Genomic DNA, 57,155 nt, shown 5'->3' on the forward strand with positions numbered 1-57,155 from the left:
TGGAAGTGCCTGGTTGTACCGTCCCTGACTCTCGTACAGTCCTGCCAGATTGTTGTAGCTGGTAGCGGTGTCCGGATGCTCCTCGCCGAGCGTCTTCTGCCGGATTTGGAGCGCTTGTTGATAGAGTGGAAGTGCCTCGTCGTACCGTCCCTGGCTCTTGTACAGTCCTGCCAGATTGTTGTAGCTGGTAGCGGTGTCCGGATGCTCCTCGCCGAGCGTCTTCTGCCAGATTTGAAGCGCCTGTTGATAGAGTGGAAGTGCCTGGTCGTACCGTCCCTGGCTCTTGTACAGTCCTGCCAGATTGTTGTAGCTGGTAGCGGTGTCCGGATGCTCCTCGCCGAGCGTCTTCTGCCGGATTTGGAGCGCTTGTTGATAGAGTGGAAGTGCCTGGTCGTACCGTCCCTGGCTCTTGTACAGTCCTGCCAGATTGTTGTAGCTGGTAGCGGTGTCCGGATGCTCCTCGCCGAGCGTCTTCTGGAGAATTTGAAGCGCCTGTTGATAGAGTGGAAGTGCCTGGTTGTACCGTCCCTGGCTTGCGTACAGTCCTGCCAGATTGTTGTAGCTGTTAGCGGTGTCCGGATGCTCCTCGCCGAGCGTCTTCTGCCGGATTTGAAGGGCCTGTTGATAGAGGGGGAGCGCTTCGCCGTACCGTCCCTGGCTTGCGTACAGTCCTGCCAGATTGTTGTAGCTGTTAGCGGTGTCCGGATGCTCCTCGCCGAGCGTCTTCTGCCGGGTTTGGAGCGCCTGTTGATAGAGTGGAAGTGCCTGGTCGTACCGTCCCTGACTCTCGTACAGTCCTGCCAGATTGTTGTAGCTGTTAGCGGTGTCCGGATGCTCCTCGCCGAGCGTCTTCTGCCGGATTTGGAGCGCCTGTTGATAGAGTGGGAGCGCCTCGTCGTACCGTCCCTGGCTCTTGTACAGTCCTGCCAGATTGTTGTAGCTGGTAGCGGTGTCCGGATGCTCCTCGCCGAGCGTCTTCTGGAGAATTTGAAGGGCCTGTTGATAGAGGGGGAGCGCCTCGTCGTACCGTCCCTGGCTTGCGTACAGGAAAGCCAGATTGTTGTAGCTGGTAGCCGTACTTATGTGATTTTCTCCGTACTTATTGATATCTATATCCAATATTCGTTTGCACAATATTTCCGCTTTTGAATAGGAACCTGTATATTGAAGCAAATAAGCTATCTCTTTTAAGAAAGCAATTTCCGATGGCGTATCATTTAAACAGATTCTTTCCGCGATTGATTCTGCAAGGGGCAAATATTGCTGGCATTCAAGAGGAGAACCATGATCAGGAATGGTTAAATTCTCCCGACATCCCTCAAGAAGGCCTTCATGCTGTCCCAATTTGGGTTTCCGGGCGTCCCGGATGAATTGGGAGAACACGGGATGCATCTGGTAACAGTACCGTTCTTCGTCTCGAAACCATCCTTTTATGCGCTGCAACCATCCTTTTTCATATAATTTAAAAAAGGGATTGGGAGGGGCCGTGTCTCCAGCATCCGACAACAGCCATGCTTCGCAGGTATTGTCAGGCAATGGCATATACGGGAACAGGGAAAACGCTTCCAGGATATTGACTTCCCCTTTGCTCATGTTCCCCAGGGAAAACAATTTTTCATAAGCTTCCTGGATGACGACGGTTTCACCGTCATCCTCAAAGGTGAGACGGAATTGGCAATTTTCCAGTTCGTGTCTTAATTTACGGGGAGACCATCCGTGGCAGTAGGCCGTTCTGGCCAGCAGTTCCACAGTCAGCGTATGGTTGGCCGCCAGTTGCTTAATGATATAGTCCAAGTCCGATTCCTCTTCCAAAGTGCGTTCTTCCGTGATGCTCCGGTAGATGTGGCGGCAGTTTTCCAGGGGAAGAACTCCGATCATGATGGGTTTAAAGACTGTTTGCATGAAGGATGCCCTCCGGGATGTCAGAATGACAGTACCCGGAATTTCTCCCAACCGCTTTAGTCCTGGATCCTCTTTTGAAGTCCGGTTGACGTTGTCCACGAACAGGAGCAGTTTCCCTTGGGATGCCAGATGTTCCAGTTCCCGCCATGCGGCTTCCTGGTTGTATTCCGGTTGTCCCTGTTTTTCAAACTTGAGGCAGGTGACTAGGCTGCTGTCCATGTCACCGTCATATTCCACGTAGCCGATGTGTTGGAAAGGAACAGCTTTATTGCTGGCATGCCTGGTGATGTATTCTTCACACAGCTTGAGGCAAAGATGGGTTTTTCCGATGCCTCCCATGCCGCTAACCAGCACGGCCTTGTTTCCTTCATTAATGAGCTGGCGTAAAATCTCCAGTTCTTCCTCCCGTCCGGTGAAGTAGGACACCGGTTTGATGCCGGCCCGGTGTGTGACGATAAAGTCTCGTGGTTTGTCACGGGAAATGACCACGGTGGTGTGCTGGTCGCCCCCTATGTAGTTTCCTTCGATGGAGACTTCTCGCAACGTGTTCCGAATATGGTTTTCTTCCCTAGTCATGCCAGCCTCCTTTCCTTAAGGAAGGACTCAATGCGTTCCACAGTGTCTGCAAGGTCGGGATTGTTCATGTCTGCTACCGTAGCCAGGAATTCTCCCATGGATTCACCTATTCTTCTGATATGCCGCAGATCTTGAGCAAGTTCGGCTTTGTTTTCTTCGTTCTGTATGCTTCGAACTCTTTCATCCAGCTTACGGTATTCTTCTTCCCAGTAGGAGATATAGGCTGCCTTTCCTGCCGGCTGGTAGATGCTAGGTTCCAGTACAGCGGGAAATATTCTTTCCCGGTAAGATATTTCTTTCATGATTTCCAGCACTTCATACATGCAGTTGCGGGATTTCAAGTAGGCGTCGCTGACCAGCAGCACAGCAATATCCTGTTCACGGATAGTGTCCATGAATGCCCGAATACTTTTCCATGGCCCGATATCCCGGATGTCCCTTTTGACCAACATGCCAAGAACGGTCAGTTCCTGCTCTAAACGGTCTGCTTCTTCCTTGTTGTTCCGGCAATAGGAAAGAAAAATGGTTGGTTCGTCGGTACTGTTTTCCTGTTGAGCAGAGTGGATAGAAGAATCGGTCCCCCGGTGAATCTGATTGCCGCCGACGTAGTTTCCACCAATCGTGACATTCTGAAAATGGTTATGAATGTGATCTCCCATGCGTATATGACTATCTTTTGATTAATTGATAATCTATGGCATGAGACAAAAATATGCAATGAAATATTAGGTTGTTCCTATGAGAAGAGGCTATGGATCGGGAATTATTCCCTGAATCGTGGAATCCTCCCGGATTTGAAAATGACCTTGCTTTTCTTAAGAAAAATTCCCTTGTGGTTTACAGGATGAAAAAAGTATATGGGAAGAATTTTTTCTTATCTCAGGGAATTTGTCAGTAAAGACTGTTTCTTTCCTCTTCAATATTTTTCACCTCTGCATATCCTGGAGGAGAGCAGTGTCTTTTCCTCTTGCCGTGCTCAGTCTCTTTTGCCAGAAAAGGCAATTTTTGGCCGGGATGCAACCGTAAGAGAGTCCATCCGGGGCCAGTACCCACGGTTTTACAGGCCTGTATAGCACATCTGCTCCTTGAGCTGGGCCACCTGGAGGTCTTCTCCCAGGTATTCCCCGATGCAATAGCCGAAGAGCATGGCGGCTCCGGGGCCGTTGGCGGTGAGCATGTTGCCGTCCAGAACCACGTTTTCATCCTTGACGATGTGGGCTCCGGCTTCGTTGAGTTCCCGGTAGACGTCCTGGGCCGGGTAGGCCGTGACATTCTTGTCCTTGACCAGGCCGGCTTTCGCCAGGACGATGGGGGCGGCGCAGATGGCGGCCACCAGCTTGCCCGCGGCATGCATTTTTTTGACCAGATGGATGACTTCCGGCGTGTCCCGGAGCACCCAGGCGCCTGCGCCGCCGGGCAGGATCAGGGCGTCCAGCTTGTCCGCGTGGAGCTTGTCCAGCATGGTGTCCGTGGTGACGGTCACGTCATGGGTGCTGACTACCTTGTCAGACTGCACGCCGGCCAGCTGCACGTCAAAGTTCAGGCGGCGCAGGATGTCCAGCGGGGCCATGAGTTCTATTTCTTCAAATCCGGGGGCGGCAAGAATGGCGACTTTTTTCATGGTTAATGAGACAAGAGGAGGGAATGGAACGTTCAAGGAAAAGGGGGCAGGATGCCGGCAGCCCTACAGGAGAAGCAGGACCGGATTTTCCAGCAGGGTCTTGAATTCTGCGGCGATCTTGGACGCCTTGCATTCCGGCAGGATGTTGGCGTTCACGTACAGCGTGACGGGAAGGATGAGCTTGGAGACGGGGCGCCCCGCTTCTATGCCCGTCTTGGGCGTGGTGCCGCCGATGCTGATGATGCTGTGGGGCATTTCCGGGAGCACGGTGCGTTGGGCTTCCACGTTCACGCCGCTGTCGCAGAGCAGGATGTTCGGGGAAATGCTGCCCGTGGGGGGCGGTCCTGCGGCAGGGGCGGCCAGCCGTTCCATGGCGATGTTGTAAATCGTTTTGCCCGAGGCATTTTCAATGAAGACGTATTTTTCTCCCTTGTCCAGCACCATGAGCAGTTCCGCTGCGGCGTCTCCCGCCAGCCATTCCGGCTCACTGATGCATGCTTTCACCGCGGCGCGCACCACGTAGTCAAAGAGGCTGTAGCGGCCGCCGATGAGTTTTTCACACTGGACGGCGATGGGCGTGCTGATGGCGGCCAAATAGGCCATATTGGCCTCCAGGGAGTACAGGTAGAAGTTGTCCACGCGTGTGGCGTGGCGCGTATCCCTGGGTGCCAGCGGGGTCTGCACCCGGCGGGCCGGGCCGCTTGCGGGGCGTATGGCGGCGCGCACGTCCACGGCCATGATTTTGCCGTGCGGGCCGGTGCCTTTCAGGGTACCGGGATTCAGCCCTGCTTCCGCGGCCAGTTTGGCGGCCAGCGGACTGCATTTGACGGGAGGGCACGGCGGGCAGTCGCAGGAGGCCGCGCCGAATTCCGACTGAAGCAGCGCAATGGGCGCGCCCACGGCGGCGGAACCGCCTTCCGGCACCAGGATTTCCGTCAGGGTTCCGTCCTCGCATGCCTGGAGTTCCACGTGGGCCTTATCCGTCTCAATGTCGGCCAGGTGGTCGCCGACTTCTACGAAGTCTCCTATCTTTTTGACCCATCTCAGGACGATGCCTTCATGCATGGAGTCGGACAGGCGGGGCATTTCAATGGTAATAGCCATGGAGGTGAATGTTGAACGTTGGAATACGGTAAGGGGGGATGGCGCGCCGGAGGGGTTCCGCCCCGTCCGGCGCGCGGCTGCGCGGTTACGCGCTGTATTTTTCCACGCCGTCGATGAACACCCGGGAGGTATTGAAGTCATCGTCCAGCAGAACCATGTCAGCGGTGAAGCCGGGGGCGATCTTGCCCAGGCCTTCCAGGCCCAGGGACTGCGCCTGGTTCCAGGAGGTGGCCTTCACCAGCTCGCTGAGGGGCTTGCCGGTCAGGCGGTGCACGTTTTTCAGGCCGTGGGCGTATTTGAGGGTGCTGCCGGCCAGGGCGCCGGATTCCTGAAGGCGCGCCACGCCGTCTTTCACGATGATGGGCAGGCCGCCCAGGTCCCCGGGGCCGTCCGGCATCCAGGAGCAGGCCAGGGAGTCCGTAATCATCATCATCTGGTCCGTTTCCTTGTTCTTGAACACGGTCTTGAGCATGTCCGCGCAGAGGTGGATGGTGTCGCAGATGATTTCAATCTTGATTTCCCTGTCCAGCAGGCCGGAGCCCACCAGGCCGATTTCACGGTGGTGCAGGGGAGACATCTGGTTGCAGTAGTGGGTCAGGTGCACGAGACCCGCGGATTTGGCCTTGTTGAAGTCCGCATGGGTGGCGGCGCTGTGGCCCGCGGAGCAGCGGATGCCGTTGGCGGTGGCCTTTTCAATGAATTCCACGGCTCCGGGCATTTCCGGCGCCAGGGAGACCAGCAGAACCTTGGCAATGGAGTCTAGGTTGGCTACTTCATCATAATCCGGCTGGCGCACGAAGGCGGGGTTCTGGGCGCCGCAGCACTTGGGATTGATGAACGGCCCTTCCAGGTGGATGCCGGGCGTCTTGGCGAACTCCTGATTCTTCATGTATTCCGCCACGGAGGCGCACACGTCTTCCAGTACCTTGGGAGACAGCGTGAGCGTGGTGGGCAGCCAGGAGGTGACGCCTTCCTTCATCTTGCATTCCGCAATGGTGCGGAGGCTTTCCAGCTTGGCGTCACAGGTGTCGCAACCGCCGGCGCCGTGGCTGTGGATGTCAATAAAACCGGGAAGGAGCATCTTCCCTTCCGCGTCCACCACCTTGTCTGCGGCGGGGAGCTCGCTCCCGGCGGGGTAGACGGCGGTGATGGTCTTGCCTTCGATTTCCACGGCAGCCCCGGGCAGGTCAATGCCGGGGGAGATGATGCGTGCGTTTTTAATGAGTGTTTTCATAAAATGGATGAATGGTTGATTAATGGAGTCCGTATAGCGGTTTGAATGGATGCGGAATTATTGTTGAGCCTGTTTTTGAAGATGGCAAACCATGACCACTTGCGGCAATGCGGACAACGCCCGAAGTTCCTTTTCCGTCCCGCTGACTTGCGGAGAATGCCGTACTTGCCAAAGGGTTCTTCCATGCCGCAGTGGTTGCTGCGGATGATCCAGCCGGGCGCTCTCCGTTCCCATTTTTGCAGGTTCTCCGGCGTCGCTTCCACTTCTTCCGGAGTGAAAACCTGCTCAAGGAACCGTTTGAGAATATTCATGCGGGGCTGGTACCGGTATGCCTGGTTTATTTGGCGGCGTCCAGCGTCTTGTTCCACTGGGCCACGCGGGCGGCTTCCGCCTTCAGCACGGCGGCCGCGGCGGTTTTGTCCAGAATACGGATGTCCTTGATCTTGTCTCCGCGGACGATGGAGTTGACGATGTTCTGGCCTTTCAGCACCTTGCCGAAGATGGTGTGGCGTCCGTCCAGGTGGGGCGTGGCGACGTGGGTGATGAAGAACTGGGAGCCGTTGGTGCCGGGGCCTGCGTTCGCCATGGAGAGCACGCCGGGGCCGTCATGCTTGAGGGACGGGGAAAACTCGTCTTCAAAGCTGTAGCCGGGACCGCCCATGCCCGTGCCGGTGGGGTCGCCGCCCTGGATCATGAAATCCGGAATCACGCGGTGGAATGTGATTCCCTTGTAGTAGCCCCTGTTGATGAGATTCAGGAAGTTGGCTACGGTAACGGGCGCCTTGGAGGGATAAAGCGCCAGTTCAATGTCACCCTTGGTGGTGGAGATGACGATGTTCACGTCCTTGAGGCCGGCAGTGGAGTCCGCAGCTGCGGAAAATCCCGCCAGAGCGCACAGGGAGCACAACAGAAGGGTAAGGTACTTTTTCATGGCTTCTTGTTTCCCCTCTATGTTGCCTGAAGAAAAGCGGGTTTGCAAGTAAATCGCGCGCCCTGACGGGAGAATGGCGCGGGTCGCCGCCTTCCGGGAAAGAATTTTTCCTGAAAGAAGCCTGCCTGAAGATTACTCCCTGATAACCAGCAGATTTTACCTTGATCCATGAATGACGCGGGAAAAACGGAAGATCAGCCAGGCCATGCCCAGGCTCAGGATTCCCATGACGACGAATTGCCAGGAAGGGGGAATCACCAGCATCATGGCGTATTGGAATCCGACGGCCAGCAGGCCCAGCACGCAGTCCACCAGGTTGCCCGCGGCAATCATGTCCCCCCGCTTGTCATTGTCCGCGCGGTCCTGGAAAAAGGCGTTCAGCGGCACCAGGAACAGGGCTGCGGAAATGCCCGCCGCCATCAGCAGGGCGTAAAAGATGTGGGAGGTCATGGAAACCGTGGACAGGGCCACGCAGCTGGCCGCCATCAGCGCGCCTCCCGTCACGGAGACGTTCATCCGGATGTGGCGGCGGCAGATGACGGAGGCAATGATGCCGCCCAGCACCGTCCCCCCGCTCATCCAGGCCATCAGCATGGCACCCACGGAGCTGAAGTCGTCACTGCCTCCGGAGATTTCCTTGGCCATCTGGATAGTCATCAGCATGACCGTGCCGCCGAAGAACCAGAAATAGCCGATGCCCATTTCACTGACGCGCAGGTTCCGGTTTTTCCACAGCTTGCCCAGCTGGTGGAAGTGCTCGTAAAACAGGGACCAGGAGAAAGGCCGGAATCCTTCCGGAGCGTACCGGGGCAGGGTGAAGCTGGAGATGGCCACCGGAATGGCCAGGAGCAGGAACACCAGGCACGGGAAGGAGGCGGCATACCAGCCGTCATTAAGCCCGGAGGGTTTCAGCCATGCGTCAAACCACCGGAAGAAATCCGTTCCCAGCCAGTGGTGCCAGACTGTGTCCGTGGAAGGTTCCAGCAGGTAGCGGAACCAGACGAATACGCCAATCTGGCCGATGAGCAGGCTGAGGATGGAGGCCATTTCCACAATGCCGCTGGCGAATCCCATGCGGGAGGTGCCTACGATGTCCTTGACAATGCCTTTCTTGGAAGGGCTGAAGATGGTGGCCTGCACCGCAAAAACGCAGAACCACAGGATGGCCCCGTGCAGGTTGTGGGTGCGCAGGCTCCAGTACATGCCCGCCAGCACGCATATCTGGAGCACGGCCATGGATTGGATGATGCGCGCCTTGCAGAAGCGGTCCGAGAGCCAGCCGACGAACGGGGAGAACAGGATGAAGGGCAGCACGATGATGGCCCCCAGCGGATATTCCAGGTCTCCCTGGGTGCCGTACAGCCACACGCCCAGCGGAATCAGCAGGAATTGCGCCCCTTTTTCATTAAAGGAGTTTTGCGCCTGGATCAGCACCAGCCGCCAGAAGGCTCCCCATGGAACTTTGCTGACGTGTCCGGGCGTATGGGGGGGATGGCTCATGAAATCACAGGTTGGGTTCTTCCGCTTCTTCCAGTCCGGAGCCGCGGAACAGGCAGAGCACGCCCAGGACGGCCACCAGCAGCACGCTGGCGATCAGGGAGGCCTCATAGCTGAACCCGCACATTTCCGGGCTGGAGAACAGGTACTGGAGCACTACCAGGCTCAGGAAGGCGGCGGGAACGGCAGCGGTCCAGTAGCAGAGGTTCCTGCTGCGCAGGTAAATGGAGACGGCCCAGAGCGTGGCGGCAGCCAGGAGCTGGTTGGCCCAGCCGAAGTACTGCCAGATGATGGCGTAGTCCATGCTGCTCACGGCGATGGCGGCGGCAAAGAGGGGAATGGCGATCATCAGGCGGCGGCCCAGTTGTTCCTGGTTCAGCTTGAAGCAGTCCGCGATCATCAGGCGCGTAACCCGCAGGGCGCCGTCCCCCGTGCTGATGGGGAGAATCACTACGCCGATCATCACCAGGATGGATCCTGCGTGGCCCATCCAGGATTCGGAAATCATCTGGATGGCCAGCGCCGGGGCCTTTCCGTTGGCCGTAGCCATTCCCAGGGCTTCCGGGGAGCCGTAGAACGTCAGCGCGGCGGCGGCCCAGATAAAGGCGATGATTCCTTCCGTAATCATGGCGCCTCCGAAGACGGGCAACCCTTCCCGTTCCGTCTTCAGGCAGCGCGCCATCAGCGGGGACTGCGTGGCGTGAAAGCCGCTCACCGCTCCGCAGGCGATGGTGATGAACATGACGGGGAACAGCGGGAAATCCGCCGGATGGCGGTTATGGAAAAAGTCCAGGTCCGGAAGTACCTCCATGCGGGGGATGTGCATCCAGTACGGCATGAAATCCGCAAAGGGCGCCAGAAGCATCACGCCCAGAATTCCCGCGACCATGATAATCAGGGCTACGGAGAAAAGGGGGTATACTTTTCCCATGATGGCCTGGATGGGGAGGATGGTGGCCAGAAAATAGTAGCCGAAGATGATCCACACCCATGCTGAAACGCTCCAGCCCGTCATGGGGGCCAGGATGGCGGCGGGACCCACGGCGAAGACCACGCCCACCAGCACGCTGAACACGATGCAGACGGCGCGGCTGATCCACTGGGCCTGGCTGCCCAGGTAGCGGCCCAGGATTTCCGGCAGGTTCTCCCCCTTGTGGCGCAGGGATATCATGCCGGAAAAATAATCGTGCACCATGCCGCCGAAGATGCAGCCGATGATAATCCACAGGAGTGCGGCCGGACCGTACAGCACGCCCATGACGGCGCCGAAGATAGGGCCCAGCCCCGCAATATTCAGCAGCTGGATCAGGAATACGCGCCAGCGCGGCATCACCACATAATCCACGCCGTCCGTGCAGGCCACGGCGGGAGTCTGCCGGGAGGCGTCCGGCCGGAAAATCTTTTCCAGCACCCGTCCGTAGGTGAAATAACCGGCCGCCAGGATCAATATCCCCAGGATGAAGTAGCAGTAACCGTTCATGTTGGAAAAAGTGCCAGCCCTCTCATGGACAGGCTGTCCGTTCGGGGAACTTAACTGTTCTCCCCTCTTCTGGCAAGCCGTTAGTGAAAAAGAAAAAAATACGGAACGGATTGCCAATCCGAAAAAGAAATCAGGCGCGGTTTTTTATGCATAGAGATATGGCTTTATGAATTTTATGATGATTTGAAATTCCCAAAAAAGAGAATCCTATCCGGAGATGGGCCGGAGCATTGATTCTCCTAAACATCTTGTTTTTATCATTTATTGTTGACTTCGGATTGGCAATCCGTTAGAGAATAAAAGTTACTTCCATCCAACCTCTCCTAGTTATGAAGAAAACATTGATACTCATTGCTTCCCTGGCTTTAGGAACGGCGGTTTCCCAGGCTGCGGTGCTGTGCTCCACTACTTTCAACCGGACCGGCACTTCCCTGGATACCGTTACAGTAAACACGACATCCGATGTGGGACTTACTTCTTCCACCTCCATCAGTTCCGGAGACTTCAGCAAGAGTTCCACGGGCAATGACCTGCTGGCTTCAGGCTCCATTCCGGCGTCCGTGTTTTCTCCCAATGCCAATGTGGGAGGTACGGGGAACAATACGTGGAGCGTTTCCTTCACGTTCACCAATACCGGCTCCCAGGATATGGTGATTTCTTCCATTGACCTGTCCGTGATCGGATTCACGGGGGCGGGAGCAGCCCAGAATGGCGGCGGCGGTGTGGCCAATAATGATTATGTGGGCGGATACGACGGCAATTTCAACAAGCCTGTCGATATGACTCTCTCCATTGACGGGCAGGCTGACCAGACCCTGGCCTATAACGGCTCCACGGCAGCCAACGGCACCACCGGCGCATGGACCGGCATTCATACGGGAAGCTTCAATTACAACGACTTTCTGCTGAAAGCCGGGGAATCCCTGACCATCACCATTACGGCTTCCAACAACAGCGCTTATAACAAGGGCTGCTTTGCCGGGCTCACCGGAATCCAGATTAACGGTGAACTTCTGGTTCCTGAACCTGCCACGGCTTCCCTGGGTCTTCTGGGGCTGGCCGTTCTGATGATGCGCCGCCGCAGAGTCTGAACGCTTCTTTTTCGTCCCGTCCTGTCGAATAGCCAAGCTTTTAGAACAGGTTCTTTGGTGCTCTGCATCAAAATGATGGCACGGAAGGCGAATTAAGAATCCGGTGTCAACGTAAAATTTTAAAAATGAACCCGTTTTATTCCGCCAACCATCTCTAAAAAGAGAAGGAGAGGTATCGTTCCTTTTCACATTTAAAAGAGTATAAATTTCATTATCAACAAATTATATCTTTATTCAGTTCAAAAAATACTTTCAGAATTCTTAATTCGGTAGAGAAAATTGAGTTCATTCCTGGAATCTTAAATAATCTAATCTGCCAAAACCATGAAGAAAACATTCCCTGTCATTGCTTCTATTCTTGCGCTTGCCGGTTCAGCCCATGCGGCTATCGTGTTTGACTATCAGGCGAATCCCCAGACGGCATCTGATCTTTATCGGCCTGACGTTACCGGTGCTCTTCTGATTAGCCAGACATTTACCGGAGTCTCCTCTCAAAAGACAGGTTCCAACTACGTTAATTCCTTTCTGAGCCCCAATGCGAATGTCGGCACCGGAACTCCATGGAGCGTCACTTTGTCCTTCACCGTGACGGAAACCGTCACCGTGGATTCCATTGCGCTTAATCTTTTTACGTTCAATGCTTCCAATGCGATTCAGAATAATGACCGCGGAGGTGCCTATACTTTTGATCTAAAGCAGAATGGAGATGTTCTGGCCAGTTGCTCTAATTCCAACCTGACTTATGCGGGTACGCAGGATGGCACGGCCGGCAGCTCTCAACAAGCCAGTGTAGATACGCTGGGGCAACGTGGAGGTTCTTCCGGCGTTCGTGAGGAAGGCATGCTGGACAAGGCGGTGGTTCTGTCTACCGGTAATACCTATACCATTGAAATTTCCCTGAACAGAGGTTCGGAAACGCAGGGATATTTTGTTGGGCTGGGAGCCCTTGAATTGAATACGGTTCCTGAACCGGCCACAGCTTCCCTCGGTCTTCTGGGGGTGGCTGCGCTGATGATGCGCCGCCGCAGACTTTAAAGTCCATGCCCCCTGAAACCTTTAATCAAGCCGTCGGTTTTTTTGAAATTGGCGGCTTTTTCATGTTCAGTTAGCAGAATTTAACACTTTTTAATATTTAATATCAATAACCAACATGATTCTTAAGGCAGTTCGCTCTTTGGCGTGATGCCCCTTGAGTCACCTTTTCGCCCGCTTGCCATGTTCCTGTACCGTTTCTTATCTGTTCTTGTTCCTTCTTTATTGTTTCTCGCGCCAGCCAGGTCTGCCGCTGATGAATATGTTTGGAAAGGTGCCGCGTCTCCATGGTCAAACGAATCCAACTGGAGCCTGAACGGCGGTGCGCCGCCGGCTGCTCCCGGGGCATCCGCTTCCGCCTACACGCATTGGATGGTTACGAACGGGACCGATTCGGCCGGCGTGACCAACATAGGCGGCTTGGGGACCGGAGGGCGGTATTTGAAAGGCATCCGGGTAGCGGGAATTAACAACCAGCCCGGGGGAAAGGTCCAGCTCTTCGTGCTGAATACTTCTTCCGGCGTATACCTGCGCGTGGAATCCGGCGGCATCACCGTGGAAAACACGAGCACGGGCGGGTACAATGCGGACTTCGGCATTGCGCAATTGCGCATAGCCGCCGATCAGGAGTGGAACGTGGCGGAAGGCCGTTGTTTTTATGTGGGGCTGGATGAGGCCGCCCCCTCCGGCGGACTGTATTCCCTGACCTCGGAGAACGATGCCCCCCGGCGCGTAACGCTGACGGGTTCCGGTGCGGTGCGCGTGGGGGAAGGATTGCTGCTGAACAATATTTCCAGCCTTGTCGGCTTTGTGATGAATGCCGGGAAGGGAACGCCCACGCTTGACCTGGCGGACCGGGGCATGAACAATACGATTACCGTGGAAGACGCCGCGCGGCTGGAAGGCATGTCCCTGTACCAGGGTTCCCTGGTGACGCGGGAAAAAGCCGCCGTGACATTTTCCGGCACCACGGCCAGGGCATCCGGCCAATGGAACATTGGCGCGGAGACGGCGTTTGCCCTGGAAGACTCCACGCTGGACCTGACGGAAACGGGCGTGGACGGGAACGTGACGCTCTCCGGAACCTCCGGCATTACCGGTGACAACGGGGTGCTGAAACAGACCATTCTGGATGACGCCCAGGTGACCTATGCGGACAGGCATGTCAAGGCAGGCGAAATCCGGAGCGTAGGGAAAAATGTAACGATTACGCTGAACAATTCCTCCATCCGCTTTGACGGAGAAATCCCGGCGGTGAACCTGGTGGTGCAGGGCAGCTGCACCCTGGGCGGCAGCGGGGCCTTCACCGGAACCATTACCTATGCGCCGGGGGGCGCCCTGGCGTTGGACGGGGATATATCGCTCCCCAGTTCCTCCCTGACGCTGGGGCGGCTTCATGTGTCCCTGCTGGACGGCGTGCCGCAGAGCACGGCCGTACAGCCGGAAAATCCTTCCCAGCAGGCGCAGGAATACGTCGTTCTGTTTGATTCCTCCTTTGAAGACCTGATTGCCGCGTGGCCGGGCAGGCACACGCTGGGCGTGCAGTTCAAGCCGGAGATGGCCGCTTCCATCACCGTGAAGGAACTGCCTAAGGGGGCGGTTTCCTGGCACTATGACTCCGCCGCCAAACTGCTGACCCTTGAGACGGACGTGGCGGTGAAGCCGGACATGCCGGCGCATGTTTCCGGCTCCAGGCCCAACATCATCTTTGTGCTAGTGGATGACATGGGCTGGGGGGACCTGAGCGTCAACTGGACGCAGCAGGATAAAAACGGGCGCCAGGTGACGCGCAGGAATGAGTTCAAGACCCCGACCCTGGATACGATGGCTACGGAAGGCATGCAGCTCCGGCGCCATTACAGCGCCGCTCCGGTGTGCGCTCCGGCGCGCGCCTCATTGCTTCTCGGCGTGCACCAGGGCCACTCCCGCGTGGTGCGTAACAACACCTTTGACTACCCCATTGAAAACTCCCACACCCTGGGAACGCTGCTGAAGGGCGCGGGTTACCACACGGCGGCCATCGGGAAATGGGGCGTGGGCGGCGGAGGGCAAAGCGGCAAGGGGCTGACCGGAGCGCCCCATATGCGCGGGTTTGACTACTTTTACGGAATCATCAAGCATCTGGCGGGCCACTTCCACTATTTGACGGCGGGTTCCCAGGAGATTTACGAATATGATGACCAGTCCGCAGCCCCGGCGTGGACGAGCGTCAGCGCCAAGGTTCCCGGCACCGCCTATGATACGGACCTCTTCGGCGCCCGGGCCAAGCAGTGGATTATGGAGCACCATGAAAAGGCCCCTTCACAGCCTTTCTTCCTGTACCTGGCTTTCCCCGCCCCCCACGGCTGCCTGTCTGCTCCTGCCTGCGCCTATCCGGAGGGATTGGGAAAAACCGGCGGCCTGCAATGGGAGAAGAAAGACGGCTATGAAGCCTGCAACACCGCCGCGAACGGCTGGACGGGCGTGCAGGGAGATTTTGGCCCGGATACGTACATTTACCCGGAACACGCGGTTTTCGGCAAAACGGAATCCCGCCACGCCACGATGATCCGCCGCGTGGACGATGTGCTGAAGGATATGATCCAGCTGCTCAAGGAGCTGAACCTTGACAGCAATACGATGATCGTGTTCACCTCCGACAATGGCCCCCACAATGAAGGAGGGTCAGGCAATTACGCCAACGGAGCGCAGGACCCCCAGTACTTCATGAGTTATGGAATGATGGACGGCATCAAGCGGGACTGCTGGGAGGGCGGCATGCGCGTGCCTGCGGTGGTGCGCTGGCCCGGAGTGGTTCCCAGCGGGATCAGCCTGGGCGCCAGCCAGTTCCATGACTGGATGGCCACCTTCGCGGATGTGGCGGGGGTACCCGTTCCGTCCCGCTGTGACGGCGTTTCCCTGCTGCCCACGCTGGTAGGCGTTCCGGAACGCCAGAGAACCGGCGTCATTTACACGGAATATGCCTACGGCGGAAATACTCCGGGTTACAGTGACTTCCTCCAGGCCCACAGGAACCGCGGCAGGCAGCAGCAGCAGATTGTGTTTGCGGACGGTTTCAAGGGCCTGCGGATGGGCAATGCCGCTCCCGCCACGGACTTTGAAATCTATGATACGGAAAAGGACCCGCAGGAGGCCAACAACCTGGCTTCCTCCCGTCCGGACCTTCAGGAGAAAATGAAGGCGCAGGCATTGCGCATGCGCCGTTCCTCCCCCGTCACCGCCACAAACTTTGACGCCGGTTATATTGCTCCCGTTACCGCGCCCGCCGGCCTCCGCCAGGGCAGGCTGCACTGGCGCGCCTGGAACCGCGCCTTTGACTGGGTGCCGGACTTCCGGCAGCTGGAGGAGGCCCCCGCCGCCACAGGCGCGACGGATGCCCTTGACGTGCTCAATGTCAAGGCGGGTCCTTCCGGCCAGAAGGGTGTGGAACTTGCGGGCTACCTCACGGTGCCTGCCACCGGGGAATATAAATTCTACCTCCGGACGGACTCCAATGCGGGGAGCAAGGCCTTCGTGCATCTGCACGATATGCAGCTCATTGATGCGGACTATGCCTATACGCCCGGAACGGAGGCCTCCTCCAATGCACGGGAAGGCGTTTCCAGCGATGTGCAGCCCAACGCCGTCCAGACGGTGAAGCTCACGGCAGGGGTGCACCCCATCCGGATCGGCTACGTGGGGAACGGGACGGCTCCGTCCCTTTCCCTGCAATGGGAAGGCCCGGAAACCAACGGCAAGGAAGCCATTCCCGCCAGCGCGTTCTCCTATGAATACGTAAATCCCTTCAATCTGGACAAGACGGAAGAGGCTGTGGGCGCGGCCGCCGTTCATACGGCGCTGACCGTGCAGACGCAAATGCCCTGGACGGTCTCCTGTGACCAGCCCTGGGTTGCGGTCAATCCTTCTTCCGGCTCCGGAACTGCCGTGCTGGATATTGCGGTGGAGGCAAACGGACAGCAGGCGGAACGGACGGCTGTCGTCACCGTAGCATGTGACGGTGAGCAGAGGACGTTTACGCTGAACCAGGCGGGGAAACCGGCTCCCACGGGCTACGACAAGTGGAAGCAGGACAACTTCCCGGATGGAACGCCGGACGACCAGATGGCTCCGGATGCGTGCCCCGCCGGAGACGGCGTCACGAACCTGATGAAGTACGCAACGGGATTAAACCCCAACAAACCCTGCGGGAGCGTGACGGAGCTGACTATCCGGGAAGAAGACGGTAAAAAATACCTCGTGCTTTCCTGGCCGGTGAATACGGAAGCGACGGATGTGACCTTCAGTGTGGAAAGCTCTGCCGATCTGAAGACATGGGCTGAGGAAGAAACGGTCGTTCCGACCGGCGCGCGCGGTGAATTCCGTGATACCGTAGCGGTGGAGGAAAGCGCCCCGGTGCGCCGGTTCCTGAGGTTGAAAGTGGTGAGGTAAGGAGGAATCATTACCGTGGAGGGAAAGTCCTTCCACGGTATCCTCTGATAGCCGTGGCGCCGGGACGGAGTTTTGAATCGTCCGCCTTTCAAATTTACCCATCCTGCGGGCTTCCTGCCGTGCGTTCCGTCCGGGTAGCGGGGACCTTGTAAGAATTCCCCTCCTCTCCGCTTGGGAATATATTCATCCATGAAGGCCGGGTAAGCCCGGTTTCCCGGCCCTTGTAAACCCTTCCCATGTTTTTCACAGGGGAGTTGTAGCGTAAAAGTCCAGGGACCTTTTCAGGCTATCAAGTACAACGAGCTTTCAGGAAGAGAATTCCCCCCGGCTCACTTCCCTGAAGGTAAAGAACTTTCCGTCCGGGGAGCCTTATTCCTCTTCTTCTCCCGGTTCCGCAGCCGGAGCCTTGGGAAGGTTTTTGTCAATGTCTTCCAGAAGGTTGACCAGGTCCACGCCGCGCTGGGCGGAGTTGTCCAGCCTGAAGGTCAGGCGGGGGGTATTGCGCAGCACCACGCGCCTGGCTACGGCGGACTGGATGAGCCCATGGCGGGAGTTCAGTTTTTCCAGCACTTGCGCGGGGGACATTTTTCCTACCACGCCCACCCATACTTTTCCTTCCTTCAGATCATCCGTCACTTCCACTTCAATGACGGTGACAATCGTGCCGGGGAATTCAAAATCCCGCTGGATGGTGGTGCCTATTTCCCTGCGGAGGAGTTCATTTACCTTGTCAGTGCGTCTGCTCATATGAAGAGATAGAGTGATGGATGGACCGATTGGTTCAATCGGAAAGAGAAGAATGAAGGAGAAAGGACAGGGATGGAGCTTCTTTGAACGCCCGGAGGGGCGTGCAAGGGGCGTCCATCCCTGTTGATTTGGTTCCGGTTTAGGTTACAGTGTCTGCTGGATTTTTTCCAGCGTGTAGCATTCGATGACGTCGCCTGCCTCGTATTCGTTAAAGTCGCCCAGGCGGATACCGCATTCCAGGCCGGCCTTGACTTCATCCACTTCATCCTGGAAGCGGCGGAGGGTGGACATCTTGCCGTCAAAGACGGGGGTCTTGTCGCGGATGACGCGCGCTTCACAGCTGCGGAGGATTTTGCCGTCCTCCACCATGCAGCCCGCTGCACGGCCCTTGTTGAGCTTGAAGACCTGGAGCACTTTGGCGTGGCCGATGATGGTTTCACGCGTTTCCGGTTCCAGCAGGCCCAGCATGGCGTCCCTCACCTGGTCGATGAGTTCGTAAACGATGGAGTACAGCTTCACCTGCACGCCTTCCCGCTTGAGCAGTTTCACGGCGTTGGCTTCCACCTTGACGTTGAAGCCCAGGATGACGGCGTCCGAGGAGGAGGCCAGGAGCACGTCCGATTCCGAGATGGGACCGGCGGAGGAGCTCAGGAAGATGCATTCCACCTTGTCGGACTGGATGTCCAGAATGGCTTTCTTGATGGCTTCCACGGAGCCCTGCACGTCCCCCTTCAGGAGGATCTTGAGCTGGGCTTTCTGGGTGCCGTCTCCCATCATGGCGAGCAGTTCTTCCATGCGGGCCTTGCGGGGCTGGGCCAGGCGCTGCTTGCGCAGTTCCTCCTGGCGTTCTTCACCCAGTTTCTTGGCGGCGCGTTCGTTTTCCATTTCCACGAGCTCGTCGCCCACGTTCGGGGTTTCGGAGAAGCCGGTGATTTCCACGGGCATGCCGGGGCCTACCTTTTTGACGCGTTCGCCGTGGTCGTTGACCAGGGCACGCACCTTGCCGGCGTACGGGCCGCAGATGAAGGGCATGCCTACGCGGATGGTGCCGCTTTCCACGATGGCCGTGGCGGAGCTGCCCGTGCCGGGTTCCACGCGGGCCTCAATGATGGAGGCGCGGCAGTTGGCCTTGGGGTTTGCCTGGAGTTCAAGCACTTCAGACTGGAGGACAAGGAGGCCGAGAAGGTCGTCAATGCCGTCTCCGGTCAGGGCGGAGACTTCCACGCATTCCACATTGCCGCCGAAGTCCGTGGGGACCAGCCCTTCTTCCATCAGGCCGGTCTTGGTCTTGACGGGGTCTGCGGCCGGGAGGTCGCATTTGTTGATGGCCACGATGATGGTCTTGCCGGCCGCCTTGGAGTGGGCGATGGCTTCCCGCGTCTGGGGCATGATGCCGTCATTGGCGGCTACTACCAGCACCACGATGTCCGTCACGTCCGCGCCGCGGGCGCGCATTTCCGTGAAGATGGCGTGGCCCGGAGTATCCAGGAAGGTGAGGGTGCTGCCGTTGTAGTCAACCGTGTACGCGCCGATGTGCTGGGTGATGCCGCCGGCTTCCCCCTTGGCTACGCGCGCCTTGCGGATGTAGTCCAGCAGAGAGGTTTTGCCGTGGTCCACGTGGCCCATGACGGTGACGATGGGCGTGCGCAGGATGAGGGTGGCCTTGGGCTCTTCCACCACCGGCACGGGTTCCGGCTCCTTGACCGGTTCCTGCTGGGCCTTGACGCCGCCGCCCTTTTCCCGTTTTTCACGGGCGAAGGTGTAGCCGTGCAGGTCGCAGATGGCGCTGACGGCGTCCGCGTCCAGCGGCGTGTTCGGGTTGGCGAAGATGCCCATGCCCATCAGGTCCTTGATGATCTGGAAGGGCTTGGCCTGGAGCATGCCGGCCAGCTCGGAGACGGAGACGGGCGGCTTGAGGTTGATGATTTTACCGTCCGCGGTTTCTTCCTCCCGGGGTGCAGGCGCAGCAGGTTCTGCGGCGGAAGCGGCCTGGACAGGGGCGGGAGCCGGTTCGGAGGGAGCGGGCTTGGGCGCTTTTTTCTTGGGGCCGGAAAGCAAGTCGAGAGCTTCTTTCTTGACCGGGGCAGGGCGGGAGGGCGCCGGTGCGGGTTCCGGCTGGGGTGCGCGTTTCTTTTTGGGAGATCCGCCGATCAGATCCAATACTTCCTTTTTGGGTTCGTTCTCTTCTTGTTTATTAGGCATCTTGATTTAAGTTTGTTAGGTATTGAGCGCCGCGCTCAATGTTATTGGGAGATGAGGTCCCTGGCCTTGTCCAGAATCTGGGCGGCTTCCTCTGCGGGAATGCCCATGCTTTCCGCGATGTCGGAAGCTTCAAATCCGGTGAGGGCCGTCAGGTCCGTTCCGCCCATGGTCACCAGGCCCATGGCGGTTTCTTCCGGGATGTCCAGTTGTTCGCTGAGGGTCTTGGCGGCGGCCTGGCATTGGCGCATCACTTCCTCGGCAGCGGCCTGGTTCTGGCGTTTTTCCTCTTCCTGGACGTCAAAGACGCGCACCTGGACGTCCCAGTTCATCAGGCGGGAGGTGAGGCGGGCGTTCTGGCCCCTGCGGCCGATGGCCTTGGAGAGGTCCTTGTCGTCCTGGACGATGACGAAGATTTTCTTGGCTTCCTCGTCCACGGTGATTTCCCGCGGTTCCACGGGGCTGAGGGCTTCCCGGACAAAGACGACGGGGTCTTCCGTCCATTCCAGGATGTCCACTTTTTCATTGTTGAGCTCCCGCACGATGTTTTTGACGCGGGCTCCGCGCATGCCTACGCATGCCCCCACCGGGTCCACCTTGTCGTCATGGCTGATGACGGCCACCTTGGTGCGGTAGCCGGCTTCACGGGCAATGCCGTGGATTTCCACGGTCTGGTCGCCTATTTCCACCACTTCGGATTCAAAGAGGCGGCGCACCAGGTTCGGATGGCTGCGGGAGAGGATGACTTCCGGGCCGCGGGCTTCCGTGCGCACCTCCACCACGTAGAAGCGCATGCGGTCGCCGACGCTGTAGTCCTCGTTCGGGACGCGTTCGCGGGAGGTCATGACGCCTTCAAATTTGCCGAGGTCCACAAAGATGTCCCCCTTTTCAAAACGGCGGATGGTTCCCGTCACCAGATCCCCGGCGCGGTCCTTGAACTCGTCGTAAAGCATTTCCTTTTCCGCGTCCAGCAGCTTCTGGAGCATGGTCTGGCGTGCGGTCTGGACGGCGATGCGGCCGAACCCCTTGGGCGTGATGTTGGTGGGCAGCAGGTCGTGCAGCACGGCGTTCTGGTCCAGCTTGACGGCCAGGGAAAGGGGGATTTGGTTGAACTTGTCGGAATATTCTTCATCCGGCACCACTTCCAGATCGGCAAAGATGCGCACCTTGCCTTTGTCCACATTGATTTCAGCCCTCAGGTAGTTGATGCTGCCGGAGCCGGGAACCATTTTGCGGTAGGCAGAGAGAAAGGCGGATTCCAGAGCGAGAAGAATTTTTTCACGGGAGAGTCCTTTTTCCCTCTCGTAGTAGTCAATCAAAGCTTTAATATCGTTTGTCATGAGTGTGGAGGAGTGTGATGGATAGACAAAAAAGAGCGGGTCGACAGACCCACTCTCGAGTGTCTCTCGGGGTGTTTGCCTATCTAAGTAAGCATGGGGGGGCGGCCTTGGCAAGAAAAAACACATGTTCTATGCGGCATGCAAAAGACTGGGGATGATTCCGGAAGGAGGATTTCCAGCAGGGCGCGCGGAGGGCGTTCCGCAGGGTGGTTTGAGGACTTGACGGAGCCGCCAAAAACGGGAAGTATGCATCCATGAAACTCGTCTCATGGAACGTGAACGGATTGCGGGCGATTCTCGGCAAGAGCATGGGGGCCGCCATGGACGCGCTGGCGCCGGATATCCTCTGCCTTCAGGAGATCAAGGCGCGTCCGGAGCAGGTGGACGACCTGTGGCTTTCCTCCTGGCCGTACCAGCTTTGGAATCCGGCGGAAAAACCGGGTTATTCCGGGGTGCTCACCTTGAGCCGGGTAAAGCCCGTCTCCACGTCCACGGGCATGGGCTGGCCGGAGCATGACCGGGAGGGGCGCGTGTGCACGATGGAGTTTGAAGGATTTTACCTGGTCAACTGTTACACCCCCAATTCCCAGGGGGAGCTGGCGCGCCTTCCGTACCGGGAGCAATGGGACGCCGTGTTCCGCAAGTACGTGGCGGGATTGGCGGAAACCAAGCCGGTCATTTTCTGCGGGGATTTGAATGTAGCGCACCAGGAGATAGACATCACGGAGCCGGAAAAGAACCGTTTTTGCGCCGGGTTCAGCGACCAGGAGCGCTCCGGCTTCACCATGCTGCTTGAGGCCGGGTTTACGGATACGTTCCGCGCCCTGCATCCGGGGGAGGAGAAGTGGTTCAGCTGGTGGCCGTACTGGGGGAAGGCCCGCGTCCGGAACGCCGGGTGGCGCATAGATTATTTCTGCGTTTCCAACTCTTTGGTTACCAAGGTGAAAGATGCGGCCATCCATCCGGCTATGATGGGGTCTGACCATTGCCCCGTCAGTATGGAGATTGACTGCTGAACGCCGCGTCCTCCTGTTAGTTAACCATATGGAAAATTCATGATGATGGAACAAGCATTGCCGCTGCTGGTGGTTGCCACGCGCAACGCCCACAAGACCGGGGAAATCCGCGCCATGCTGGCCGGAAAATGGGAGGTGAGGGACCTTTCCGACTATCCCCAGGCCCCGCCCGTGGATGAAACGGGAGTAACGTTTACGGAGAATGCCACGCTGAAGGCGCTTTCCGCTTCCAGATGCATTCCCGGCATTGTGCTGGCGGATGATTCCGGGCTGGAGGTGGATGTGCTGGACGGCCGCCCGGGCGTCTGGTCCTCCTCCTTTGGCGGGGAGGAAGGAAACCACGCGCGGAATAACCTCCGCATGATGGAGGAGCTCCGGCGCGCCGGAGTCAGGCCGGGGGACAAGCCCTCCGCCCGGTTCCGCTGCGTGATGGTGCTTGCCGGGAACGGCAGCGTGCTGGCGGAGTTTTCCGGTTCCGTGGAAGGCCATATGCTGACGGAACCCGCCGGGGAAGGGGGGTTCGGTTATGATCCGCTGTTTGTGCCGGAGGGCCATGACCGGAGTTTTGCCCAGCTCCCCATGGAGGTGAAGAACTCCATGTCCCACCGCGCCCGCGCCCTGGCGCAGGTGGTAGAGTGGATGAAGGAGCGCCGGGGCTGAACATTCCGCCGGGCCCCGGTCACGGGGAATTTTCTTCCCTGCCGCCGCAATCAGTTCCCTGCCTCTCCCGCCGGGCCGGGAGGGGCTGAAGAGGGATGACGGAACAGGCGGGGCACGTCTCCGCTTCCGTCCGGTAAATACCCAGGCACCGGGGGCAGTACCGCGTGCAGCCGTCCTTTTCCTCCCATTCCGGCTCTTCTTCCGGGGGAAGCAGTCCGCACCTGTCCAGATAGGAATGGAGGGCTTCGTATTCTTCCCGGGAGGCTTCCCGGAACCGCTCCGCTGCATCAGGGGAACATGCGCCCCGTGAAACGGGGTAGCGGCCTTCCCGGAGAAGGCGGGCCAGGAAGGAGCGCCGGTCCCGTTCCGGAAGCAGGGCGCAGGCCCAGGCCGCCGGATGATAGCGGCTGCCCAGCGGGAGGGAGAGCGCATGCGTCGCTCCAATGGTGCCGGGCGGATACAGCAGGAAGTGGAACAGTTTGCCCCACCGTTCCCCGCGGCGCTCCGGATACAGCTTCCGGTGAATGCGGAAGAATAGTCCGGAGATGCACCACCCCGTCAGGAAAATCAGGGCGGCGGAGAGCAGGAAGGCCGCTCCCGGCGGCAGCAGGTGGAAAAGCACCGGAGGCATTGCAAACATGACCGGAAGCTGCACCGTTCCCAGAAGGCGGAGGGGAAAGGTGCGCCGTTTCATCCGCTGAACGGCTCTTTTCACGCTTCCGGGTTGTCCGCGGAGGGCAAGGAGGGCGCGGATGGCGGCCGGGCGCGTTTCAGGTGGTGCGGAGATCAGGGCCTTCAACCGGTTCATGGCCTCTACGGCCCCGTACTCATCCTGGAACCGGGCAAAGGGAGCGCCGTTGATATAAAGCCGCGCGTTTTCCGCAGAAAGGGAGTTTATCTCCTCCCACCGTATTTCCCGGCCCGTCTCACGGTGAATGATTCCGGAAGGATGGAACAGCAGGGGCGCCGGAGAGCTGAGCACCGCCGGGCGCCATGGCGTCAGGGGCGGCAGTACGGCCAGGACTCCGTGCCGGACGGCCAGTCCTTTTCCAGCCGCCTGCGCCTGCCAGAAATGCCCGAACGGCCGGGGAAGGAACAGAAAGGAATCCCTCCCGGCAATCAGGCAGCACTCCACCAGGTAGAGTACGGCCAGGAGAAGAAAGGTGGTTTGTTCATCACTCATCCGCCGCGGACGTCAGGACTTCTTCTTCCTGAAGAATTTTTTAATGAGGGCTCCCGCCGCGGCCAGCCCGGCCACGATGAGCTTCCAGAATGACTTGAAAAAGCCGCCCTTGGCGAGCGCCGCCGCGCCTCCCCCCGCAACCAGGGCCATCAGGCCGTATTCCGCCACCTTGTCTCCGGAGCGGTACTCTCCGTACTTCTGCCCCGCCCGGAAGTCAAACCCCTTCAGCCATTCCCGGTAAACCGGCAGGTCCTGGGCAATCGTTTCCGGGGAAGTGACGAGGGTCACGGTCATGACTCCCTTGCGGCCCAGGATGCGGGTGTTGACGTTCAGGTTCTCCACGCCCTCGCTCTCTCCGGTGATGATCCATTCCAGATTATGAGTGGCTTCATCATAGTAGGGCTTCCTGTACCATCCCTTGATGTACATGGGGGCGGCCCCCATTCTGGCGCGTTCCTTGTTGGCTTCTTTCGTGCCTTCCCTGATGCTGTCCAGCAATTCGTCCGGATCCAGTTCATCCTTTTCATCGTCCTTCACGTAGCCCACCGGATCAAATTCAAAGATGGCAATGCAGGAATCTCCCGCCACGCTGCCCAGCTCCCCTCCTTCCGACGGGTTTCCCAGCCGCTTCATCAAGCGGGACGTATCCGTACCATTCAGGTAAATGCATTCCCCCGGAAGCCTCACTTCCGCGATGCTTCCCAGGCGCAGTATTCCGGGGCCCTGCCGGACGTTCAATCCTTCAAACGGGTTCCGGTCTTCCCCCGGCTCCTGGGCGGAGGCGGAACACGCCGCCAGCACGGAGAGCATGCAGGCGGCCACGGCAAAACTGCGGCGGATATAGTGGATAGTCATGCGGGCTACCCTACTCCGCCATGATTTGAAATCAAGCGGATTGTGACGGAGCGGAGAATTGTTGTCCAGTGTGGCGCGGAGGGTCAGTCCAGCCTGAAGGCGCAGACCTGGAAGGGCGCCGGGGAGCCGGTGTTCAGCAGCTGGTATTTTCCGGTGCGCCAGGTATGGTGCGGCAGGCGGGAAAGGAAGGCCTCCACGGCTTCCGCCTCCGCATCCCCTCCCTCATGGCCCGGATAGCACATGACGCTGAGAAGGCCGTTGGGCGCAATCAGGGCGGCGGCCTGTTCCAGAGCGGCCAGGGTGGAGTCCGTCCGGGTGACCGTCTTTTTATCCCCGCCCGGCAGGTAGCCCAGGTTGAAGACAATAGCCTTCACGGGGCCGCTGACCAGCTCCGCCAGACGGTCATGGCTGGCAAGATGGAGATGGACGGAGGGCGTGAGGAGCCCCGCTTCCTCCAGCCGCTCCCTGGTGGACCGGATGGCTTCCTCCTGCACGTCAAAAGCGTGCACGTGTCCGGCGGGACCGGCCAGGCGGGCCAGAAAAACCGTGTCGTGCCCATTGCCTGCCGTGGCATCCGCCACGGTATCGCCGGGATGCACGACGCTGCTGATCCAGCCATGCGCGCAGGTCATGGGGCGGCTGAGCAGGGAACATTTCATGACCGCGTTGTATAGGAGCCGCAGCCGTATGACAATTCGTTTATAAATTTCCGCGTAGAAGGAATGACAGGTTGTCTTTCCGCAGGACGTATGTTAGGAAAAGGCATAAAACCTTCCGCATGCTTCCGCAGGCTTGGGCAAACCATTGACTTCGCAAAGAAAATGACTGACAGACGTACTTTTTTAAAGGGGACTGCCGCCGTAGGGGCGCTTGCAGCCATCTCGGACATGGACTCCCTGTTCGCCCAGGAGGCCGGGGCCCCGGCTTCTTCCGGCATTCCGGACCTGGTGGCCGTCCGCAACGGCACCCGTGCGGACATGGTCCGGAAGGCCGTGGATACGCTGGGGGGCATGCAGGCCTTTGTCAAGCCGGGCCAGACCGTCGTGATCAAGCCGAACATCGGCTGGAACAAGGGGCCGGAATTCGGTTCCAACACCCATCCTGAAACCGTCGCCACGCTGGTGGAACTGTGCAAGCAGGCAGGGGCGAAGGAAGTCAGGGTATTCGACCACTGCTGCCACAACGGAGCCTATGAAGGCAGCGGCGTGAAAGAGGCCGTGGAAAAAGCCGGCGGCGTGATGGTGGACGGCGGCAACGAAGGGCAGTATGTGCAGACGGAAAACCCGAAGGCCAAAAAATTCACTTCCGCCAAGGTGCACAAGGCCGTGCTGGAAGCGGATGTCTACATCACCTGCCCCCCGCTCAAGCACCACAGCGGTTCCGAAATGACCGCCTGCATGAAGAACGTGATGGGCACCGTCTGGGACCGTGGCGCCATGCATAAGAACGACCTGCACCAGTGCATCGCGGACGCCGTGTACTTCCGCAAGCCTGACCTGTGCGTGCTGGACGCCTACATGCCCATGGTGCGCAACGGCCCCGTGGGGAAGGACACCAATGACCTGGTGGAGCGCAAGACCCTTCTGGCCTCCCGTGACATCGTGGCCATTGACGCCGCAGGCGCGGCCCTGCTGAACAAGGCCGGGAAAATCCGCCACGTGCAGTTGGGAGAGGAAATGGGGCTGGGCACCGCCGACCTTTCCAAGCTCAACATCCGCCGCATCAGCATGGCCTGAGGCGGCGGCCTCCTCCCGCGGATGACGCGGAAGGGGCCAACTTTCCGCCTCCGGCGGTTTTATTACTGGTATGTCAGTCATCAAAGCCTTTTTCGTCAGTCCGCTGAAGTGGCTCCGCGTGACGGTGGCCGTCATCTTCTTCGTCGGGATTGCGTATGCCTTCCTGCACCATATTCCCGCGTGGAACGTTCCGAACATGACGGGCGGAGGGGAAGGCATGGAAAACTCTTTCTCCCTGGCGCAGTGGCAGTTTATCCCGTCCGTGCTGGGGGCTCTGGACGGTGTTTCCGTTTCCATCGGGATTCTGGCGGTTCTGCTGCTGCTCACGCTGCTGTTCGGGCGCGTCTATTGCTCCTTCCTCTGTCCGCTGGGTATTCTCCAGGACATCGTTTTCCGAATCCGCCGCTGGATGGCGCCGAAGCGTTTCCTGAAATTTTCCACTCCCGTGCCATGGGTGCGGTATGTGGTGCTGGGAGCGCTGGCCGCCTGCTGCGTGACCGGGCTTGCCGGCCTGTCCCTGAACTGGCTGGACCCGTACAGCATCTTCGGGCGCATCATGTATGTGCTGGCATGGCCTGCCGCCATCTGGAGCAACAACCTGCTGGCGGGGGACAGCGCCTCTGCCGACCTGGTCCGCATGGACTATTTCTCCGTGGCCTTTCCGGCCCTGCTGGCTTCTGCGGGCATGCTCGGCCTGGTGGTCGTCATGAGCGCCTGGAAAGGGCGCCTGTACTGTAATACGGTGTGCCCCGTGGGTACGCTGCTGGGGCTGCTCTCCCGCGTCTCCCTCTTCCGGCTGGGCTTTGATCCCGGTTCCTGCAAGAAATGCGGCAAATGCGTCAAATCCTGCAAGGCCCAGTGCCTGAACCTGAAGGAATACAGGATAGACGCCTCCCGCTGCGTGGCGTGCTACGACTGCGTGCGTTCCTGCTCCGAGGGGGGGATACGCTACCGCTGGTTCACCAAAACCCGCACGCTGATTCCCGCCAAAAAGAAAAAAGCCGCCCCGGCGCCCGTTCCCCCTTCCGCGGCCGCCGCTCCCCCCATCGCCGGGAGTTCCCGCCGCCAGTTCCTGGGGGCCACCGCGGCCGGACTGGCTACCGCGGCCCTTTCCGGATGCCGTGGTGACGCCGCCCAGAGGCTGGACCCCACCCAGTGCGTCCTGCCCCCCGGCGCCGGGTCTCTGGAACGCTTTCTGGACAGGTGCACCGGGTGCCAGATGTGCATAGCCAACTGCCCCACCCATGTGCTCCAGCCTGCCTATTTGCAGCTCGGGCTGAAAGGGTTCATGAAGCCCCGGATGGATTTTTCCACCAAATACTGCCTTTACGACTGCCACCGCTGTGCGGAAGTCTGCCCCACGGGCGCCATCCGCCAGCTCCCCATTACGGCGGAGAGGGATACTGCGGAACTTACGAAGGATACCACGCGCATCGCCGTGGCCCAGTTCTACGTCTGCCGCTGCCTGGTTGCGCGGGAGGACATGGACTGCGGCGCCTGTACGGAGCACTGCCCCACCAAGGCCCTTTACACGGTACCCTACATCGGGCGGGACGGGCAGGAACACCGCCTGCCCCGGCTGGACCCTTCCCTGTGCATCGGCTGCGGCGCGTGCGAACACGCGTGCCCCGTCACCACGGAACGGCCGGAGGAACGCGCGCGCCTGAATTCCTGCAACCTGTGCGAGGAGAGATGCGAGTTCAGGAAACACCGGGAAATGCCTACCCGCGCCCTCATCGTCCGCGCCGTGAACCCCCAGCAGAAAGCCGTGAAGAAATTTGAGGAAAAAGCCGTGGATCCGGTAGGGGATGCGGACTTCCCGTTCTGAGTGCGGCCCGTGAGGGCAAGTCCTTTCCCGCTGCGCTCCGAATAATGGTTGTGATGAGGGCCGGGAAATCCCGGTTTCCCGGCTCTTGTAAAAACCTTCCATGGGGGAAAACTCCGGCTGTCCTTCCCCTTGCGTTCACAAGTAAATCATTTATCATCAATTAGCAAAAAAGTTGACGGCTATGTGGGAATGGATGAGAAATGAAATTCTGGAATGGATGACGGACTGGCTGGCGGACGCCTTTTCCCTGTCTCCCCTTTACGCGGAAGAATGGACCCTGTTGCGGTTCATCAATGCTTTTTTACTGGCGTGCGCCGTAGCGTTTCTGCTGGCGGCGGGCTTGCTGGGGTGGGCACCTTTCCTGATTGCGGCGGCTCTTCTGCTGACAGGCGCCGTCACCAGGCTGGTGGTGTGGAAGCTGATGAAATGAAATCTTCCTGATTGCGGCGGATTCAGGCCTTCTTTTCCAGAAATACCGTCGTCATGCCTGGTGCCGTCTCTCTGTACAGCTCCACATAACCCAGCTTGCGGTACAGATGCAGGGTTTCCGGGGTCTCCGCCGAGGTGAAGAGGAAGTAACTGGCCGCTTTTCCACGGAAGTGTTCTTCCAGATGCTGCATGAGCTGCCGTCCGAGTCCCCTGTTCCGGCAGGCCGGGTCCACAATCAGCTTGCCTACGCGGCAGACTCCTTCAGCATCCAGGCAGCCTCTGACGGACGCGGTGATACGCCCGTTTTCCGTATATTTGAAGACCACGCCGTGTCGCGCCTCCTCCTGCAAATCTTCCAGGGTCTGTTGCAGAGGCGGAATAGTGCCGAGCCCCAGCCGCTCCGCCACTTCTCCGAAGGCGAGGAATTGAAGATTCAGGATTGCCGGAAAGTCTTCCCGGGATGCTTGCCGGATCATGGCCCCCATCATGGTTCCGGAAAAGGGCGGAAACCATGAAAAAAAGCGGGATGTCATTTTTCCGTGGGAGCCGGGACGATGCCGCCCAGCCCGATGCGCATGTTCAGGGGATGGCGGATAACGGTTGGGTTGACGATGTATTTTGCGCAGCAGCTTAAAGTGCCGGGAGGCTGTGGAAAGGAATAGGTGATGAGGTGGGCGGTTTCATCCTCCGGGTCTTTATTGGTCATGATCTGTATGCCCCCTTCCACATGAAAGCCGCTGAAATGCGGTTTTCCATGGTGGCCCTGCAACTTGAAGGTGACCCGGCATTCCTTTGCTGACGGCTTAATGCCGAGAAGGGTGGCCTGAAGCCGGAAGGGCGGATAGCCTTCGGATGCTGCCGGAACGTCGAACACCCATTTTTTGCCCGGTTCTGCCGGAATCGTCCGGGCCGGAGTTGTGTGAACTTCTCCGACCGGCACGCGGAGCTCCCCGGTCAGCAGCCATCCCCCGTTGCCGGGAGGGAGCGAACGGGGAAGAGGAAAAAAGAGCATGTTATAGGTGGAGGTTCCCCATGTGGGAGGCTTAACCCGGCAGTGAACGGCTGTTTTTCCACCGGGGGTGGAAAGGTTGATATAACTGGCTCCCTGTTGTTCCATATCATTCAGCAGGGCGTGGTTTTTATCCGTATGAAGGTGAATGCCGAGAAAGACGGGTTCCTGCTCGTTTCTAGAGAAAAACCAATTGTATAATTTTACCTGAAGGGCTGATGACGGCCGTGCGGAAAGACCGGATTCAGGGTTGTTCACCGGTTCCCGGGAAGGGCGGGGCGTAGAAAGGGAGGGGTTCACGGTCAGGTCAATGGGAACATCCAGCGAATGTTTGCTGGGAAGGTAAACGGCGCCGATTTTCAATTCACGGGGGAGGCTGGGGACGGGCTTTCCCGCTCCTTCCCCATCCGTTTCTTCTTCCATTTCGTACAGGCAGGCAATTCTGGTTTTACCGTCTTCCTGTTCTTCAATTTCCGGCGTAAGGGCGCGCCGCAGGCCGGGTATGGGGCGTCCGGTGGAATCCAGAATGGCAAAGCCTTGAATGAAAGCGGAAGAAGGGAATTCCGCCTCGCAGGATAGGGTGGTCCGCTCTTCGTTGGTTTTCAGTTGAATGGAAGCCGTGTTGCTGGCGGAGTCAGCCTGGATGATATCGCTGTTTTCCCGGACGCCTGGCTCCGGAAGGTCCAGATAGAATGTCTGGGGCTCTTCCGCTGGTTGGACCGTTTGCTCCAGCATCAGCCGTTGCGGGTCCGGGCAGAACTGGACGGTCCAGGTTCCGCGGATGCGCAGCCATTCCGATTGAGGGGCCGGCAGCTCCTTGAAACCGCAGGAAAAATGCAGGATGGTGTAAGGTGACCCGGGAGAGGATGAGGATTTGGAGCCAAGAACATGGGAAGGATTGAGCTTGCCGGGCACTCCCCATGGCTGGCGGGGGTCGCAGGGCGTTTCTTTTCCGGTGGAATCCCGCATGGCCAGTCGCGTGAGCTGTCCTTCCCCGGAAGAAGGAACGATAAAGGTTCCTTTCCCTTGCAGCATGATGGAGATGCCCAGGCTGACTTTTCCGGGTCCGTTCATATAGGAAATGCTCCAGTCATCCAGGGCGACGGTAAAACGGGGCTGCTCCGCGGCCGGAGGCGGGGCGGCACATGCCAGGGGAGCCAGAAAGGCGGCTAAAGCGAGGGAGCGGGTAAAAATCATTTAATTTAATTGGAGAAATGCCGTGAAGGGAAAGTTTTTGAATAACATATTCTTCGTTTACGGCAAGATAAAACCCGGATACCCGATTTTCCTTGATGATGCAGGAATTGATACGTTAGGATAAAAGAACCATGTTGCAGGCGGACGGCATTACGTATGAGATAGAAACACCGGATGGTCCTTTGAAATTATTGGACAATGTCAGCTTTAATGTGCCCAGGGGGCATTTTATGGCTATTGTGGGACCTTCCGGGTGCGGAAAGACCACCTTGTTAAAGGCGGTTGCGGGCATGATTGCGGAAACGGACGGCCGTTTTTTCTGGAATGGCCATGATCTGGCGGAAGAAGACTTTGAACCGTCGGAAATCGGGTTCGTTCCCCAGTTCAGCATTGCCTATGACCAGTTGAGCGTGGATGAGAATGTGGAGAGCGCCGCCAGGCTCCGCTGCCGGTTCAATTCCGTGGACGATTTGGACGACAGCATTGACAATGCGCTGGAAGTAACCGGGATGGAAGGGATTGCGGACCGTGACGTGAAGATTCTTTCCGGCGGCCAGAAGCGGCGCCTGGCGCTGGCCATGGAGTTGGTGTCCAATCCGCGCCTGCTGATTTGCGACGAGGTGACGTCCGGCCTGGACCCCAGGTCCGAGCACGATATCGTGGACCTTCTGCATGAAATCTCCCGTTCGGAAGGCCGCATCGTCATTTCCGTCACGCACAGCCTTTCCCATCTGGACCGGTATGATTCCATCCTGGTGATGCACCAGGGCTGCGTGGCTTATCACGGTTCTCCGAAGACCATGCTCCATTACTTCGGCGTTTCCTCGCTGGAGGAGATTTATCCCAAGCTTCAGGACCGTGAAGGCCCCTCCTGGTGCCGGTCCTGGGGCAAGCACCGGGATTCCTATTATTCCCGGATGGAGAAGGAGAGGGAACAGAAGATTCTTTCCGGGGAACTCCCGGATCCGGATGCCGTGCGCAGCGCCGTGAGAGCCGGGAAGGCAGGGGAAGCGCCGGAAACGGAGGAAGAAGGGGCGGAAGCCGTGCAGGACGATCCCGCGGAAACCCGCGCCGAGGAAGGGCAGGGGGATGCTCCGGAGGATTCCATTCCGGAAGTGCCGGGATTTTTTACGCAGTTCTTTTGCCTGCTGGGGCGCCGCTGGCGCATCTTTTTCCGTGACCGCTCCCAATTGATTCTGCAATTGGTGATGATTCTGCTGTTTCCGGTGCTGGTAGCCATGTTCACGGACAAGGGCACCGGGCAGATCGTGGGGCTTTCCGCCACACAGGACGTGCAGACCCTCCAGAAGGATATGGAGGCCCAGCAGTTGAATATGAAGACGGGTTCCGCCGTTTCCGGCATCATCATGTTTGAAGTGATTCTGCTGGGCCTGATGGGCTCCAACAATGCCGCGCGGGAGGTGGCCGGGGAACGGGCCATCATGGAGAAGGAGAAATACGCGGGCATGCGGCCTTCCGCCTATCTGGGGAGCAAGCTGGCCTACCTGAGCGTTCTGGTGCTGGTGCAGTCCGTCTGGATGTTCGCCTTTGTGGATTTCTTCTGGGACCGGGGCGGCGGCCTGACGCACCTGCTGTTCCTGATTCTGGCGGACGCCGCCATGACCTTTGTGTGCCTGGGCATTTCCTCCCTGGCCCGGAGCGCGGACCAGGCCTCCCTGCTGAGCATTTACCTGGTGGGCTTCCAGCTTCCCCTTTCCGGGGCGGTGCTGGCCCTTCCGGAACAGGTGGAGGGTTTCATACGGCCCTTCATTTCCGCGTACTGGGCCTGGTCCGGCAGCATCTCCGCCCTGAAGGCCGACGTGTACAACGCCGTCAAGAATGTGCTGGATACGGACCTGACCCCGGCCCTGCTTTGCTATGTTGTTCTGGGCGCACACGTTGCATGCGGCATTGCCGCTTCCTACGCGGGCATTCGCCGCTCGCGCTGGGAGCTGTAATTTAATGCGTGCACTTGCGCGGAGTTCGTTATATACTTTTTCCATCAAAAGTTATGGCGAGACGACGTGCAGCAAAAAAAAAGAGTTCCTCATCATCCGCGCTGATGCTGGTGGTCGGCGCGGTAGTACTTGTGCTGGCCGTCATCGTGGGAGTTGTCGTATTCCGCGCCAAGGAGAAGCCGCAGGCGGGGTCCGACATTCCGCTGGATATCCTGGCGGCGAACGCTTCCCAGCTTTCCAATAACAATTACGTGCTGGACGGAACGGTGATCGACCGTTTTCCGCGCGGCGAGTCCGAGCTGATTTCCTTTTTGTACAAGGACGCCTCCGGGCGTGAATACATTATTCCCATTTCTGTTTCCGCGGAGGCCAGGAACGGCCTGAACATCAACCGCGACCAGCAGTACAGAATAGAATTCCGTGTGGAAGACATCACTCCGAAGGTGCGCGGCGTATGCGTAGCCACATCCATTCAGCCTAAATGAACAACCTTCCCCGACCCATGAAATGCTGCCTTTTCCTGACTCTGGCCTGCGCTGTTCCGGCGCTGGGGCAGATGATGTATAATCCGCCCGCTTCCGGCGGGGGCGCTCCCGCCGCTCCCCCTTCCTCCCCGGCCGCCGCGCAGCCGAATGCCTACCAGCCTTCCCGTCAGGGGGATGCCAAGTCCCTGTACGGCAATGAACTGCCCTTCCTGAATCCTCAGGACGGCACCGTGACCATCAACGGTTCTACGCTGAACATGGGCAGTTTCCGGGAGATTGAGGCGCGCTTCAACAAGTACCTGAGCCAGCCGGAGGAGAGCACGGAGGACGCCAAGGAGTATCAGAAGATTTTTCAAAAACTCCATGAGACGCTTTCCATGCGGAAGGAAAAACTGTTGGCGGACAATGTGGTGCGGCAGGTAGTGGACCTGTTGACCGCCGCTTCCAGCAATCCGCTGGACGGAGGCGTGTCCGATGCCCTCTGCCAGGCTATTTATACTGCGTGGCAGGCCAAGACCAACGGGAAGAACAAGGGGAAGATGCTTGAGGCGATGGAGAGGGAGATACGCAGCAATGCCCAGAAGATGAGCCTGATGGAAAGCGGCGTGACCACCAGTTCCGGTTCCCCCTCCAACCAGAAGGGGGGCAAGAAAGGCGCCTCTGCCAGTAATCCGGCCAAGAACAACCCCCGCTACAAGTATCTGGAAAAGCGCATGGTGGAGATGGAGGCCCGCAAGCTGAAGCTGGAGAGCGAGCAGGTGCTGACGGTGACGGAAGCGAAGATCGTGTTCCAGTCCACGCTGGTGCAGTTGTTCGCCCAGCGGCGCTTTGACCATGTTTCCATAGGCTGCGGCATTTACAGCCGCCTGTTCAATGACGGGGATACCAAGCTGAGGCTGGACAAAAATTCGGACGCCGCCAAGATGTTCAGCGGCACGCTGGGGGCCCCCCCCACCGTAGCCGTTCTGGATAACCTTTCCCGGGAGCTGGCGCGTGATTCGGACCGCCACATGAAGGCCGTGAACAACCTGGTGGATTCCCGCCATTACGTGGACGCGCTGGAACGGCTGAATGAGGCGCTCCTGATCGGGGAGTTCATGCCTGCCGTGAATACGTTCCCGTATGAGAAGAAGCAGAAGCTTTATGCCTTCAAGCGGGATGTGGAGAAGCTGTTTGAGCTGATGAACGGCAAGGATTACGAGGAAGCCCTTACCCTGGTGGAAGCCCTTAAAAAGACCGCACGGGATTTCAGCACGGGCCGTGCCGAATCCGCCATCAGCGCCGCCGTGTTCGCCAGTGACGCCTACATCGCGCAGGGCCAGGAAGCCCTCGCCAGGGGAGACCGCCCCAAGCTGGAGGAATGCCTGAAGAGCGCCATTGAAATCTGGCCCAAGAATCCGCGCCTGCTTCCGCTGCGGAACGCCATGATGGCCGCCGGGCAGCAGTCACACGCGCTGGAGGATTTCAAGCGCTTCCACAAGAACAAGAATTACCGCCGCATTTTTGACAACCAGCATGAGTTCGCCGTGCTGGTGAAGGATGACCCGGAGCTCCAGAAGCAGTTTGTGGAGGACCTGGGCAAGATGGCCGTCATTGAACGCGCCCTGGGTGCCGCGCGCCAGCGTGAGGCCATGCAGGACGTGTACGGCGCCTGGGAGGAATTGCAGCAATTGCGTTCCAGGGACCAGGAGCTGTTCATTAATGACCAGGAACTGAACGCCCAGTACCTGGACCTGACCACCAAGGCGAGCACCCTGGTGAATCTGCTGAATGATGCGGAAAAGTGCCGGAACGCGGGGGAAGTGGGTTCAGCCCTGGGCAAGTACATGGAGGCCAAGAAGCTGTACCTTTATTCCCGCTTTGCCAAGGAGGGGATTGAATCCCTGCTGAATGAGGTTCTTCCGTTGAACTAGGGAGGGGCTTCCGGCCCGCGGCGTGTCTGCGGAGACGGAGTATTTGCTTTTCTTCCGGGGCGCCGCCGCTATGCTACCGCCCATGAAGGCAGTGTACCTGTGTTTGTGCATGCTGGCGGCGTTCTGCATTACGGCCGCGGCGCTTCCCGCGGATTGCAGCCAGGTGATTGTGGGGTCCGCGGAGGGCTGGAACAGTTCCCATGTGCAGTTGAGCCTTTTGGAAAAGGGGCCGCGCGGCTGGGTGATGGTGAAGGGGCCTTTTCCGGCGCGTCTGGGAAAATCCGGCTTGGTCTGGGGCAGGGGCGTCAGCCTTCCGCCTTCCGGCGGTCCGGTGAAGAAGGAGGGGGACTTGCGTTCCCCCGCCGGGATTTTTGAACTGGGAGGGGTGTATGGCACGGTTCCCGTACCGCAGAAGAAGCGCTCCATGCCGTACCGCCGCATTACGCCGCGTGACATGTGGGTGGATGATCCCGCTTCCCCGCTGTACAACCAGCACTTTGTCTTGAAGCATGACCCCTCCACTCCGTGGGAGTTCAAGCAGCAGATGAAGCTGAACGATTACGCGCACAGCCTGAAACTGTTTATCAGGCATAATGCCGCAGCCGGACGGGAGAAGCCCGTGCCTGGCGGCGGCTCCTCCATCTTCTTCCACATCTGGCGCCGGAACGGCGGGGCCCCTACGGCCGGTTGCACCGCCATGAGTGAGGAGAACCTGAGAGCCATGATCGCGTGGCTGGACCCCTCCAAACACCCGCTTTACATCCTGCTGCCCGCCAGGGACTATCTGCGCCTGCGCGGAGCCTGGGGATTGCCGTAATGGCCCCCGTCTTTTCCGTGCCTTCCCTGTGTCCGCATTTCCATGGAGGGAAAGAGCCATGGGGATTCTTCCATGTCCCCCGGCCTGTGCCGCGCCTGCGGCCGTTCCCGTTCCCGCGCGTGGAAATGCGGTGTGGCCGGCCACAAATAGTTGAAAAGGGTTGAATTTGCTTGAAATGCCTTGAAAATGCAGGCTTTCCGCGCCGGGATGGAAGAGTCGCGGGGACAGTTGCGGAAATAAATGCCCGGAAGGGCCAATCTTGAAAAATTGAAAGGGCCATTTGTTCCATTTGGGATACTTCACCCTTTCCTTTTCCCCCTGACCTTTCCGATTATTTAAGGTTCCACCCTTTCGTCTGTTGATGGCTGGTTACAGCGGGAGAGAGGCAAGGAGCGGAAACGGGGCGGGCCTTTTCCTCCTTAAACGCAAGAAGCCGGCCTTCTTGCAAAGGCCGGCTTCCGCATGATAAAACGGTTACTGTTCCTGAGTCTGGGAAGCGGGCGCTTCCGGCTGGATCAGGGGAGTGGAGGTTTCCTTCACTTCTTCCATGGCGGTCTGCTCCTCCCGGGGGGAGCGGGCTTCCCTGGGCTGTTCCTGGCGTTCGTTGGCGCCGCTGACCAGCAGGTTCCGGCCCATGAAGGGCTGGTTGTGGAGAATATCCACGGAACGGACGGCATCTTCCATCTTCTTCATTTCCACAAAGGCGTAGCCCTTGGACTTGTGGGTGCGGGGATTGTAAATGATTTCCACGGAACTGACTTCGCCGATGCCCTTGAATACGTCTTCAAGATCGCTTTCCGTAGCTTCATAGGAGAGGTTGCCCACGTAAAGCCTGCGGTTGGAAACGGGCTGCTTGGGTGCGGAAACGCGTTCCTGCCTGTTGTTGCGGGCCACGCGGGTGTTGGTCTTGGCGGGAGCTGCCTTGTCCCTGGGGGCAGGCTTGTTATTCTTGGCCGGACGAATGCCGAAGAGCCCCAGGAAACGCTGCCACAGGGAGAGCTTGGCAGGTGCTTCTTTCTTATACTTGGGACGGTAGCCGCTGGAATCCCGGCGGTCATTGCCATAGGAGCGTCCGCTCTTGTTGTAGCGGCGGCGGGCTCCCTGGCCCTGCCTTCCCTGTGTGTTGTGTTGTGACATACTTATATTCTAAGTTGGTGATTATGTTGGTGTCATGCCGGAGTTGTCGCTGTATGCAGTAGGTTCCGGCCGGAGCATCGCCGGGACGTTCCGCTACCATGAGAAAAGCCAGGAGTAAGGATGCCCCATTCCCCGATCAACGGTCCATGCATGGTCTGATAGGGGGGCGATCCGGCTAGGTGCGGTACCAGTCCGGTCGATTGACGCGTATACCAATGCACAGGGAACCGGCTTCTTGCAAGCCGGTTTCCCGTCATTTTGGGCTTTCCGGCGCCCGCAAACGGGGGAAGGTGAGCTAGCAACTTGACAAAAAGACCAAGGGGGGGCACTTTAACTTCAACTAACTTGTACTCTCTCGATGCTGATTCAAAATGCAGACCGTACTACCTACGGGATCAATAAGATTGTTTTTTCCATCCTTGCATTCGTCATTTTCTTTATTGTCGGTTTTGTTTCATGGCAATGGATGGGGGTGGATCCGGAGCCGTGGCGTCTGCGCGTGCTGGTGCTGACGCCGCTGACGATGTCCCTGCTGCTGTACGTCTGCTGTGACCAGCTCGGCGTTTACTACCGGTGCATGACGCTGGGAATGAGCATCCAGCGGTTTGTGGTGGCGTATGCCTGTTTTGTCGTGGTCAGCATGATTACCTGGAAGTTTCTTGTACCCTTTTTCGTGGACATCGCCGTGCAGACGCTGGCTTATGTGCTGACCTTCCTGTGCGGCCTCTGGCTGCGCATCAACCGGTTCCGGGCGGAGAAGGTTTTGGTGGAAGAGGCCCCCACGCTCGTGGTAGGCGTTCCGGAGCACGTGAAGGAATTCCGGAAGCTGCTGAAAAGCGACCATGTGGATTTCAAGGATGAACTGATGGTGATGGCTCCTGAGGAGGTGGACCGAGAGGGGGTCAGGAGCTTGCTGATACGCCGGTGCATCAGCAAGGTGGTGTTTCTTCCGGAAGAGGTGGATTCCTCCGTGGCACGGTGCCTGGTGGAGCTGTGCGGAAAGATGGGGGTTGATTTTTATGCGAGCATGGTGGTGGACATGCCCGACGTGCACCAAACCTATTTCGGGGTGCTGGGGGGCACCAGGATGCTGGTGTACAAGTCCACCCCCATTCCCTACACTACCTCCTGGCAGTTGAAAAAGATGCTGGACTGGGTGGGCGCGCTCCTGCTCCTGGTCTTCACGTCTCCGCTGTGGCTGCTGGCCACCATAGGCATCCGGCTTTCCGACCGCGGCCCCGTCTTTTACCGCCAGAAGCGTTCCGGCCTGTATGGCAGGGAGTTCGGCATGTGGAAATTCCGCACCATGTACCGGGATGCGGACAAGAGGCTGGATGAGGTGAAGGCCAGGTACGGCAATGACATGGACGGCCCCATCTTCAAGCTGGAGCACGACCCGCGCATTTTTGCCTTCGGGCGCTTCCTGAGGAAATTCAGCATTGACGAGCTTCCGCAGCTCATCAATGTGCTGAAGGGTGAAATGAGCCTGGTGGGCCCGCGCCCTTTGCCCGTATATGAAACGGCGGCCTTTACCAGTGACGCGCACCGCCGCAGGCTGAGCGTGCTCCCCGGCGTTACGGGGTACTGGCAGATCGCGGGCCGCAGCAACATCCGTGAATTTGAACGGCTGGTGGAGCTGGACATGCATTACATTGACAACTGGTCCCTGTGGCTGGATGTCAAGCTGCTGTTGAAAACCGTCCCGGCGGTGTTGTTCGCACGCGGGGCCAAGTGACGCTTCCTCTTCCTTGCGCTCCTGAAATATACAGGGCGGCGGCAGCGTTTCCGGAGGGCTTCAGCCGCATGGCCCGGTCGCCGGGAGGCCGTTTTTACAGGGAATGCGGGCGGTTGCCGGCGCCTGTTTGGGTTATTGGCGGAAAATAAAGGAATTTGTAGCCGGACGGAGACTTTAACCTTGAGGTGGGGAAATGGATAAGGCAAAATCTGCGCACTATGGATTTAGTTCAGCGAGAAATCTCAAAAGAAACGGTGACTCCGTATTTCATCGAGTATTTCGGTCAGGCGCCAACTCATGTGGCAGCGGCACCGGGGCGTGTGAATCTCATTGGCGAACACACGGATTATAATAATGGTTTTGTAATGCCTATGGCCCTTGACAACCATTGCGTGGTGGCTGTGGCTCCCTCTCCCGCGGGCAAGCACCGCTTCTGCGGCTCCCTGGGCGACCAGATCCATGAAATTGCAGTGGAAGACGCCCTGGTTCCCGGCGATCCGTTCTGGTCCAACTACGTCCGCGGCGTCCTGGCCAACCTGCACAGGCGCGGCATAGAAATAGGCCCGGTGGACATGCTGATTGACAGCAACGTTCCGCGCGGCGGCGGCCTCTCCTCCAGCGCGGCCCTTGAAGTGGCCGTCTGCACGGCGCTTGCGGCCTTTGCCGGGGTGGAGATTGATCCCAAGGAAGTGGCCCTGATCGGCCAGGCCGTGGAACATGAATTTGTAAACGTTCCGTGCGGCATCATGGACCAGTTCATTTCCGCCAACGGAAAGAAGGGCATGGCCCTCAAGCTGGACTGCGCCTCCCTGGAATATGAACTGGTGCCGATGAACAATGAATCCGTCTCCGTGCTGGTGCTGGACAGCGCCGTGAAGCACTCCCTGGCGGACGGAGCCTACGGGCAGCGCCGCAAGCAGTGTGAGGAAGCCTCCGCCATCATGGGCGTGCCCTCCCTGCGTGAAGCCACGCTGGAATTGCTGGAATCCTTCAAGGAGCAGCTTGGCGACGTGCGCTACCGCCGCGCCCGCCACGTCATTGGGGAAAATGCCCGCGTGCAGGCCTTTGCGAACGCCCTTGCCCGCGGTGACTGGGATGAAGCCGGCGTAGCCATGCGCGGCAGCCACGCCTCCCTGCGTGATGATTATGAAGTTTCCTGTGCGGAAGTGGACACCCTGGTGTCTCTCTGTGACCGTATTCCCTCCGCCTCCTCCATTTACGGCGCCCGCATGACGGGCGGCGGCTTCGGCGGCTGCATCGTCGCCCTGGTGAAGACGGAAGACGTGGAAAAGGTGGCCCGCGAGCTTCTTGACGGCTACTGCCAGGAAACGGGGATTGAAACCACTTACCTCGTCACGCGCGCCGGGGAAGGCGCCCGTGTTCTCTACCAAGCTTAATCCATACTGATTATGAGAAAACTAGCAACCATATTCGGGGCCCTGGCCCTGATGACGTGGGGCGTTTCCGCCCAGGAGGGCTCCGCGCCCGCAACGGTGATTGATGCGCAGCCTGCCGCGGCCGCCCCGGCCATGGCCCCGGCTGCGGAAGCTCTGCCGGTCGCAGACCTTGAGCCGGCGGTTCCCGCCGCCGCCTCCCAGGAAGCCCCGGAAGCCTCCGCGGAACCTAAAACGGCTCCCCTTTCCGCGGTGGAAGTCGTCCTGTTCTGCGTGGTCGTGGTGGGCGTCATCGCCCTGGGTATCTGGAAAAGCCGTGACCCGGAAGAAACGGCGGAAGAAAAAAAGACCAAGGGAGCTTCAGACTACTTCCTGGCCGGGCGCGGCCTGACCTGGTGGCTGGTGGGTTTCTCCCTGATTGCCGCCAATATCTCCACGGAACAATTTGTGGGGATGTCCGGCAAGTCCGCCAACTGGGTGGGCATGGCGATTGCCGGGTATGAATGGCTGGCCGCCATCACGCTGGTGGTCGTGGCCTTCTGCTTCCTTCCCAAGCTGCTGAAAGGCGGCGTGTACACCATTCCCGAATTCCTGGAATACCGTTACAACACGCTGGCCCGCTCCCTGATGGCCATCGCCACGCTGCTGATTCTGGTGGGCGTGCCGACCGCCGGCGTTATTTACGCAGGCGCCAAGGTCATTTCCGTATTCTTTACAGGATACACCGCCATGGGAATTGACTTCGGCAACATCACCGTAGGCTGTATCATCATCGCCTTCTGTGCTACCGTGTACGTATTTGTGGGCGGCTTGAAAGCCTGCGCGTGGACGGACCTCTTCTGGGGCGCCGCGCTGATTGTGGGCGGCGGCGTGGTGGCGTACTTCGCCCTGATAGCGCTGAGCGGCGCGGACCCGAACCATCTGGTGCAGTCCGCCGCGGCCAATTCCGGCGCCACGGTCGCCTCCCTGGGAAATCCCTCGGACAGCTTGTGGCACGGGGTGACGCGCTTCTTTGAACTTAACTCCGGGGATGCGGCCAGCGGCGTCAATACCGTGGGCGGCAAGCTCCACATGATCCGCCCGGCGGACGACGCGGAAATCCCGTGGACGGCCCTCTGCCTGGGCCTGTGGATTCCCAACTTCTTCTACTGGGGCCTGAACCAGTACATCATGCAGCGCACGCTGGCCTCCAAGTCCCTGGCGGAAGGCCAGATGGGCATCGTGTTCGCCGCGTTCCTCAAGCTCATCATTCCGTTTGTGGTGGTGGTGCCGGGCATTCTGGCCTACAACCTGTACCGCAATGACCTGAAGGAACAGGCCGAAGTGAAGTATGCGGCGGAAATCCGCAAGGCGGAAGATCCCGCCAAGGTCCAGGGCCGTCCCGTCATCTACAAGCTTACGGACAGCTTCCTGGTGGAAAACGTGGAGCAAGGCTGCGCCCACGCCCTGCATAATGCGGAGGTAATGAAGGTGGGCGGCGAGGTTATGGCTGATCTGAAGCAGGCCTGCGCCGATCTGAAGGCGGACGCCGCCGATGACCAGACCACGCTGGCGGAACGCGCTCCCTTCGTGGAAAAGATCGCCAAGCTTAACGACAAGATTATCAAGCCCGCCGTAGACAATTCGGACGGCTACTACCTGACGGATACCCTGGTGGGCTTTGACTATGACTCCGCCTTCGGCACGCTGATCAGGAAACTGCTGCCCGGCACGGGGTGGACGTGGTTCGTGCTTGCCGCCCTCTTCGGCGCGGTGGTGTCTTCCCTGGCGTCCATGCTGAACTCCGCTTCCACCATCTTCACGATGGACATTTACAACAAGCTGCGCAGGAACGCAAAACCGCCGGAACTGGTGACCGTCGGCAAGATCGGCCTGCTGGCGTGCGCCGTGATTGCGCTGTGCATTGCTCCGTTCCTGGACAGTCCGGCCTTTGGCGGCATCTTCAACTTCATTCAGGAATTCCAGGGCTTCCTCAGCCCGGGCGCCCTGTGCGTGTTCCTCTTCGGCTTCTTTGTGCCGAAGTGCCCGCGCATCTTCGGCTGGCTGGGTATTGTCATTAATGCCCTCCTGTACGGAGCCCTGAAGATATGGCAGCCGGAAATGGCCTTCCTGAACCGCATGGCCGTCTGCTTCATCATCGTCATGGTCATCGGCCTTATCTTCACGCTGGTGAACGTCGCCCGCGGCGGACAGTCCATCGTGCTCCCGGACCGGGGCGTGGTGGCCCTGCAATCTTCCTCCCGCGCCAAGATTTTTGGCTGGTTTGTGGTTGCCGCTACGGTAATCCTGTACATCATCTTCTGGTAATGCAGGGAAGGCTTTAAGCCTGTGTTTTTCATCCTCCCGGCCTTGGGGCCGGGGGGATTTTTTGTGTCTGGAAGAAGGGCTGTTTTTTCTTGGAACCGTTTGAAATGAAAATGGATGTCAAAACGGATGACACATTGCTTCTCGTTGTTTCTTAATACATTGTTCCGGAAATTGGAAAAATGGGATTTTTTTTTCATCTATTGCGTGAACCCGGAGTGTGCGTTCGAGTCAAATCCCTTGTTGACGTCACTTGAATAAAAAACGCCGACAAGGAAATAATTAAAAGGAAACACTCTATCTCTGCTGATGATATGAAAATGCGTTTATGTGTACTGTCGCTCCTTGCTCTTCTGTGCTCCGCACCGGGATGGGGGAAGACGACAATGATTTCGTTCGGAGAAAGTTCCAACACTTACTCCGCTCCGTGGAACCTGGCCAGCGGCGCCGTATCCGGTACCAGCCGCGGCACTTCCTCCCTGACGGCAACAGACAATACGAATTCCCTGATCAAGGTAACCTACACGGCTGGCGGTTTGCTCGGCGTATCCCAGGCGACCAACGCCCCCCTGTCCTTCACGGGCGTGACCACCACGATCGGAAGCGGGGGCCTGAACATGTGGAAGCAGGCTTATGGCTATGACCTGGATTCCTCCAAGACCGCCCGCGGCTGGAATGAAAACCTCGTCCTCGGCGTAGGCGGCCTGGTCACTCCCGGTCAGATCAACGTTACCGGATTCCAGGCCAATAATTCCTACACGATGTCTTCCGTATTTACCGTAAGCGGTCTGGCCAACGTAGCCACCTGGGGGACGAACAGTCCCGTGACTCTGACCGGAAACGGACTCACCGTCAAGAATATCTACCTGGCCGGCACCAACGGACAGGTGGTTGACCTGCTCCACATTGGCAGCGGCAGCCTGGCTACCCTGCTTTCCGGGGGAACGTTCATGCTGACATGGCAGTTTGAAACCTCCGCCGGTTTCAATCCCACTTCCGACGTGTCCATGCAATTCGCCGACAGCCTGCTCAATTTGGGCGGCAACTACGGCGTCTCCGCCATGGCGGTGACGAACGGAATGCCCAACCTGACGGTTCCGGAACCGGCCACGGCCTCCCTGAGCCTGCTGGGACTGGCCGCCCTGCTGATGCGCCGCCGCCGCTCCCGCTGAACCTGTTTCAGCAGAAAATGACTCATGGTTTAAAGGCAGCCGGTGAAACACCCGGCTGCCTTTTAGTCGTCTTCCAGCAGCATGCTGCGGAGGGAGTCAAAGAAGTTTCCGGACTCCTCCTCCGTGGCTTCCGCGTTCATCAGGTCGTCCCACTTGGCATACTCCATGAGGTGGGGCGGAATCTCGCTCAGGAAGGAGGAGCGCTGGCAGGGCATGCGGTCTCCGTAGCGCAGGCGCGTGGAACAATAGGTCAGCATGAGCTTTTCCTGCGCGCGGGTGATGCCCACGTAAAGCAGGCGGCGTTCCTCGTCACAGTTGCCGTCTTCCAGGGAACGCTTGTGGGGCAGGATGCCTTCTTCCAGCCCCACCAGGTAGACGACGGGGAATTCCAGTCCCTTGGCGGCGTGCATGGTGATCAGGCACACGCCGGGCTTGTTCTCCACGTCGTCGTCATTATCTTCCTTGTCCAGGGTGACCTGGGCCAGGTAGTCCCGGAGGGTTTTTCCGGGCTGCCAGAAGTTGCGGAGGGAGGCCTTCACGTCCCCGATGGAGACGAGGCGCTTCTGGATTTCAGCTTCCGTCTTGCACAGGCGCGTTACATAATCGCTGAACCCGGTTTCCTCAATGAGCTGCTCCATGGCGTCGCCGAAGTCCGTTTCCTTGTCCTGGAAGATGTCAATGTACCTGGCGATCAGTTCATTGAACTCCTGCACGCTGTTGCGGGCGCGGGTGGAAAGGGTCGCCAGGAATTCCTCGTCCTGCAGGGCGGCCCAGACGCTGTTGCCATGTTCCCGGCTCCAGTCAATGGCCAGGTGGCTGGTCAGCTCGCTGATGCCGCGCGGGGGCGTATTCAGGATGCGCAGCAGGTATTCGTCCGCCTGCGGGTTCTCAATCGTCGCCAGGTAGGAAATGAGGTCCTTCACCTCCTTGCGGTCAAAGAAGCTCTGCGCCCCCACCATGCGGTAGGGGATTTTGTGCTCCCGGAGCGTCTGTTCAATGATGCGGCTCTGGGTGTTGGCCCGGAACAGGATGGCGAAGTCCTCCCAGGGACGCTCCTCCTGCCTGCGGACGTTTTCAATGTCCGTGATGATGAACTCCGCCTCCTCCGCGTCTCCGGGCATGGAAATCAGGCGCACGGCTTCCCCGCCTCCCTTGTGGGCGCGCAGCGTCTTGTCCCTGCGGCCCAGGTTGTGGCGGATCAGCGCATTGGCCGCGTCCAGGATGGGGGCGGTGCAGCGGTAATTCTCCTCCAGCTTGATGACGGTGGGATTCGGGAAAAAGCGTTCGAACTCCAGGATATTGCTGATCTGGGCGCCGCGCCAGCCGTAAATGGACTGGTCGTCGTCCCCCACCACGCAGACATTGTGCGCCGGGCCCACCAGATGGCCCAGCAGGCTCATCTGGAGGCTGTTGGTATCCTGGAACTCATCCACCGTAATATAGCGGAAGCGCTGCTGCCAGGCTTCCCGCACGTCCGGATGTTCCTTCAGCAGCTTGTCCGCCAGGATCAGCAGGTCGTCAAAATCCACGGAGTTCTGTGCCTGGAGCTCCCGCTGGTAGGAGGCGGCGATGTTGGCCGTCAGGTTGTCTTCAATGGAGTCCAGCCCCAGGCCGCTGTTCTTCATCCGGCTCATGGCGGAAAGGACGTCCTTGGGGCCGATCTTTTCCGTAATGCCTCCGTGGCGGACAATCAGGCGCCGGATCAGGCCGCTCTGCTCGGAACCGCTGTAAATGGTGAAATTGGTTTTGTACCCCAGGCGCCCGATGTCTTCCCGCAGGATGCGCACGCAGAGGGAATGGAAGGTGCTCACCATGATCTGGCGCGCCGCCTTCCGCTCCACCATCTGGCCCACGCGTTCCCGCATTTCCAGGGCGGCCTTGTTCGTGAACGTGACGGCCAGGATGCTTTTGGGGCTGATGCCGCGGTCCACCATGTGGGCGATGCGGCAGGTGACGGTGCGCGTCTTGCCCGTTCCGGCCCCGGCCAGAATGAGCACAGGCCCCTGCAGGGTCTGCACGGCCTTCCTCTGGGCCGTGTTCAGGCTATCCATGGAAAAGGACTTTCCCATTTACACGTCGAAGTGGATATCTTTCAAATTCGGGTGCCCGGCAATCAGCTGGGAGATACTCATGCGCGTGCTGCCTTCCAGCTGAACCTCCGTCACCAGCAGGCCGCCGCTTCCGCAGGCGATCAGCAGCCCCGGTTCTCCAGCGGAAAGCACCTGGCCCGGTTTCCCCTGCGCCTCCGGAACGATGGTGAAGCCGGGGAAAATTTTCATGTTGCGGATGCGGTTCTTGCGGTTCCAATAATTGGTGAAGGTGCCGGGCCAGGGGTCATACGCCCGGATCATGCGGCCTATTTCCTCCGCGGTGCGCGTCCAGTCAATCTTGCCGTCCGCCCGCAGGAGCTTGGGAGCGTACGTGGCCAGGAACTCCTGCTGCGGAACACGGGTGGCGGTTCCTTTTTCAATGGAGTGGATGGCCGGGAGCAGAACGTCCGGCGTCATCTGCGCCAGCTTGTCGTGCAGGGTTCCTCCGGTTTCCGTTCCTTCCAGCGGGGTGCTGATCTGGGCGATGATGTCCCCGGCGTCCAGCTTTTTGACAATGTGCATGATCGTGATACCCGTGTGGGAATCTCCGGACTTGATGGCGGACTGGATGCAGGCGGCCCCGCGGTGGCGCGGCAGCAGGGAGGCGTGCGCGTTAATGCAGCCCATGGGAGCCAGGTCAATCACCTCCTGGCTCAGAATCTGTCCGTAGGCCATGACGGCAATCAGGTCCGGGTTCAGCCTCCTGAGGCTGACCAGCGCGTCCGCCGTCCGCAGGGAATGCGGCTGGAGCACGGGGATGCCCGCTTCCCTGGCAAGGTTCTTGATGGCGGGAGCCGTAAGCACCTGGTGCCTGCCCACGGGGCGGTCAGGCTGCGTAACCAGGCCTACCAGGTCCGTGTTACGGATCAGGCTGCGGAAGGCGGGAATGGCAATGTCGCCTGTGCCCATGAAGACGATGCGCATGGCTGAAAGCTTGCCCTGACGGCCTGCGCAGGTCAATGTTAAATCCGGATTCGGCAGGGGAATATTGGCGCTGGAAGGCCATTTTTACGGTTCCTTTCCGTCCCGCAGCGGCCGGGAAAAGGGCGGGGAATGTCCCGCATGGCCGTTTCCCTGCAAGAAGTTCTTTCCGATTGGGCCGGATATGGTATATCCTTGCTTCATGGAGAAAGGAAGGCTGCCGCGCATTCTGATTCTGACTGCAGGGTACGGGGAAGGGCACCATTCCGCGGCCCGAGGCGTGCGTGATGCGCTGGCGGGGCGCGCGGAAGTCCGCGTGACGGACCTGTGCGCGGAGGCCATGCCCGGCATGTTCCGCGTGACCCGCGCCGCGTACCTCTGGATCATTTCCCGCACCCCGCGCCTCTGGAAGCTGATGTATGAGGTGAGCGACAGGCGCAACCTGGCGGAGAAGCCCGTCAAGGGGCTGGGCCCGGTGGAACATCTGCTGGAACGCCTGCTGCGGGAATGGAAGCCGGACGCCGTTGTCTCCACGTACATGGTGTATCCTTACATGCTGGATTCCCTGGCGGCCCGTACCGGGAAGGCCGTGCCGTACCTGACCGTCGTGACGGACTCCTGCGTGATCAACAAGTCCTGGCTGTGTTCGGAATCCCCGCTGTGGGCCGTAACGGATCCCTGGACGCGGGAAATCATGGTGGAAAAGGGCCTTCCGCCGGACAGGCTGCGCGTGACGGGATTTCCCGTCAATCCCGGCCTGGGCGCGCTGGCGCGGGAGCATCCCGTTTCCTGGAGGGAGGGGGAGCCGTTCCGCGTGCTTTACTTTGCCCAGCGTTCCGCACGGCATGCCCGCGCGGAGCTGGAAGCCATGCTGGAGGCGGACCCCGCCATCAGCGTGACCTGCATACTGGGGCGCCGGTTCAGGCGCATTTACCCCCGTATACGGGAGTTGCGCGCCAGGTACGGGCGCAGGCTGACGGTGCGCGGCTGGACGCGCCGCGTGCCCTCCTACCTTTCAGCCAGCCATGTGGTGGTGGGGAAGGCCGGGGGAGCCACGGTGCATGAGGTGCTGGCGGCCGCGCGGCCCATGCTGGTCAACTTCCTTCTTCCGGGCCAGGAAGAGGGCAACGCTCGCCTGCTGGAAAGGCTGGGCGGCGGACGCCATGTTCCGGATGCACGCGCCCTGGCCTCCGCCCTGGCTGGGATGATGGCGGACGGCGGCGCGCCATGGCGGCGCATGCATGAAAATTTATTGAAGGCGAATATGACCGGAGGAAGCGGGCGGATAGCGGATTTGGTCTTGAAACTGGCGCAGGAACGTACTAACTGATTCCCGTGACCTATCTGCTGATTGACAATTCCAACACGCGCACCAAGTTCGTGCTCTCCACGCCGGACGCCCTGCTGCCGGAACGGTACATGATTCCCACCCGGGAGGTGAGCGAGGAACGGCTGGATGAAGTACTTTCCGGCGTGCGTTATGATGCCGCCGTGGTGTGCTCCGTGGTGCCGCGCGTGGCGGAAGCGCTGAAAAACTGGATGGTCAGGCCGTGCCACTTCCTCTCCTGTGATTCCAGGCTGAACGTGGGCATTGACTATCCGCACCCGCGCCAGATAGGCGCTGACAGGCTGGCGAATGCCGTAGGCGCGGTGGCGTATTACGGGTACCCGTGCGTCGTGGTGGACTTCGGCACCGCAGTGACCTTTGACGTGATCGGCCCCGAATGCACGTACAAGGGCGGCGTGATCGCTCCGGGGCTTGCCAGCATGGGAGATTACCTGGCGCGCAATACCGCGCTCCTTCCCGCCATTGACCCCCAGGAGCCTTCCCGCGTCATCGGAACCAGCACGGTGGAGGCCATGCAGTCCGGCGCCGTGTACGGCTACCGGGGGCTGGTGAAGGAAATCCTGGCCCGGCTGGAAGGGGAGCTGGGCGTCCGGCCCGCCGTGGTGGCTACGGGCGGGGATGCCGCGCTGATCGCCAGGGGCGTGGAACGCATTGACCGCGTGGACCCGGATATTACGCTGAACGGGCTGCGCATGGCGGCCTCCCTGAATCTTTGAAGAACGGGCAAGGAACTGGACAGGAGTTCATTACTTCCGGAAAAACGGCCGGATGACACGTAAAAACTCACAAATAGGTGTTGCAAATTGCGTATACCCCATGTAGTATTCATGAACCTTAACAATAAATATCATGTCTGACAACAGCATCGAAGAAAAAGTAAGAAGTATCATCGTTGACCAACTTGGCGTTGAATCCGATAAAGTGACTGCTGATGCGAAATTCATCGAGGATCTCGGTGCTGATTCGCTGGATACCGTTGAACTCGTGATGGCTTTCGAAGAAAACTTTGACATTGAAGTGCCCGACGAAGAAGCTGAAAAGCTCCAGTCCGTTGCCGACGTGGTTGCCTACATCGAAAAGGTTCAGGGTTAAGTTGAACTGCTAAAATCCTTTATTACAAGAGCGGCTTCCCTGTCCCAGGCAAGGAAGCCGCTTTTTTATGGAAAGCCCCCAGCTTTCTTCTCTTATGAATGACCTGCCCGCCTTCTCCCGTGACGATATCCGCTATGCGGCGGAGATGACCCGGGTGATTTATGAACCGGATCGCCGTATTGACACCTTTGGAGATACCAGGTTCAATTTCCTTCTCATCAGCGAGCTGATGGATGAAGCGGGCGTGGTGCGCGTGCGCAGCGGCTGGGTGGAGGCGGAGAAGCCCAAGATCATCAAGCCTTCCATTTACAATGAAGTCAGTACGGAGGGTTTTTCCGGTGAGGCCAAACGCTTCTTTGACTGGCTTGCCAAAAATGGCCCGGGTTTCATGACGCTGCTGGAATACGGTTTCAGCTTCAAGAGGTCGGAGGTGAGGGAGGAAATTCTGCATGAACCCCTTGAGTCCGTGCGCGGGCGCCTGCTGGACCAGGTGCGCAACGGGGAGGATACGTTCATGGCCCTTATTGAGGGGGTGGATGACGCATGGGAGGTCTCCCTCTTGAAATTCACTGTGGAAATGATACAAAAATCCCATGAGATCAATATCTTTGACTTCAAGCGCAAGGGCCTTCTTTAGCCTGCTGGCGGCGGCCTTCTGCGCCCAGGGAGTTTTGGCGGACGGAGAGAACTATTCCCTCTGGCCTCGCCGTCCGGAAGCCCTGGCGGAGGCGCGCCGCCTGATGGACCGCGGCACGCTGCCCCAGGCTCTGGAACTGCTCCAGCCCCTGGCGGAGCAGGGAGGCGTGGTGGGGCGCGAGGCGAAGGATCTCATCGGCAGCCTGCGCATCCGCCAGTTGCTGGACCCCAACGGTCCGGACGTGAAGAAATACACTGTCCGGAGGGGGGATTCCTGGATACGCATGGTCAGGAAGCTGGAATGTTCCCAGGCCATGCTGATGCATCTCAACGGCCTGATGGATATTCCCGTCCTGCATGCGGGGGACGTGTTCAAGTACCGTCCGCTGAATTTCCACGTGGTGGTCAACGTGCCGGAAAAAGAGGTCTGCCTTTACGACGGTAAGAATTTTGTGAAGGGGTACCCTATTCTGGCCATGAGGGATGGCGGGAAAAAGAATGTGGAAACCGCCGTCAAGGAGGACCAGGCCTCCGTCTCCATTTACAGCAAGCAGTTCCCCTCTGCGGATAAAACGCTGCTGCTGGCGGCGGGCGGGTATGTCATTGACGCCTCCCGCGGCGCGCCCCGTTCACCGGGCTTTTATTTAAGCCGGCAGGATTGTAATGAACTGGCCATGCTGACCCGTGCGGGCACCAGGGTGACCATTCTCAGGGAGAAGGGAGCGGAGCAGTGAGACTGGTCATTCAGCGCGTTACGAAGGCCGCCGTGCACATCGGCGGCGTGTGCGCCGGGAGCACGGGGGCCGGCCTGCTGATTCTGGCGGGCATTGAAGAAGCGGATACGGAAGAGGATGTGTGCTGGCTTGCCAAAAAGGCGGCGGACATGCGCATTTTTTCCGATGCGGAGGGGAAGATGAACCTTTCCGCAAGGGAGACGGGCGGAAGCGCGCTGGTGGTGAGCCAGTTTACGCTGCACGCCTCCACCCGGAAGGGCAACAGGCCCTCCTTCATCCGCGCCGCAAGGCCTGAGCACGCCATTCCGCTGTATGAGCTGTTCAAGGAGGAACTGGCGGATTTGCTGGAAGGCCGGGTGCAGAGCGGGGAGTTTGGCGCGGACATGCAGGTTTCCCTGGTCAATGACGGGCCGGTAACCATTTTCATGGACTCCCGCAGCAGGGAGTGAGGGGGAGGGGTTAGTGAGGAGAGTTGAGTTGGGAGCGGCCTTGCGGAGTGGGGACTGCCTCCATCCGGAAGTGACAGGGCCAATAAAGGGAAGCCGTACCGTTTTTGCGTTTGGCGCGTATAAGGCGCGCTGTGAGCAGCCATAAGTACTTGAAAAGGATTGAAATTGGTTGAAGAAGCTTGAAAACACAGGCTTCCGCTCCGGGGTGGAAGGGCCACGGGGCAATTGAAGAAATAAATGCCTGAAAGGGGCCGTCTTGAATAATTGAAAGGGGCATTTGTCCCATTGGAGATACTTCACCCTTTTCCTTCCCTTGCCTGATCTTTTCAGTCACTTAAGGGTCTGCTCTTCCGCCCATTGATGGTTGGTTGCAACGCCGTCTTGCGGAAAGCGGGAATGCTGCACTTGCATCGGTTTCAGTCTGTTGCGCAGGTTTGCGGCGTTCCTGAACAATAAAAGAACTCCCGGCGGGCACGAGCGCCGCCGGGAGTTCTGATTGACGTTTTGAAAAGGGAGCCTGCCTTAGTAGGCCAGGCCTTCCTTAGTGTTGGCCACGATGAAGTCGCGGTTGAGGCGGGCGATGTTGTCCACGCTCACGCCCTTGGGGCAGGCGGCTTCGCATTCATACTGGTTCGTGCAGTTGCCGAAGCCTTCCGCTTCCATCTGCTTCATCATGGACAGGACGCGCTTGGTGCGTTCCGGCTGTCCCTGCGGCAGCAGATTGAGGTGGGCGATCTTGGCGGACGTGAACAGCATGGCGGAGGCGTTCTTGCAGGAGGCCACGCAGGCGCCGCAGCCGATGCAGGCGGCGGCGTCAAAGGCGGCTTCCGCCTTCACTTTTTCCACGGCGATGTTGTTGGCGTTCGGCGCGGAGCCGGTGCGCACGTCAATGTAGCCGCCGGCGGCGATGATGCGGTCCAGGGCGGAGCGGTCCACCATGAGGTCCCGCAGGATTGGGAAGGCCTTCGCGCGGAAGGGTTCGATCCAGACGGTATCGCCGTCCTTGAATTTGCGCATGTGGAGCTGGCAGGTGGTCACCTGGCGTTCCGGGCCGTGGGGGATGCCGTTGATCGTCAGGGAGCACATGCCGCAGATGCCTTCCCGGCAGTCATGGTCAAAGTGGATCGGCTCCTTGCCTTCCTTGACCAGGCCTTCATTGACGATGTCCAGCATTTCCAGGAAGGAGGCGTCTTCCGGAATGTCCTTGGCGGCATAAGTCTCAATGCGGCCCTTGGCTTCCCGGTTTTCCTGGCGCCAGACCTTGAGAGTGAGATTGAGTGTTTTAGCCATGTTATGATCTTTCTTTTACGTGTTGGTGTATTGGCTATCTTTACTTGTAGCTGCGGATGGCAAGATGCACGTTCTCGAAGGTCAGCGGTTCCTTGTGAAGAATCGGCAGGCTGTCCACCCCGGTGTATTCCCAGGCGGCCACGTAGGCGTATTCTTCGTCGTTGCGCTTGGCTTCGCCGTCCGGCAGCTGGTATTCCACGCGGAAGTGGGCGCCGCAGGATTCCTCGCGGTTCAGGGCGTCATAGCAGAGCAGCTGGGCGAATTCCAGGAAGTCCGCCACGCGGCAGGCCTTTTCCAGTTCCGCATTGATGCCTTCCGCCGTGCCGGTCACGCGCACGTTTTCCCAGAATTCCTTGCGGAGCTGGGGGATGCGTTCAATGGCGTTCATCAGGCTTTCCCGCGTACGGGCCATGCCGCAGTCTTCCCACATGATGAGGCCCAGTTCCCGGTGGAAGGAGTCCACGGTCTTGGTGCCCTTCACGTTCAGGAGCTTGTTGATGCGTTCCTTTACCTCGTCTTCTGCGGCCTTGAATTCCGGGGAGGCGGTAGTGACGGAGCCGGGCTTGATGGTCGTCAGGTAGGCAGGCAGGGTGGCGGGAATGACGAAGTACCCGTCAGACAGGCCCTGCATCAGGGCGGAGGCGCCCAGGCGGTTGGCGCCGTGGTCGGAGAAGTTGGCTTCACCGAGGACGTGCAGGCCTTTTACGTTGGACATGAGGTTGTAGTCCACCCACAGGCCGCCCATCGTGTAGTGGGAGGCGGGATAGATCATCATGGGCGTTTCATGGGGATCGTCGTCCGTGATTTCCTCGTACATGTCGAAGAGGTTGCCGTACTGGCCGTCAATCCATTCGCGGCCCATGCGCTTGATTTCATCCGCAAAGTCCAGGAAGACGCCCTTGCCGGTGATGGCCACGCCGCGGCCGTCGTCGCAGGCTTCCTTGGCGGCGCGGGAAGAAATGTCACGCGGAGCCAGGTTGCCGAAGGAGGGGTACTTGCGTTCCAGGTAATAGTCGCGTTCTTCTTCGGGAACGTCGGAAGGCTTGATTTCCTTCTTGCGGATTTTTTCCGCGGTTTCACGGGACTTGGGCACCCAGATTCGGCCGCTGTTGCGGAGGGATTCCGACATCAGCGTGAGCTTGGACTGGTAGTCCCCCTTCACCGGAATGCAGGTGGGGTGGATCTGCGTGAAGCAGGGGTTGGCAAAGAAGGCGCCGCGCTTGTAGGCCTTGTAGGCGGCGGTGACGTTGCAGCCCATCGCGTTGGTGGACAGGAAGAACACGTTGCCGTAGCCGCCCGTGCAGAGCAGGACGGTGTCCCCGGCGTAGGACTGGATTTCACCGGTGACCAGGTTGCGGGTGACGATGCCCCTGGCTTCGCCGTCCACCAGCACCACGTCCATCATTTCATGGCGGGAGAACATTTCAATGTGCCCCTTGGCCACTTCCTTTTCCAGGGCCTGGTAGGCGCCCAGAAGGAGCTGCTGGCCCGTCTGGCCGCGTGCGTAGAAGGTGCGCTTGAGCTGGGCGCCGCCGAAGGAGCGGTTGTCCAGCAGGCCGCCGTATTCACGGCCGAAGGGGACACCCTGGGCCACGCACTGGTCAATGATGTTGGAGGAAACTTCAGCCAGGCGGTAGACGTTGGCTTCACGGGCGCGGAAGTCGCCGCCCTTCACGGTGTCATAGAACAGGCGGTAGACGGAGTCGCCGTCGTTCTGGTAGTTCTTGGCCGCGTTAATGCCGCCCTGGGCCGCAATGGAGTGGGCGCGACGGGGGCTGTCCTGGTAGCAGAAGCACTTGACGTTGTAGCCAAGCTCGGCAAGCGTGGCGGCGGCGGAGGCGCCGGCCAGGCCGGACCCTACCACGAGCACCGTGTACTTGCGCTTGTTGTTCGGGTTGATCAGTTTGGACTCAAGCTTGTACTTGGACCATTTGTCCTGAATCGGGCCGGAGGGAATCTTGGCATCCGGCATCCAGTCGCTTACGGGAAAATTAATCATGACTTTGAGAGGAGTTGATGGTTATTTGATGACGCCCAGAAGAACCGCGACCGGCACGGAAATGAAGCCCAGGCAGATCACTGCGCCGTACGCGATGGCGAGAAAGTTGTAGAAGGGCCGGATTTTGCGGGAATCAACGCCCACCGTCTGGAAGATGGACTGCACGCCGTGGCGCAGGTGGCTGAACAGCATCAGGATGGCCAGGATGTAGAACGCGGAGCACCATACATTGGAGAACCCGGCCACAATCATCTTGTACACGTCAAAGGTTTCCACCTTGCCGTCGGAAATGAAGGCGGTGTACTGGGAGGGGTCATAACCCACGCGCAGGGTGTACTGGTACAGGTGGTAGATCAGGAACACCAGGATAGTCAGGCCGGTGTAGATCATGTAGCGGGAGGAGAGCGTAGCCTTGATCGTGTTCTTGAACACGTAGGGTTCGCGGGCGGCGTGGTTTTCCAGCTTCAGCTGGATGGTCAGCCAGATGTGGATGATGAAGATCACCGCAAGGCCCAGGCGGATGCCCCAGAGGGCGGCTTCCGGCATGGAGTGCAGGCCGTGGGCGTAAGTGTTGATCCATTCAGGTCCCCCGAAGATGAGAAGGTTGCCTGCCAGGTGTCCCGCAAGGAACAAGACCAAACATAACCCCGTCAGCGCCACAATGATTTTGCGGCCGATGGAGGATGTCACGAATGTACATATGGTTTTTACTAGTGCATTCATAGGCGCTCTAATGAAATAAATGCGTCTCCACAGGATGCCCGGTTCAAAACCGGATGGCAAGCCTCTTCTTGAATTCCCGGCGCTTTTTGGATTTTTGAAAAGGCCCGGAAAGACATTGCAGTTCACTAGTTTGGAATAGTTATAATTTTGTTACCTGTTCCGGCTTGACGCGCCTTTCCGCATGGGCGTATCGTCAGGGCATGAAAAGGAGTAAGAAAGAAGTGCTGGATGCGGATTTTGCGGCGGCGCGCGCCGGAGTGCTGGATGTGGCCGCGTTCCTGGACCGTGTGGACCGTGGGGAAGGGGAGGCGGATTTCCGCTTCCGCGCCCTGATGGAGGTGCTCCCGCTCCTGTCCGCGCCCGGTTCCGGCCGCGTGTGCGCCATCCTGGAAGCCCTTTCCTATACGGATGACGCCGTGCCGGAAACCGCCGCCGCCAAGGCGGCCTGCGGCGCCCCGAACCTCAACAAATAAGAATCATGGCTTTCATTGAACCTCACATACACATGGTGTGCCGCACCACGGACGAATACCGGGCCATGGCGCAGGCGGGCTGCCTGGCGGTAGGGGAGCCGGCGTTCTGGGCCGGCTATGACCGTTCCTCCGCGGACGGTTTCCGGGATTACTTCGTGCAGCTTACGGAATGTGAACCGGCCCGGGCCGCCAAGTTCGGCCTGGACCATTACACCTGGCTGTGCATCAACCCCAAGGAGGCGCAGGACGTGGCCTTTGCCCGGGAGGTGATGCAGCTCATTCCGGAGTTCATTGACCGCCCCAATGTCCTCGGCATCGGGGAGATAGGGCTGAACCGGAACACCACCCACGAGATGACTATTTTTGAAGAGCATCTGGACCTGGCCATACGCCTGCACCAGCTTGTCCTGATCCACACCCCCCATCTGGAAGACAAGCTGAAGGGGACCAGGATGATTCTTTCCGCCCTGAAAAACCGTCCGGAGCTGGACCCGGGCCGCGTGCTGGTGGACCACTGTGAGGAACATACCTTCCCGCTGGTGAGGGAGGCCGGCTACTGGGCCGGGCTGACCCTTTACCCCACCAGCAAGCTGAATCCCAAGCGGGCGGCGGATATTCTGGAAATATACGGAATGGACCGTGTCTGGGCCAATTCCGCCGCGGACTGGGGGGATTCCGATCCTCTGGCGCTGACGGCCCTGGCCTGTGAGCTGTATAAACGGGGATTTTCCCGGCAGGAAGCGGAAAACCTTCTTGTGGGCAATCCGGAAGCGTTCATGGGGCAGTCCCCGAAGTTCCGGAAAGTTTCCTCCCGCTAGCTCCGTTCATGGCGGGGGGATGGCGCTGCGGCACCTAATCCCGGTCCGGAAAAAATACGGTGAAGATGGCTCCCAGGATGACGGCGGCGTCATCCAGGAGGCCCAGCCTGTCTACGCCGGCAAACAGGAATTCGTCCGGAGTCAGGATGTAGGCGGCGGTAAGGATGATCACACATATATTCCGCCTGTTGAAAAAATGCTGTTTTCCTTTTTTGCTTTTGAGATACCAGAAAAGGCGCAGGAGCAGTTGCTGTTTCTGGAGGTTCATGATTGGGATATGGGGTATGCAGGTTAAAACGTTTCCCCTTTTCAGGCGGAAGGTGCAGCTTTAAAAGGGCGTTCTTCCCGGAACGGAGCTGCCCGGGCTGTGCCGGTTTGCGCATGGGAGACTGCAGCAAGGATGGGATACGCCGCCTGCAGAGGGAAGATGGTTTTTCCTGCCTCCGGTTCCGGCTGTTCCAGCGTGGGGAAAAAGGATTTGTGCGGAAGATGGAGCGGCATGGGGGAGCCAGGGAAACATTCCCGGCGGGGAAAAGGCCTGGGCAGCGTTTTTCCGGAGGAGGATATTTCTC

48 protein-coding genes are annotated in these 57,155 nt (G+C 59.1%); 24 read left to right on the forward strand and 24 right to left on the reverse strand.

The annotated features are described in order from the left end of the window. From HHJ06_RS09610 to HHJ06_RS09650, 9 genes are all read right to left on the reverse strand, one after another. Positions 1 to 2,478: tetratricopeptide repeat protein (locus tag HHJ06_RS09610; protein WP_215429140.1), on the reverse strand; the 2,478-nt coding region annotated here is incomplete at its 3' end. Further along, on the reverse strand, positions 2,475 to 3,137 hold the full coding sequence (locus HHJ06_RS09615; protein WP_215429142.1) for a toll/interleukin-1 receptor domain-containing protein: 663 nt from the start codon (positions 3,135 to 3,137) through the stop codon (positions 2,475 to 2,477). The genes HHJ06_RS09610 and HHJ06_RS09615, both read right to left, overlap by 4 nt. Before the next feature lie 398 nt (positions 3,138 to 3,535). Beyond that, complete coding sequence (locus tag HHJ06_RS09620) at positions 3,536 to 4,099, reverse strand: DJ-1 family glyoxalase III (RefSeq protein WP_102721115.1); 564 nt, start codon at positions 4,097 to 4,099, stop codon at positions 3,536 to 3,538. Positions 4,100 to 4,162: 63 nt separating this feature from the next. After that, positions 4,163 to 5,203, reverse strand: coding sequence for a biotin/lipoyl-containing protein (locus HHJ06_RS09625; RefSeq protein WP_215429143.1), 1,041 nt, complete (start codon positions 5,201 to 5,203; stop codon positions 4,163 to 4,165). A gap of 85 nt (positions 5,204 to 5,288) precedes the next feature. Beyond that, on the reverse strand, positions 5,289 to 6,437 hold the full coding sequence (gene nagA / locus HHJ06_RS09630; RefSeq protein WP_215429145.1) for an N-acetylglucosamine-6-phosphate deacetylase: 1,149 nt from the start codon (positions 6,435 to 6,437) through the stop codon (positions 5,289 to 5,291). Further along, positions 6,434 to 6,748: a hypothetical protein gene (locus tag HHJ06_RS09635; protein ID WP_215429146.1), complete on the reverse strand. Its 315-nt coding sequence runs from the start codon at positions 6,746 to 6,748 to the stop codon at positions 6,434 to 6,436. The genes nagA and HHJ06_RS09635 overlap by 4 nt, the downstream gene beginning before the upstream one ends. Positions 6,749 to 6,774: 26 nt before the next feature. Beyond that, on the reverse strand, positions 6,775 to 7,368 hold the full coding sequence (locus HHJ06_RS09640) for a peptidylprolyl isomerase (protein ID WP_215429148.1): 594 nt from the start codon (positions 7,366 to 7,368) through the stop codon (positions 6,775 to 6,777). A gap of 156 nt (positions 7,369 to 7,524) precedes the next feature. Continuing rightward, entirely contained in the window at positions 7,525 to 8,868 is a 1,344-nt protein-coding gene (locus tag HHJ06_RS09645; protein ID WP_215429149.1) for an MFS transporter, read from the reverse strand. 4 nt (positions 8,869 to 8,872) lie between these two features. Further along, positions 8,873 to 10,345: a carbon starvation CstA family protein gene (locus HHJ06_RS09650; protein WP_215429151.1), complete on the reverse strand. Its 1,473-nt coding sequence runs from the start codon at positions 10,343 to 10,345 to the stop codon at positions 8,873 to 8,875. Between the two features lie 329 nt (positions 10,346 to 10,674). Between HHJ06_RS09650 and HHJ06_RS09655 the strand changes: the two genes are divergently transcribed. The 3 genes from HHJ06_RS09655 (at position 10,675) to HHJ06_RS09665 (ending at position 16,896) form a co-directional block, all read left to right on the forward strand. After that, positions 10,675 to 11,436, forward strand: a complete 762-nt coding sequence (locus HHJ06_RS09655) for a PEP-CTERM sorting domain-containing protein (RefSeq protein ID WP_215429152.1) — start codon at positions 10,675 to 10,677, stop codon at positions 11,434 to 11,436. A gap of 324 nt (positions 11,437 to 11,760) precedes the next feature. Further along, positions 11,761 to 12,471, forward strand: a complete 711-nt coding sequence (locus HHJ06_RS09660) for a PEP-CTERM sorting domain-containing protein (protein ID WP_215429155.1) — start codon at positions 11,761 to 11,763, stop codon at positions 12,469 to 12,471. Between the two features lie 369 nt (positions 12,472 to 12,840). Then, complete coding sequence (locus HHJ06_RS09665; RefSeq protein ID WP_215429157.1) at positions 12,841 to 16,896, forward strand: sulfatase-like hydrolase/transferase; 4,056 nt, start codon at positions 12,841 to 12,843, stop codon at positions 16,894 to 16,896. A gap of 369 nt (positions 16,897 to 17,265) precedes the next feature. Here the strand turns inward: HHJ06_RS09665 and rbfA are convergent, their stop codons facing one another. The 3 genes from rbfA to nusA all read right to left on the reverse strand — a co-directional run bounded on the left by rbfA (position 17,266) and on the right by nusA (position 21,182). Continuing rightward, entirely contained in the window at positions 17,266 to 17,643 is a 378-nt protein-coding gene (gene rbfA / locus HHJ06_RS09670) for a 30S ribosome-binding factor RbfA (RefSeq protein ID WP_215429159.1), read from the reverse strand. Between the two features lie 144 nt (positions 17,644 to 17,787). Beyond that, on the reverse strand, positions 17,788 to 19,845 hold the full coding sequence (infB, locus tag HHJ06_RS09675; RefSeq protein WP_215429161.1) for a translation initiation factor IF-2: 2,058 nt from the start codon (positions 19,843 to 19,845) through the stop codon (positions 17,788 to 17,790). Positions 19,846 to 19,886: 41 nt separating this feature from the next. After that, complete coding sequence (gene nusA, locus HHJ06_RS09680) at positions 19,887 to 21,182, reverse strand: transcription termination factor NusA (protein ID WP_215429163.1); 1,296 nt, start codon at positions 21,180 to 21,182, stop codon at positions 19,887 to 19,889. Positions 21,183 to 21,436: 254 nt separating this feature from the next. Here nusA and HHJ06_RS09685 point away from each other — a divergent pair, with 254 nt between their 5' ends. Beyond that, positions 21,437 to 22,198, forward strand: a complete 762-nt coding sequence (locus HHJ06_RS09685; RefSeq protein WP_215429165.1) for an exodeoxyribonuclease III — start codon at positions 21,437 to 21,439, stop codon at positions 22,196 to 22,198. A 39-nt stretch (positions 22,199 to 22,237) separates the two neighbouring features. Further along, positions 22,238 to 22,858 (forward strand): non-canonical purine NTP pyrophosphatase, encoded by a 621-nt coding sequence (locus tag HHJ06_RS09690; RefSeq protein WP_215429167.1) that lies wholly within the window; start codon positions 22,238 to 22,240, stop codon positions 22,856 to 22,858. 19 nt (positions 22,859 to 22,877) lie between these two features. Here the strand turns inward: HHJ06_RS09690 and HHJ06_RS09695 are convergent, their stop codons facing one another. The 3 genes from HHJ06_RS09695 to HHJ06_RS09705 all read right to left on the reverse strand — a co-directional run bounded on the left by HHJ06_RS09695 (position 22,878) and on the right by HHJ06_RS09705 (position 25,555). Then, positions 22,878 to 24,041, reverse strand: coding sequence for a hypothetical protein (locus tag HHJ06_RS09695; RefSeq protein ID WP_215429169.1), 1,164 nt, complete (start codon positions 24,039 to 24,041; stop codon positions 22,878 to 22,880). Between the two features lie 12 nt (positions 24,042 to 24,053). Next, on the reverse strand, positions 24,054 to 24,896 hold the full coding sequence (locus HHJ06_RS09700) for a DUF2167 domain-containing protein (RefSeq protein ID WP_215429172.1): 843 nt from the start codon (positions 24,894 to 24,896) through the stop codon (positions 24,054 to 24,056). Positions 24,897 to 24,979: 83 nt separating this feature from the next. After that, entirely contained in the window at positions 24,980 to 25,555 is a 576-nt protein-coding gene (locus tag HHJ06_RS09705) for a class I SAM-dependent methyltransferase (protein WP_215429174.1), read from the reverse strand. A 162-nt stretch (positions 25,556 to 25,717) separates the two neighbouring features. Between HHJ06_RS09705 and HHJ06_RS09710 the strand changes: the two genes are divergently transcribed. From HHJ06_RS09710 to HHJ06_RS09720, 3 genes are all read left to right on the forward strand, one after another. Beyond that, on the forward strand, positions 25,718 to 26,632 hold the full coding sequence (locus tag HHJ06_RS09710; protein ID WP_215429176.1) for a DUF362 domain-containing protein: 915 nt from the start codon (positions 25,718 to 25,720) through the stop codon (positions 26,630 to 26,632). A 70-nt stretch (positions 26,633 to 26,702) separates the two neighbouring features. Then, the gene (locus HHJ06_RS11885) at positions 26,703 to 28,460 is read left to right on the forward strand and encodes a 4Fe-4S dicluster domain-containing protein (protein ID WP_215429178.1); all 1,758 of its coding nucleotides are present in this window, start codon (positions 26,703 to 26,705) and stop codon (positions 28,458 to 28,460) included. Positions 28,461 to 28,653: 193 nt separating this feature from the next. Continuing rightward, positions 28,654 to 28,890, forward strand: coding sequence for a hypothetical protein (locus HHJ06_RS09720; protein ID WP_215429181.1), 237 nt, complete (start codon positions 28,654 to 28,656; stop codon positions 28,888 to 28,890). A 22-nt stretch (positions 28,891 to 28,912) separates the two neighbouring features. Here the strand turns inward: HHJ06_RS09720 and HHJ06_RS09725 are convergent, their stop codons facing one another. Further along, positions 28,913 to 29,365, reverse strand: a complete 453-nt coding sequence (locus tag HHJ06_RS09725) for a GNAT family N-acetyltransferase (RefSeq protein ID WP_215429184.1) — start codon at positions 29,363 to 29,365, stop codon at positions 28,913 to 28,915. 53 nt (positions 29,366 to 29,418) lie between these two features. Further along, positions 29,419 to 31,095: a hypothetical protein gene (locus tag HHJ06_RS09730; RefSeq protein ID WP_215429186.1), complete on the reverse strand. Its 1,677-nt coding sequence runs from the start codon at positions 31,093 to 31,095 to the stop codon at positions 29,419 to 29,421. A gap of 131 nt (positions 31,096 to 31,226) precedes the next feature. On the opposite strand from HHJ06_RS09730, the gene HHJ06_RS09735 reads away from it, so the two are divergent. From HHJ06_RS09735 to HHJ06_RS09750, 4 genes are all read left to right on the forward strand, one after another. Then, a complete protein-coding gene (locus HHJ06_RS09735) occupies positions 31,227 to 33,053 on the forward strand; it encodes an ATP-binding cassette domain-containing protein (protein WP_215429189.1) in 1,827 nt (608 codons plus the stop codon). Positions 33,054 to 33,106: 53 nt separating this feature from the next. Continuing rightward, positions 33,107 to 33,538 (forward strand): hypothetical protein, encoded by a 432-nt coding sequence (locus HHJ06_RS09740; RefSeq protein WP_215429191.1) that lies wholly within the window; start codon positions 33,107 to 33,109, stop codon positions 33,536 to 33,538. A gap of 17 nt (positions 33,539 to 33,555) precedes the next feature. Continuing rightward, entirely contained in the window at positions 33,556 to 35,451 is a 1,896-nt protein-coding gene (locus HHJ06_RS09745; RefSeq protein ID WP_215429193.1) for a hypothetical protein, read from the forward strand. A gap of 82 nt (positions 35,452 to 35,533) precedes the next feature. Then, entirely contained in the window at positions 35,534 to 36,268 is a 735-nt protein-coding gene (locus HHJ06_RS09750; RefSeq protein WP_215429196.1) for a L,D-transpeptidase family protein, read from the forward strand. A 474-nt stretch (positions 36,269 to 36,742) separates the two neighbouring features. Here the strand turns inward: HHJ06_RS09750 and HHJ06_RS09755 are convergent, their stop codons facing one another. Further along, positions 36,743 to 37,405 carry a hypothetical protein gene (locus HHJ06_RS09755; RefSeq protein WP_215429198.1) on the reverse strand — a complete coding sequence of 221 codons (663 nt, stop codon included), beginning with the start codon at positions 37,403 to 37,405 and terminating at the stop codon, positions 36,743 to 36,745. A gap of 358 nt (positions 37,406 to 37,763) precedes the next feature. On the opposite strand from HHJ06_RS09755, the gene HHJ06_RS09760 reads away from it, so the two are divergent. The 4 genes from HHJ06_RS09760 (at position 37,764) to HHJ06_RS09775 (ending at position 44,010) form a co-directional block, all read left to right on the forward strand. Next, the gene (locus HHJ06_RS09760; protein WP_215429206.1) at positions 37,764 to 39,140 is read left to right on the forward strand and encodes an exopolysaccharide biosynthesis polyprenyl glycosylphosphotransferase; all 1,377 of its coding nucleotides are present in this window, start codon (positions 37,764 to 37,766) and stop codon (positions 39,138 to 39,140) included. 218 nt (positions 39,141 to 39,358) lie between these two features. Continuing rightward, the gene (galK, locus tag HHJ06_RS09765; RefSeq protein ID WP_251841486.1) at positions 39,359 to 40,537 is read left to right on the forward strand and encodes a galactokinase; all 1,179 of its coding nucleotides are present in this window, start codon (positions 39,359 to 39,361) and stop codon (positions 40,535 to 40,537) included. Between the two features lie 12 nt (positions 40,538 to 40,549). Further along, on the forward strand, positions 40,550 to 42,841 hold the full coding sequence (locus tag HHJ06_RS09770) for a sodium:solute symporter family transporter (RefSeq protein WP_251841487.1): 2,292 nt from the start codon (positions 40,550 to 40,552) through the stop codon (positions 42,839 to 42,841). Positions 42,842 to 43,224: 383 nt separating this feature from the next. Then, positions 43,225 to 44,010 carry a PEP-CTERM sorting domain-containing protein gene (locus HHJ06_RS09775; RefSeq protein WP_215429210.1) on the forward strand — a complete coding sequence of 262 codons (786 nt, stop codon included), beginning with the start codon at positions 43,225 to 43,227 and terminating at the stop codon, positions 44,008 to 44,010. Between the two features lie 62 nt (positions 44,011 to 44,072). On the opposite strand, the gene HHJ06_RS09780 is transcribed toward HHJ06_RS09775, so the two are convergent. Both HHJ06_RS09780 and fmt read right to left on the reverse strand, forming a co-directional pair. After that, positions 44,073 to 46,061, reverse strand: a complete 1,989-nt coding sequence (locus HHJ06_RS09780) for an ATP-dependent helicase (RefSeq protein WP_251841488.1) — start codon at positions 46,059 to 46,061, stop codon at positions 44,073 to 44,075. 18 nt (positions 46,062 to 46,079) lie between these two features. Next, a complete protein-coding gene (gene fmt, locus HHJ06_RS09785; RefSeq protein ID WP_215429216.1) occupies positions 46,080 to 47,024 on the reverse strand; it encodes a methionyl-tRNA formyltransferase in 945 nt (314 codons plus the stop codon). A gap of 181 nt (positions 47,025 to 47,205) precedes the next feature. Between fmt and HHJ06_RS09790 the strand changes: the two genes are divergently transcribed. From HHJ06_RS09790 to dtd, 6 genes are all read left to right on the forward strand, one after another. Next, a complete protein-coding gene (locus HHJ06_RS09790; RefSeq protein WP_215429223.1) occupies positions 47,206 to 48,351 on the forward strand; it encodes an MGDG synthase family glycosyltransferase in 1,146 nt (381 codons plus the stop codon). Between the two features lie 5 nt (positions 48,352 to 48,356). Beyond that, complete coding sequence (locus HHJ06_RS09795) at positions 48,357 to 49,085, forward strand: type III pantothenate kinase (protein WP_215429230.1); 729 nt, start codon at positions 48,357 to 48,359, stop codon at positions 49,083 to 49,085. A 133-nt stretch (positions 49,086 to 49,218) separates the two neighbouring features. Next, on the forward strand, positions 49,219 to 49,461 hold the full coding sequence (locus HHJ06_RS09800; protein WP_012420022.1) for an acyl carrier protein: 243 nt from the start codon (positions 49,219 to 49,221) through the stop codon (positions 49,459 to 49,461). A 94-nt stretch (positions 49,462 to 49,555) separates the two neighbouring features. After that, complete coding sequence (locus tag HHJ06_RS09805; protein WP_251841489.1) at positions 49,556 to 50,098, forward strand: hypothetical protein; 543 nt, start codon at positions 49,556 to 49,558, stop codon at positions 50,096 to 50,098. After that, positions 50,055 to 50,831: a LysM peptidoglycan-binding domain-containing protein gene (locus HHJ06_RS09810; RefSeq protein ID WP_215429234.1), complete on the forward strand. Its 777-nt coding sequence runs from the start codon at positions 50,055 to 50,057 to the stop codon at positions 50,829 to 50,831. Before HHJ06_RS09805 ends, HHJ06_RS09810 begins: the two co-directional genes overlap by 44 nt. Next, positions 50,828 to 51,280: a D-aminoacyl-tRNA deacylase gene (gene dtd / locus HHJ06_RS09815; RefSeq protein ID WP_215429243.1), complete on the forward strand. Its 453-nt coding sequence runs from the start codon at positions 50,828 to 50,830 to the stop codon at positions 51,278 to 51,280. The genes HHJ06_RS09810 and dtd overlap by 4 nt, the downstream gene beginning before the upstream one ends. A 522-nt stretch (positions 51,281 to 51,802) precedes the next feature. Here the strand turns inward: dtd and HHJ06_RS09820 are convergent. The 3 genes from HHJ06_RS09820 to HHJ06_RS09830 are packed head-to-tail and all read right to left on the reverse strand — an operon-like array spanning position 51,803 to position 55,259. Continuing rightward, on the reverse strand, positions 51,803 to 52,570 hold the full coding sequence (locus HHJ06_RS09820) for a succinate dehydrogenase/fumarate reductase iron-sulfur subunit (protein ID WP_215429245.1): 768 nt from the start codon (positions 52,568 to 52,570) through the stop codon (positions 51,803 to 51,805). 40 nt (positions 52,571 to 52,610) lie between these two features. Beyond that, on the reverse strand, positions 52,611 to 54,569 hold the full coding sequence (locus HHJ06_RS09825; RefSeq protein WP_215429247.1) for a fumarate reductase/succinate dehydrogenase flavoprotein subunit: 1,959 nt from the start codon (positions 54,567 to 54,569) through the stop codon (positions 52,611 to 52,613). 21 nt (positions 54,570 to 54,590) lie between these two features. Continuing rightward, entirely contained in the window at positions 54,591 to 55,259 is a 669-nt protein-coding gene (locus HHJ06_RS09830) for a succinate dehydrogenase cytochrome b subunit (RefSeq protein WP_215429249.1), read from the reverse strand. 233 nt (positions 55,260 to 55,492) lie between these two features. On the opposite strand from HHJ06_RS09830, the gene HHJ06_RS09835 reads away from it, so the two are divergent. After that, positions 55,493 to 55,765 (forward strand): hypothetical protein, encoded by a 273-nt coding sequence (locus tag HHJ06_RS09835; RefSeq protein ID WP_215429251.1) that lies wholly within the window; start codon positions 55,493 to 55,495, stop codon positions 55,763 to 55,765. Between the two features lie 5 nt (positions 55,766 to 55,770). Further along, on the forward strand, positions 55,771 to 56,583 hold the full coding sequence (locus HHJ06_RS09840) for a TatD family hydrolase (RefSeq protein ID WP_251841491.1): 813 nt from the start codon (positions 55,771 to 55,773) through the stop codon (positions 56,581 to 56,583). 34 nt (positions 56,584 to 56,617) lie between these two features. Here the strand turns inward: HHJ06_RS09840 and HHJ06_RS09845 are convergent, their stop codons facing one another. Then, on the reverse strand, positions 56,618 to 56,755 hold the full coding sequence (locus tag HHJ06_RS09845; RefSeq protein ID WP_215429254.1) for a hypothetical protein: 138 nt from the start codon (positions 56,753 to 56,755) through the stop codon (positions 56,618 to 56,620). Positions 56,756 to 57,155: the final 400 nt, after the last annotated feature.

The organism is Akkermansia muciniphila (assembly GCF_018709685.1).
In the GTDB taxonomy this organism is placed as follows: Bacteria; Verrucomicrobiota; Verrucomicrobiia; order Verrucomicrobiales; family Akkermansiaceae; genus Akkermansia; species Akkermansia muciniphila_E.

What these genes read in the sequence shown, in the direction of transcription:
- HHJ06_RS09690 (WP_215429167.1), top strand. Translation starts at nt 22,238, where the DNA reads ATGATGATGGAACAAGCATTGCCGCTGCTGGTGGTTGCCACGCGCAAC.
- HHJ06_RS11885 (WP_215429178.1), top strand. Translation starts at nt 26,703, where the DNA reads ATGTCAGTCATCAAAGCCTTTTTCGTCAGTCCGCTGAAGTGGCTCCGC.
- infB (WP_215429161.1), bottom strand. Translation starts at nt 19,845, where the DNA reads ATGCCTAATAAACAAGAAGAGAACGAACCCAAAAAGGAAGTATTGGAT.
- HHJ06_RS09720 (WP_215429181.1), top strand. Translation starts at nt 28,654, where the DNA reads ATGAGAAATGAAATTCTGGAATGGATGACGGACTGGCTGGCGGACGCC.
- HHJ06_RS09810 (WP_215429234.1), top strand. Translation starts at nt 50,055, where the DNA reads ATGAGATCAATATCTTTGACTTCAAGCGCAAGGGCCTTCTTTAGCCTG.
- HHJ06_RS09710 (WP_215429176.1), top strand. Translation starts at nt 25,718, where the DNA reads ATGACTGACAGACGTACTTTTTTAAAGGGGACTGCCGCCGTAGGGGCG.
- HHJ06_RS09820 (WP_215429245.1), bottom strand. Translation starts at nt 52,570, where the DNA reads ATGGCTAAAACACTCAATCTCACTCTCAAGGTCTGGCGCCAGGAAAAC.
- HHJ06_RS09740 (WP_215429191.1), top strand. Translation starts at nt 33,107, where the DNA reads ATGGCGAGACGACGTGCAGCAAAAAAAAAGAGTTCCTCATCATCCGCG.
- HHJ06_RS09700 (WP_215429172.1), bottom strand. Translation starts at nt 24,896, where the DNA reads ATGACTATCCACTATATCCGCCGCAGTTTTGCCGTGGCCGCCTGCATG.
- HHJ06_RS09635 (WP_215429146.1), bottom strand. Translation starts at nt 6,748, where the DNA reads ATGAATATTCTCAAACGGTTCCTTGAGCAGGTTTTCACTCCGGAAGAA.
- HHJ06_RS09655 (WP_215429152.1), top strand. Translation starts at nt 10,675, where the DNA reads ATGAAGAAAACATTGATACTCATTGCTTCCCTGGCTTTAGGAACGGCG.
- fmt (WP_215429216.1), bottom strand. Translation starts at nt 47,024, where the DNA reads ATGCGCATCGTCTTCATGGGCACAGGCGACATTGCCATTCCCGCCTTC.
- rbfA (WP_215429159.1), bottom strand. Translation starts at nt 17,643, where the DNA reads ATGAGCAGACGCACTGACAAGGTAAATGAACTCCTCCGCAGGGAAATA.
- HHJ06_RS09685 (WP_215429165.1), top strand. Translation starts at nt 21,437, where the DNA reads ATGAAACTCGTCTCATGGAACGTGAACGGATTGCGGGCGATTCTCGGC.
- HHJ06_RS09750 (WP_215429196.1), top strand. Translation starts at nt 35,534, where the DNA reads ATGAAGGCAGTGTACCTGTGTTTGTGCATGCTGGCGGCGTTCTGCATT.
- HHJ06_RS09665 (WP_215429157.1), top strand. Translation starts at nt 12,841, where the DNA reads ATGGTTACGAACGGGACCGATTCGGCCGGCGTGACCAACATAGGCGGC.
- HHJ06_RS09645 (WP_215429149.1), bottom strand. Translation starts at nt 8,868, where the DNA reads ATGAGCCATCCCCCCCATACGCCCGGACACGTCAGCAAAGTTCCATGG.
- HHJ06_RS09640 (WP_215429148.1), bottom strand. Translation starts at nt 7,368, where the DNA reads ATGAAAAAGTACCTTACCCTTCTGTTGTGCTCCCTGTGCGCTCTGGCG.
- HHJ06_RS09625 (WP_215429143.1), bottom strand. Translation starts at nt 5,203, where the DNA reads ATGGCTATTACCATTGAAATGCCCCGCCTGTCCGACTCCATGCATGAA.
- HHJ06_RS09800 (WP_012420022.1), top strand. Translation starts at nt 49,219, where the DNA reads ATGTCTGACAACAGCATCGAAGAAAAAGTAAGAAGTATCATCGTTGAC.
- HHJ06_RS09755 (WP_215429198.1), bottom strand. Translation starts at nt 37,405, where the DNA reads ATGTCACAACACAACACACAGGGAAGGCAGGGCCAGGGAGCCCGCCGC.
- HHJ06_RS09660 (WP_215429155.1), top strand. Translation starts at nt 11,761, where the DNA reads ATGAAGAAAACATTCCCTGTCATTGCTTCTATTCTTGCGCTTGCCGGT.
- HHJ06_RS09650 (WP_215429151.1), bottom strand. Translation starts at nt 10,345, where the DNA reads ATGAACGGTTACTGCTACTTCATCCTGGGGATATTGATCCTGGCGGCC.
- HHJ06_RS09825 (WP_215429247.1), bottom strand. Translation starts at nt 54,569, where the DNA reads ATGATTAATTTTCCCGTAAGCGACTGGATGCCGGATGCCAAGATTCCC.
- HHJ06_RS09790 (WP_215429223.1), top strand. Translation starts at nt 47,206, where the DNA reads ATGGTATATCCTTGCTTCATGGAGAAAGGAAGGCTGCCGCGCATTCTG.
- HHJ06_RS09695 (WP_215429169.1), bottom strand. Translation starts at nt 24,041, where the DNA reads ATGAGTGATGAACAAACCACCTTTCTTCTCCTGGCCGTACTCTACCTG.
- HHJ06_RS09725 (WP_215429184.1), bottom strand. Translation starts at nt 29,365, where the DNA reads ATGATCCGGCAAGCATCCCGGGAAGACTTTCCGGCAATCCTGAATCTT.
- HHJ06_RS09805 (WP_251841489.1), top strand. Translation starts at nt 49,556, where the DNA reads ATGAATGACCTGCCCGCCTTCTCCCGTGACGATATCCGCTATGCGGCG.
- HHJ06_RS09735 (WP_215429189.1), top strand. Translation starts at nt 31,227, where the DNA reads ATGTTGCAGGCGGACGGCATTACGTATGAGATAGAAACACCGGATGGT.
- HHJ06_RS09775 (WP_215429210.1), top strand. Translation starts at nt 43,225, where the DNA reads ATGATTTCGTTCGGAGAAAGTTCCAACACTTACTCCGCTCCGTGGAAC.
- nagA (WP_215429145.1), bottom strand. Translation starts at nt 6,437, where the DNA reads ATGAAAACACTCATTAAAAACGCACGCATCATCTCCCCCGGCATTGAC.
- HHJ06_RS09760 (WP_215429206.1), top strand. Translation starts at nt 37,764, where the DNA reads ATGCTGATTCAAAATGCAGACCGTACTACCTACGGGATCAATAAGATT.
- nusA (WP_215429163.1), bottom strand. Translation starts at nt 21,182, where the DNA reads ATGACAAACGATATTAAAGCTTTGATTGACTACTACGAGAGGGAAAAA.
- HHJ06_RS09745 (WP_215429193.1), top strand. Translation starts at nt 33,556, where the DNA reads ATGAAATGCTGCCTTTTCCTGACTCTGGCCTGCGCTGTTCCGGCGCTG.
- HHJ06_RS09615 (WP_215429142.1), bottom strand. Translation starts at nt 3,137, where the DNA reads ATGGGAGATCACATTCATAACCATTTTCAGAATGTCACGATTGGTGGA.
- HHJ06_RS09835 (WP_215429251.1), top strand. Translation starts at nt 55,493, where the DNA reads ATGAAAAGGAGTAAGAAAGAAGTGCTGGATGCGGATTTTGCGGCGGCG.
- HHJ06_RS09840 (WP_251841491.1), top strand. Translation starts at nt 55,771, where the DNA reads ATGGCTTTCATTGAACCTCACATACACATGGTGTGCCGCACCACGGAC.
- HHJ06_RS09730 (WP_215429186.1), bottom strand. Translation starts at nt 31,095, where the DNA reads ATGATTTTTACCCGCTCCCTCGCTTTAGCCGCCTTTCTGGCTCCCCTG.
- galK (WP_251841486.1), top strand. Translation starts at nt 39,359, where the DNA reads ATGGATTTAGTTCAGCGAGAAATCTCAAAAGAAACGGTGACTCCGTAT.
- HHJ06_RS09705 (WP_215429174.1), bottom strand. Translation starts at nt 25,555, where the DNA reads ATGAAATGTTCCCTGCTCAGCCGCCCCATGACCTGCGCGCATGGCTGG.
- HHJ06_RS09770 (WP_251841487.1), top strand. Translation starts at nt 40,550, where the DNA reads ATGAGAAAACTAGCAACCATATTCGGGGCCCTGGCCCTGATGACGTGG.
- HHJ06_RS09780 (WP_251841488.1), bottom strand. Translation starts at nt 46,061, where the DNA reads ATGGATAGCCTGAACACGGCCCAGAGGAAGGCCGTGCAGACCCTGCAG.
- HHJ06_RS09620 (WP_102721115.1), bottom strand. Translation starts at nt 4,099, where the DNA reads ATGAAAAAAGTCGCCATTCTTGCCGCCCCCGGATTTGAAGAAATAGAA.